A 57,671-nucleotide genomic window follows, 5' to 3' on the forward strand; every position below is an offset into this window, starting at 1 on the left:
AGTCCTGGATCAACGATCACTTCCTTCTTGCAAGATGCCAAACCTAGCGTGGCCGTGCAAAGTAATAATAGTAATATCTTTTTCATATCATTTGTGTGTTTGATGTTCGTATAGCAAATCTTTTGCCATAAAAATACAATTCTGTATTTACTTATATTGTAATTAAAATGCGATACAATATATTGTACTGTATTACGGCTATAATTCAGCTGATGAGTGAATTGTGATCAACGTTTGGTAGAATGAAAGGGAAGTCCAGAAGCCAGATTTGTGATCGCATCTGCCATACGCTGGATCCTGGTTTGAAGAACCGGAGAGTCCAGTAGCCAGGTAAAACATTCTTGCTGTTTAATTGAGGATAGTTTTTGAAAAGCAGTCCATGCTGCGGGCTCGTCCTTTAAGCATTCAATAAAATCTTCATTGGCAATTTCCAGTTTAGGGTCACTGTCGGGGTACAGGCATACCCTCACTTTTTCTCCTTCCTGTTTCTTAATTTCTTTGCGGATGGCTGCTTTTACCGGAAGGAAAAGTATGCCTTTTTTCATGGGCATTAAGGTCACTTTACTGACCTCATAACCGTCTATAAATCCCTTTACTTTTTGCCAGCTAAAATAACTATGCTTGCCGGGCTGTATTTCAGGGAAGCGAACATAGGTCCATCCACCCTTTCCAGGGAAACGTTCCAGTAATAAATCCTGGTCAATTAATGGTAATTCTTCCATAATCAGATGCCGCGTCTGTACTATTAATCGCTGATGTAAAATTATAAATATTTTGGCAAACTAAACACTAATAGACTTCAATGGCATTGCGAAGAGAAATTGTTGATTAGTGAAAAATGCCGCATCAAGAATATTGATACGGCATTAATTTGGGTCAGTAAATAAGTCTTGATGGTATCGCATCCATTTCAGAATAGGTATACCAAGGAAGTCTTTTATACCAGGTATTCGAATAAAGTCTGATCGTTGTTCAGTTCAATAATTTCGAACTTAAACTCTCTCATTCTTTGCAATAAAGATTCGTAATCTGATGGTTCCTGCAACTCAATTCCGACTAATGCCGGACCACTTTCGCGGTTTGTTTTTTTGATAAATTCAAACCTGGTGATGTCATCATGCGGACCTAAAACATTGTTCACAAACAGTTTTAAAGCACCTGGTCGCTGTGGGAAACGTACGATGAAATAATGTTTCAATCCTTCAAAAAGCAATGACTTTTCTTTGATCTCCTGCATTCTTTCAATATCATTGTTTCCACCGCTCACGATGCAAACCACTGTTTTACCAATAATTTGCTCTTTGATCTGCTCTAAAGAAGCTACGGCTAAAGCACCTGCAGGTTCTACTACAATTGCATCCTCGTTGTAAAGTTTCAAGATGGTCGTACAGATCTTTCCTTCAGGAATCAATAACATTTGATCCAATAGCTCGTTGCAGTACGCAAAAGTAAGGTTGCCAACTCTCTTTACTGCAGCACCGTCTACAAAGCGGTCGATGTCTCCCAATAGAACGGGAGCGCCACTATTCAGGGCTTGTTTCATTGAAGGAGCACCTTCAGGTTCTACGCCAATCAGTTCAATTGCTGGTTTCAGGTTTCTCAAATAGCTGCCTACTCCTGAAGCCAGGCCACCGCCGCCGATAGGCATGATCACCATATCCAGTTCCGGAAGGTCTTCAAAAATTTCTACACCTACTGTTCCCTGACCTTCGATCACTTTTGTATTGTCAAAAGGAGGAACAAAAGTCATCCCATGTTCTGCAGTATAAGCCAAAGCTTCTCTTAAGCAATCATCGAAAGTATCACCTACTAACACAATTTGGATATGATCGCCACCGAACATTTCTGTTTGTTTTACCTTTTGCTTAGGGGTAATTTCCGGCATAAAAATAACCCCTTTGATGTTCAGCTTTTTGCAGGAATGAGCTACACCCTGTGCATGATTTCCTGCACTTGCGCAAACCACTCCCTTTGCTACCTGCTCAGGTTCAAGAGTGCTGATCATATTGTAAGCACCCCTTAATTTGTATGAGCGTACCAGTTGCAAATCTTCTCTTTTCAGATAAATATTTGCCTGGTAGGTTTTAGAAAGTCCTGCATTATACTCCAAAGGGGTACGTTTTACCGTACCTTTTAATCGTTCCGCTGCCGCCAGAAAATCCAGTATCACTTCTTTTTCTACACTCATTTTTAGATAAATTTATTCATTGCATCCAGATAAGCATTGGCCGAAGCTTTTACGATATCTGTACTAAAACCATAGCCTACATAAGATTTTCCTTCGTAAGAAACCTTCATGTTCACCTTACTCACATCATCGCTGCCACCATGCATCGCCTGAATGGTGAATTCATTTAATAGAATATCTTTTCCTACGATGGATTGAATGGCTTTAATAGTCGCATTAACAGGTCCATTTCCAGTGGCCATCGCTTCTTTTTCTACGCCTTCATGTTCTAATCTGATGCTGGCAGTAGGGCTTAATGGATCACCGCAAAGCACTTGTAACAAGTTCAGTTTGTAACCATTTTTTACGGCACCTTCTTCGCCATCGCTCATTAAGAAAAGAATATCATCATCACAGATCGTTTTCTTCTCATCAGCCATGATCAAGAAACGTTCATATACCTGATCCAGATTCAAACGATCGATCTCATAACCTAAACGCTCTAAGTGATGCTTTAAGGCATGGCGACCACTACGGGCGGTCAGGATAATATCTGCTGAGTTCAAACCAACATCTTCCGGATTGATGATCTCATAGTTTTCTCTGTGTTTCAAGAAACCATCCTGGTGAATTCCAGAACTGTGGGCAAAGGCATTCTGTCCGATGATCGCTTTGTTTGGCTGTACCGGCATGTGCATCATACGACTCACCATACCACTGATTTCAGTGAAGTGTTTGCTGTTGATGTTAGTGGTTAGATTCAAAGCATGGTGTGTTTTCAATACCATCGCGATTTCTTCCAAAGCCGTGTTTCCAGCACGCTCACCGATACCGTTAATGGTACATTCTACCTGACGCGCACCGTTGATTAAGCCTGCAAGACTGTTTGCCGTTGCTAAACCTAAGTCATTGTGACAATGAACAGAGATGATCGCCTGGTCTATATTTTTAACATTTTCTTTTAGGTAAAGAATTTTTGAACCATATTGATCTGGCAAGCAATAGCCATTCGTATCAGGAATGTTCACTACAGTAGCACCAGCAGCAATTACGGCTTCAATCATTTGCGCTAAATAAGCATTGTCTGCACGACCAGCATCTTCTGCGAAAAACTCAATATCTTCCACAAATTGCTTTGCATATTTTACTGCTGCAACCGCTCTCTCCAGAATTTCTTCTCTTGTGCTGTTGAACTTGTATTTAATGTGCATATCTGAAGAGCCGATTCCAGTATGGATCCTTGGTCTCTTCGCGTATTGTAATGCCGCAACAGCGGAATCAATGTCTTTTTTATTGGCACGTGTCAACGCACAGATGATCGGTTCTCTTATCGCTTTTGATAAGTCTACCACGCTCTGGAAGTCTCCAGGGCTTGAAATAGGGAAACCTGCTTCAATCACATCTACTCCAAGTGCTTCGAGTGCTTTTGCAATTTGAATTTTCTCTGGGCTCGACAACTGGCAGCCCGGCACTTGTTCACCATCACGTAAGGTGGTGTCAAACACATAGACTCTATTAGGATCGTGTAACATAATTCTTGGTGTTTAGTTAGATTTTGAAGTATTCTGTGCAATATATTTTAAGACCAATTGACCCATTTCTTTGGTTCCAAGAACGTGGTAAGGGCTGGTCGTATCATCGGCAATGTCATTTGTTCTGTAACCTTCTTTCAATACCTGATCTACAGCATCAATGATCACTTTTGCTTCTGCCAGCAGTCCGAATCCGATTTCCAGCATCAGAGAAACAGATAGGATAGAAGCTAGTGGGTTCGCCAGATTTTTTCCGGTGATGTCATGTGCCGAGCCATGGATGGGTTCAAAGAAACCAGTGCTTTCTCCTACAGAAGCAGAAGCTAACATCCCCATAGAACCTGCAATTTGTGAAGCCTCATCAGTTAAGATATCACCGAATAGGTTAGCGGTTAATACCACGTCAAACTGTTTCGGATCTTTGATCAATTGCATCGCTGCATTGTCGATAAACATGTGGCTTGTCTCTACTTCCGGATATTGTTTGGCTACTTGCTGTACGGTTTCTCTCCATAATCTTGAGCTTTCCAATACATTGGCTTTATCTACAGAACAAAGTTTTTTTCTACGTTTCATCGCAGCTTCAAATGCTTTGTGTGCAATTCTTTCTACCTCGTAACGGTGGTAGATCATCAAGTCAGAAGCAGTGTTTTTGTCTTCAGAGCGGGTTTTTTCACCGAAATAAACATCTCCGGTCAGTTCTCTGAAAAACAGAATATCGGTACCTTTTAATATACTAGGTTTAATGCTGGAGGCATTTAACAACTCATCAAATAATAAAATCGGGCGTAGGTTTGCATATAAGCCTAATTCCTTACGGATTTTAAGTAAACCTTGCTCTGGACGTACTTTCAAAGAAGGATCATTGTCATATAGTGCATGGCCTACTGCACCAAAAAGGATGGCATCGCTTTTTTGTGCTTTTTCCAGCGTTTCATCAGGTAGGGGATTACCGGTTGCTTCGATTGCAGCATGGCCCATTAGCGCCTCATCATAGCTGAATTCGTGTCCGAAATTTTTAGCAATTTCTTCTAATACCGCTTTACCCCAGGTAGTGACCTCTGGGCCAATACCATCACCAGGAATGACTAATATATTTTTTTTCATTTTCTAAATGCTTTGTAATAAGTGTTCAACGGATTTTACTGCACCGTCTTCTAATAATATTCTTTTTTCTATACAGGCTGGTAATTGCGATTCAAAATGGCCAACGTAAACTAACGTGGTGCCATCTTTACATAATTCATCTACCAGTTTGTTGAAATGTTGTGTTTGCTGCTGATCTAAACCCTGACAAGGTTCATCAAGGATCAATATTCTCGGTTTTTTAACGATTGTTCTAGCCAGTAAGGTTAAGCGCTGCTTACCTAAAGGCAGTTGGTTCATCAGTGTGTTTTTGTAGGCGGTTAAGCCGAAATACTCCACTAACTCATCTACCTGGGCATGTTTGGTAGAGCCCGGGCTGCAATACAATCCTGAACTGTCGTAAAAGCCAGAGGCGATGCTTTGCCAAACGGTGGCAGAGGCATCAAAATACCAGTGTAATTCCGGTGAGATTAAACCAATGCGTTCTTTGATTTCCCAAATGCTTTCACCTGTTCCTCTTTTATTCCCGAAAAGATAAAAGTTGTTGGCATAAGCCTGAGGATGATCTCCACTGATCAAGCTTAATAAAGTAGATTTCCCAGAACCATTATGACCTTGTAGAAGCCATTTTTCACCGGCATTAACCTCCCAGTTGATGTTTTTCAATACCTGCTTCTCTCCATATCTGATGTTCACATCAATCATTTTGATGATGTGTTCAGCTGTGGTAGAGGACTGAGCTGAATCAAAAACTGAACTCGCATTGCCCGCTGAAACCTGCTCTTTTTGAAGGAAAGAAGGTAAAGGTTTGATGATTTCTTCCAATCGTTCTTGAGGAGATGGAGGGGAGGAAATCTCTTTTAACTTACCTGCTTCTAGAATCGCAAATCGATTGACGGTTGATGGTAATTCAGTTTCATTACCAATAATGATCAACTGTGTTCCATTTTCTGATAATTCGGTCAATAAATCGTTCAGATTAGCACGGGAAAGTTTATCTAATCCATTATAAGGTTGATCTAAGATCAACAATTGAGGTTTTGACCATAAAGCCTTAACCAATTGCAATTTTTTATGTTCTCCGCTGGATAACTGTAAAAGTGCAGCGTTTTTTAAAGTAGCAAAACCTAAAGCGGTCAACAGTTGCTCTAAATTTTCAAATGAAAGCCCTTGATCGTTTCCAAAGCGCGTTAATTCTGCGGTCACAGTAGCCGTAATTGCAGTGGCTAAACTTTGGTAACGCTGCTGATAATAGAAATTAGAAGCGCCTTCAAGATCTTTAAACTGGTACCAGTTGGCTACATAGTAGGTTTGTGCTGGTAATGCAGAAGAAAGATCAAAATTTAGCTGAATGTCGCCCTCAAGGCTAGGGATCAAACCTGCAATTGCTTTTGCTAAAGTAGTTTTACCGCTGCCACTTTCGCCGCATAACAACCAATTGTCATTGGAATTTATCGTCCAGCATAAATCCTGTAATACAGGTTGCTGCTGATACTTTAAATTAAGGTTGTGGATATGGACGACGGGCTTTGACATTATTTTGTTTGTTCAAATTCTTCAATTAAATGCTTTTGGTTTAAGATGAAATCGATGTCATCATAACCATTGATCAGGCAGGATTTTTTATAGGCATTGATTTCGAAACCTTCCTGAGCACCAGTAGCAACGATAGTCACTGTTTGATTTTCTAAATCAATTTCTAATGCTGCAGCATGTTCTTTTTCAACCGTGTTAAAGATTTCTGCTAAAAAGGCATCCGTTACCTGGATAGGCAATAGGCCGTTATTCAACGCATTTCCTTTAAAGATGTCGGCAAAGAAACTGCTGATCACCACATCAAAGCCTGCATCCTGGATTGCCCATGCAGCGTGCTCACGACTACTGCCGCAGCCAAAGTTTTTTCCTGCAACCAGGATTCTTCCTTTGTAGGCTGGGTTGTTCATCACGAAATCAGCTTTTAAGGTCTGATCACCGTTGTAACGCCAGTCGCGGAATAAGTTTTCACCAAAACCTTCACGGGTAGTCGCTTTTAAGAACCTTGCCGGAATGATCTGATCCGTATCAATGTTCTCTATGTTTAAAGGCACAATTGCCGAGGTTAACTTTTCAAATTTTCTCATGATTCTTCGGATTAAGCGTGTACAGGTTCGTCTAATAAAGTTCTTACATCGGTTACCTTACCCGTAATTGCTGCTGCTGCTGCGGTTAAGGGACTGGCTAAAAATGTACGGGAATCCGGACCTTGTCTGCCTTCAAAATTTCTGTTAGAAGTAGACACACAGTATTTTCCTGCAGGGATTTTATCCTCGTTCATCCCTAAACAAGCACTGCATCCTGGTTCACGCAATTGAAAGCCTGCGGATTCAAAGATCTTATCCAAGCCTTCCGCAATTGCTTGCTGCTCCACTTGTTTAGAACCTGGAACAATCCATGCAATCACATTTTCTGCTTTCTGGCGACCTTTTACAAACGCTGCCACTTCACGTAAATCTTCGATTCTTGAATTGGTACAGCTGCCGATAAATACATAATCAATCGCTTTTCCTACCAATTCCGTATCTTCTTCGATGCCCATATAATCCAAAGCTTTCTGGAAAGAAGCTTGTTCAGAAACGGCCTGATCACCTGTAGCAGGGATGTGTGCGGCAATGCCCATACCCATACCCGGATTTGTTCCGTAAGTAATCATAGGGCTGATGTCTGCTGCGTCAAACGTTAATACGCTATCAAATTTCGCATCAGCATCGCTGTATAATGTTTTCCAATAAGCTAAAGCCTTATCCCAGTCTTCGCCTGCCGGAGCAAATTCTCTTCCTTTGATATAATCGTAAGTGATCTGGTCAGGGGCAATTAAACCACCTCTGGCACCCATTTCAATGCTCATATTACAGATCGTCATTCTCGCTTCCATACTCAAAGCTTCGATCGTCGAGCCTGCATATTCGATAAAATAACCTGTACCACCGGCAGCAGATATCTTAGCAATAATGTATAGAATAATGTCTTTAGCAGAAACACCTTTACCTAATTCCCCGTTTACCTCGATTTTCATCGTTTTCGGGCGCTGCTGTAATAAGCATTGTGTGGCAAAAACCTGCTCTACCTGTGAAGTACCGATACCAAAAGCAATTGCACCGAAAGCACCATGTGTAGAAGTATGACTATCGCCGCAAACCATTGTTTTTCCTGGAAGGGTGATGCCCAATTCCGGACCGATGACATGGACAATTCCTTGAAAAGGATGACCCAGGCCATACAGCTCGATACCAAATTCTGCACAGTTTTTAGTCAGCATATCCACCTGAAAACGGGAAAGTTCCTCTTTAATCGGTTGTAACTGATTTAAAGTTGGAACGTTATGATCTGCAGTCGCAACTGTTTGCTGCGGACGGAAAACAGGCAAGCCTCTTTTGCGTAAACCATCGAATGCCTGAGGTGAAGTTACTTCATGAATCAAATGGGTATCGATATATAAAATATCAGGGAAACCAGCTTCGCTTTTTACCACATGCGCATCCCAAATCTTTTCTACTAATGTTTTTGACATTTTCTATTGCTTTTAAATGGCTGAGGCCATGAAGACCTCAGCCGTTTTTTTATGATTAGGCAGTTTTAATTGATTTCATTGCAGTCATCGCTTTTCTCAGCTCTGCACCTACAAGCTCCACCTGATGTGAACGAATCACTTCATTTACTGCGATTAATGCTCTGTTGTCCACAGCACCATCTTTACCTTCATTAAAGTTTTTACCTACCAATTCAGTATCTACTGTTTTCATGAAATCAGCAAGTAATGGCTTACAAGCCTGATCAAATAAGTAACAACCGTATTCAGCAGTATCAGAAATTACGCGGTTCATTTCGAACAATTTCTTACGTGCAATCGTGTTTGCGATTAGTGGAGTTTCGTGTAATGACTCGTAGTAAGCCGACTCAGGTTTGATCCCGGCTTCCACCATAGTTTCGAAAGCCAATTCCACACCCGCTCTAACGAAAGCAACCATTAAAGTATAGTTGTCGAAATATTCCTGCTCACCGATTTTAACATCACCTGCTGGAGTTTTCTCAAAAGCAGTTTCACCTGTTTCAGCACGCCAAGCCAATAGGTTTTTATCACCATTTGCCCAGTCTTCCATCATGATGCGGCTAAACTCACCACTCATGATATCATCCTGATGCTTTTGGAACAATGGACGCATAATAGTTTTCAATTCTTCTGAAACTTCAAAAGCTTTGATTTTAGCTACATTGCTCAATCTGTCCATCATGGCAGTGATACCACCTTGTTTCAAGGCTTCAGTGATCACTTCTACACCATATTGAACCAATTTAGAGGCATAACCTGGATCGATTCCTTTTTCTACCATTTTATCAAATGATAAGATAGAACCAGTTTGCAATAAACCACAAAGAATGGTTTGCTCACCCATTAAATCAGATTTCACTTCCGCAACGAAAGATGATTTCAATACACCAGCTTTATGGCCGCCTGTACCAACGCAATAAGCTTTTGCCTGTAATAGACCTTTTCCTTCCGGATCATTCTCAGGGTGTACAGCGATTAGAGTAGGTACTCCAAAACCACGTACATATTCTGCTCTTACTTCACTTCCCGGACATTTTGGAGCCACCATGATTACCGTAAGGTCTTTACGGATCTGCATGCCTTCTTCCACGATGTTGAAACCATGTGAGTACAATAAAGTAGCACCTGATTTCATTAATGGCATTACAGCAGTCACTACTGCTGTGTGTTGTTTATCAGGAGTCAGGTTGATCACTACATCTGCTGTAGGAATTAATTCTTCGTAAGTACCAACTGTAAAATTGTTTTCCGTAGCATTTTTCCAGGAATCTCTTTTACCTTCGATAGCTTCTTTACGTAAAGTATAAGAAACATCTAAACCGCTATCTCTTAAATTTAAACCTTGGTTCAGTCCTTGTGCACCGCAACCGATCACGACTAGTTTCTTGCCTTTAAGCGCATTTACGCCATCCAGAAACTCTGAACTGTCCATGAAATCGCATACACCCAGTTGGTTTAATTTTTCTCTAAGAGGTAACGTGTTGAAATAGTTTGACATCTTTTTGTTTTATTTGATTGTAAAGGTTCTTTTAATTTTTGTTGTTATTGATCACTCTTTTGATCGCTGATGCACACCCATAGTGGTAGGCATCGTGTATTGGGAAAAACTGTAAAGCTTCTTTTGCGCTGTTTAAAGTCACACCGAAGATGGTCGTATAGGAAATGTAATCTACAAACAACTGTTTCTCCAGGTCCTCTTCCAATTCATCAATCGTGCTGAAGGCAAGCTTTTTTAAGTCATTGATTTCCTCCTGACCGATAAATCTTTCTGGTTTTGTTCCTCTTCGAAACTCATCCATGTACTGAGGGGTAATCTTTGGAGGTAAAGCCGACAATAAATAAAAAAGTGCCTGCTGACTGGTGATAATGTGTCCAAAGTTCCAGATGATGTTGTTGTTAAAACCTGCAGGAACTTCATTTAATTCTTCAGCAGAGGAGTTTTCAATCAAATGAATGAAGTTCTTTCTGATTTGCCTGGCGTTGTTTAGAAGTTGTTCCATACTATTTATTGTTTTCCGTTTTACGACGGAGTTTACATGCTAAATACGTTTTTCTCTGCATCAAGGAATTCGTTTTCGATCACTTCCTGTCCCGGTTCTCTGCGTTCAAATTCTCTGAGTTTGCGGTTAAAACCATCACTGCTTTTGATGATCGCTACCCTTGCACTTCTCACAAATTCAATCAGGCCAAAAGGTTGTAAAACCTCGATCAGCTTATCCGTTTCCTCACGGTGACCAGTAGTTTCAAACACCGTATAATCTTTACGGATTACTACTGCTCTTGCACCGTTTTCGCGAAGTAAACGTTCTACCGATACCAATTCTGCAATCGTATCTGTAGGCACTTTATAAAGTGCCATTTCCTGCCAGATGATATCCTCATTGGTATTGAAATATACTTTCAATACTTCTACTTGTTTTTCAATCTGACGGGCCAGCTTGCGTACTACTTCTTCTGTTTCGTTGATCACGATGTTGAAGCGGTGAATGTGCTCAATCTCCGAAGGAGAGGTGTTTAAGCTGTCAATATTGATTTTTCTTCTTGAAAAAATAATGGCAATACGATTCAATAAGCCGATTTGATTTTCGGTATATACGGTAATCGTAAATTCCTGTTTTTCGTTTGTTTCTATATCCTGGGAATTGCTCATGATCTTTAATTATTTAAGTCTGATTTCACTTACACTGCTACCTTGAGGAACCATAGGGAACACATTGTGCTCCTGGGCTACCATTACTTCTAGAAGGAAAGAACCTTTATGGTTCAACATTTCTTCTAATGAACTCACTAAGTCTTCACGTTCTGAAACTTTTTTACCGGCGATATAATAAGAATCGGCAAGTTTCACGAAATCCGGACTGGTGATGTCCACGAAAGAGTAGCGTTTCTCATGGAACAATTGCTGCCATTGGCGAACCATGCCCAGGAACCTGTTATTTAAGATCATGATTTTCACATCAACGCCACTTTGCATGATGGTACCTAACTCCTGACAAGTCATTTGAAAACCTCCATCACCGATTACCGCAACCACGGTACGGTCTGGAGCACCAAATTTAGCACCGATAGCAGCAGGTAGGCCAAAGCCCATAGTACCTAAACCACCACTGGTTACATTACTTCTGGTATGGTTGAATTTTGCATAGCGACAAGCCACCATTTGATGCTGACCAACGTCAGTTACCACAACCGCTTCTCCTTTAGTTAAGATGTTCAATTGATTGATCACCTCACCCATAGTCAATTCTCCTGTTCCAGGATTCAATTCATGATGAATGACAACTTCTTGCTCTGTTTGATCAAAAGCTCTGAATTCTGCCAGCCATTCTGTATGTTTTTTCTCTTCAACCAATGCGGTTAAAAGTGGTAAAGTTTCTTTACAATCGCCCCAAACCGGAACATCCGCTTTTACGTTTTTATCGATCTCTGCAGGGTCAATATCCAAGTGAATTACTTTCGCTTGTTTTGCATATTTGTCTAAACGACCAGTCACACGGTCGTCGAAACGCATACCGATTGCGATCAATACATCACAGGAATTGGTTTGTACATTCGGGCCATAGTTACCGTGCATGCCTAACATTCCAACATTTAAAGGATGGTCTGTAGGAATCGCACCAGCACCTAAAATCGTCCAGGCTGAAGGAATACCACTTTTCTCTACAAAAGCTTTAAATTCCTGTTCTGCATTTCCTAAGGAAACACCCTGACCGAACAATACGAAAGGTTTCTTTGCTGAATTGATTAAGGCTGCTGCTTGCTCAATATATTCTACACGAACATTTGGTTTCGGACGGTAACTGCGCACATGGTCGCAGGGAACATAGCCTGCATATTCAAACATTTGCAGCTGTGCATTTTTGGTAATATCGATCAATACCGGACCTGGTCTGCCGCTGCGGGCAATGTAAAAAGCTTTCGCTAATACTGCCGGGATCTCAGTTGCATCAGTAATCTGGTAGTTCCATTTGGTAACCGGGGTAGTGATGTTGATCACGTCTGTTTCCTGGAAAGCATCAGTACCTAATAAGTGTGCATACACCTGACCGGTGATGCAAACCATCGGCGTACTGTCGATTTGAGCATCGGCTAAACCCGTTACCAGATTGGTAGCACCCGGACCGCTGGTCGCAAATACGACACCCACTTTTCCGGAAGTACGTGCATAACCCTGACCGGCATGTGTGCCGCCTTGCTCATGACGTACTAAAATATGTTTTAATTTTTCTTTGTAGTCGTATAATGCATCATAAATAGGCATGATGGCACCACCTGGATAACCAAAAATGGTATCGGTACCTTCTGCTATTAATCCTTCCAATAAAGCCACAGAACCAGAAACAGTTACTGTTTTCTTCGGTTCCGTTAAGGTGGTTGCTTCCTCTTGTGCTGTGTCCATTATTTTATTTTTAGGTATGGGGTTTTTAAATTGATTAGTGAGTGTAGGCATCAGTTACACAGCCTTCGCTGGCATCGCTTACTTGTTTCAGGTATTTGTAAAGTACACCTCCTTTGACGGGTGGAGGCAGTTGTTTCCAAACCGCTTTACGGTTTTCCATCTCTTCTTCTGTAATCTGAAGGTGTAAGGTGTTGTTTACGGCGTCAATGATGATGATATCATTGTCGTGCACAAAAGCGATATTTCCACCGTCCCAAGCTTCAGGAGTAATGTGACCTACCACAAAACCATGCGTACCACCAGAGAAACGACCATCAGTAATTAAAGCCACTGATTTTCCTAATCCTGCACCGATAATCGCAGAAGTTGGTTTCAACATTTCCGGCATCCCAGGAGCACCTTTAGGACCTACCTGTCTGATCACCACTACATCGCCTTTTTTCACTTTACCACTTTGAATTCCTGCGATCAATGATTTTTCACCATCAAATACACGCGCCGGACCTTCAAATCTTTCTCCTTCTTTACCAGAGATCTTCGCTACCGAACCTTTTTCTGCGATGTTACCATATAGCATTTGAAGGTGACCTGTTGCTTTGATCGGGTTGGTTATTGGAAGAATTACTTTTTGAGTATCAAAATCTAAATCTAAAGCGCTTTCCACATTTTCAGCAAGTGTTTTTCCGGTTACGGTGATACAGTCGCCATGAATCAAGCCTACTTTCAAAAGATATTTTAGAATGGCAGGAACACCACCGATTTCATGAACATCCTCCATTAAATAGTTACCACTTGGTTTCAAATCTGCCAATACTGGAGTGGCATCACTTACAGCTTGGAAATCATCCAATTTCAAGGTTAATCCTACTGATTTTGCCATAGCGATTAAGTGCAGTACTGCATTTGTAGAACCACCCAATACCATTACCGTAACCATCGCATTGTGAAATGCTTTCTCTGTCATGATATCTGAAGGAAGGATGTTTTTCTCTAATAAAACACGGATGGCTTTACCGGCAGCTAAACATTCTTCTTTCTTTTCTGCACTCAATGCAGGGTAAGAAGAGCTGTAAGGTAAGCTCATTCCTAAAGCTTCAATTGCTGAAGCCATCGTATTTGCAGTATACATACCGCCACAAGCACCAGCGCCTGGACAAGTGTTGCGGATGATACCTTGAAAATCTTCTTCTTCTAAATTACCTGCTAACTTTTCGCCAAGGGCTTCAAAAGCAGATACAATGTTTAACGTTTTTCCTTTATAGTGTCCGGAGTGGATACTTCCACCGTATACCATGATCGCAGGGCGATTTAACCGGCCCATTGCCATGATAGAACCCGGCATGTTTTTATCACAGCCTGGCAATGCAATCACGCCATCGTAATATTGTCCACCACAAATGGTTTCAATTGAATCTGCAATTACATCTCTGGAAACCAAAGAATAACGCATTCCATCTGTACCATTAGACATACCATCGCTTACACCGATAGTGCTGAAGGTTAAACCGACCATTCCATTATCCCAGACCCCTTCTTTAACGATTTTTGCTAAATCATTTAGGTGCATGTTGCAGGTGTTTCCATCGTATCCCATACTTGCAATGCCGACCTGGGCTTTGTCCATATCTTCTTTGGTCAAGCCAATTCCATACAACATGGCTTGGGCTGCAGGTTGGGTTGGGTCCTGCGTGAATACTTTACTGTAGCGGTTTAATTCTGGTGATTGTGACATATTATATGATTACTTCGTAATTTTGTTTTTCTAACACTAAACATTTGTAAGTGCGTTGTATGGTGGCTCCAACACTATCATTCCATCTGATTGGAAACTGATATTCATCTATCGATGCAATTCCTGCGATCTCTGTAGCGGTACCGCAGAAAAAAGCGCTGTCTGCATTTTTCGCATCGGCTACCGACAAGTTTTTTTCAATAATTTCTATATCCAGGATATGACATAGCTCAATTACCGTTGCACGGGTGATTCCTGGAAAGATGTTGCCTAGTGGAGGTGTATATAATTTTCCGTTTTTCTCGATAAAGATGTTTGCTCCTGGACCTGCAGCGATATGACCGTTACTATCTAATAATAGCGCCTCATCAAATCCATTGCGTTTTGCTTCAATAGTAGCTAAGGTGGAATTTCCATCATTGCCAGTAACTTTAGCTGCTATAGGAAAAGATTTTGGATTCGGACTTTCATAACTGGACACCCCAACTTTTAATTGTTCATTACCCGGATAGGCATCCCATTCCCAGGCGCAGATCATGATGGATACCTCTGTAGCCGCAACCATCGACATATTAGGGGCACAGTATACTAATGGGCGGATGTAAGCATCTTTTAAATTATTCAATTGAAGTAACTTATAGGTTTGCTTGATCAAGTCGTTCACCTCCCATGGAAAAGGTAAGTTTACCAATTCGGCAGATCTTTTTAATCTTTCAAAATGGTCTCTAGGCTTAAATACACGGGTTCCATTGTGGGTTTGGTACGCCCTGATTCCTTCAAATACAGCGTAGCCATAATGGAGCGATTGCTCATATATTTCGGCAGTTGTGTTGGCGGCTTTCTGAAACTTGCCGTTTAAGTATAACACTGTATTTGAATTGACGTATTTCATGTTGGTTAAAGCTAGGTGTCTTGTTGGTTGTGGTATCGGTTCATTAAAAAAGCGCCACTTGTGGGGGGCGCTTGAGTTTATTTTTGTATTTAAAATATTCTATTGCAGCGCCTTATCCTTCTGAATTACCAGCAGAAGAATCACATTAATAATGACAATAATTAAGGCGGTGATGTTAAAGTTCATTTTGTTGGTCTTTATTAGCAGGTTGTATTTGTTATTGCTTTGTAAATCCAATTTAGGTCTTGTGATCTATACTATCAATAGCTATATACAAATAAATGAAAAAAAATATAATTTGTAATTTTTATTTAAAATACAAATATAATATCTTAGAATAGGTGTTTTTAATTGTTTTACGTGGATGCTTCTATACCAATTATGAAATCGGTATTCGGTATAGGTATTATGCTTGCATTGTATTTTCTCTCATTTTCTGCCTAAAATTGGAGAATGGTCAAAAAAGTTGAAGAAAATACGACTAAAATAGGGGTAGGGAACCAAATAAAAATTGGTGGTTTTTTCAGGGCAATAAAAACAACTCCTGGTGCTAAGTTTAGAATTGAGGAGTGTTCATTTTACAGAATGATAGGCATAGGTCAAAAGTGGAGTATGCTTAAAGAGGAGCTGCGATGATCCTAAAAATCCAGGGCAAAAAAAAAAGGATGTCGTTTCGGACATCCTTTTTTTATTATGCTTTAAATATTAAGCAACCCCTTCGGCTAGAACAATAATCTTATTTTTCAAAACCTCTACAACGCCACCTTTAATACTAAAGGTTTCATCGCCTGTTTTGGTTTTAACAATTACTGGTCCGTCTTCTAAGGTTGAGATAATAGGAGCATGGTCATGCAAAATTTGAAATGAACCCATGGTACCTGGTACAGTAACAGCTGTTACTTCGCCTTCAAAGACTTTTTTATCTGGTGTTAATATTTCTAGTGTCATATTCAAAGTGTATGCGCTTTAATTAAGCGTTTGCTTCAGCTAATAGTTTTTTACCTTTTTCGATTGCATCTTCGATACCACCTACTAAGTTAAATGCAGCCTCTGGATATTCATCAACTTCACCATCCATAATCATGTTAAATGCTTTGATGGTATCTTTAATGTCAACCAACACACCTTTTAAGCCTGTAAACTGTTCAGCTACGTGGAATGGTTGAGATAAGAAACGTTGAACACGACGCGCACGGTGAACGATTAATTTATCCTCTTCAGATAATTCGTCCATACCTAAGATCGCGATGATATCCTGTAACTCTTTGTAACGTTGTAAGATTTCTTTCACACGTTGAGCAGTGTTATAGTGCTCATCACCTAATACCGCTGGAGATAAGATTCTTGAAGTTGAATCCAATGGATCCACCGCAGGATAAATACCTAGCTCAGAGATTTTACGAGACAATACTGTAGTTGCATCTAAGTGGGCAAACGTTGTAGCCGGAGCTGGATCCGTTAAATCATCCGCAGGTACATAAACCGCCTGTACAGATGTAATTGATCCACGTTTAGTGGAAGTAATACGTTCCTGCATTAATCCCATCTCTGTTGCCAAAGTTGGTTGGTAACCTACCGCAGAAGGCATACGACCTAAAAGTGCTGATACTTCAGAACCTGCCTGAGTGAAACGGAAGATGTTATCAACGAAGAAAAGGATGTCTTTTCCAGCGCCTTCGCCATCACCGTCACGGAAGTATTCTGCAACTGTTAATCCTGATAATGCTACACGAGCACGAGCTCCAGGAGGTTCGTTCATCTGACCGAATACCAATGTTGCTTTAGAATCTTTTAGTTTTTCTGTGTCAACCTTGCTTAAATCCCATCCGCCTTTTTCCATCGAATGAAGGAATTCTTCACCATAGTTGATTACACCAGATTCGATAAACTCACGTAAAAGGTCATTACCTTCACGTGTACGCTCACCTACACCAGCAAATACTGATAAACCAGCATACGCTTTCGCGATGTTGTTTACCAACTCCATGATCAATACTGTTTTACCAACACCAGCACCACCGAATAAACCGATTTTACCACCTTTAGCGTAAGGCTCTAATAAATCGATTACTTTGATACCAGTAAATAGTACTTCTGATTCAGTTGATAGCTCGTCAAATTTTGGCGGAGCATTGTGGATTGGTCTACCGTTAGTTTTATCAATCGTGTTGATACCATCGATAGCATCACCAACAACATTGAATAGACGACCTTTAATCTGATCACCAACAGGCATTTTGATAGGTGCGCCAGTATCTAATGCTTTCATGCCACGAACTAAACCGTCGGTTGAGTCCATTGCAATTGCACGTACGCGGTCTTCACCAAGATGTTGTTGAACTTCTAAAACGACCTTTTGACCGTTTTCTTTTTCAATCTCTAATGCAGAGAAAATTTGAGGTAAATGAGCATCGTCAGCAAAACTCACGTCAACTACCGGTCCTATAATCTGCGCTATTTTTCCAATGTTAGGCATATATTGTTTTGGGTAAAATTATAAATATCAAAATGTTAAAGGCCGTTTTCAGAGCCCACAATTCGGTTTGCAAAGTTAAGATTTTTCAACATAAATTGCATATATAAATAAAAAGTTTTTCCACAGTTTTTAAATCAATATTTTAGCCGGTACAAAACAAGGTACGAACATGCCGTTTTTGACGTTAAAAAGAGCGTATTTGTGGCCGTACATTTATCATAAGGAAAGCGTAGAAATTCATGAAAACAATACTAGTAACGGGTAGCAATGGCCTTTTAGGGCAGAAAATCACAGAAAGAATCCTCGCAGGAAAACAGTTTAACCTGATCGCGACCGCAAAAGGGGAGAACCGTTATCCAATTAAAGAAGGATATGTTTATGCCGAAATGGATATTCTGGACGCTGCTAATGTGGAAGAAATTGTAGCGAAATATAGACCCGATGCCATCATTCATACGGCGGCAATGACCAATGTGGATACCTGCGAAGCTCAAAAAGAGCTGGCTTATGCGCTAAATGTGAAAGCAGTGGAGACACTTATTGCCGTTTGTGAAAAATTCGATACGCAATTAGTTCATTTGTCTACAGATTTCGTGTTTGATGGCGAAAATGGCCCTTATGATGAAGAAGCGCCTACCTGTCCTTTAAGTTATTATGGACAAACTAAAGTAGAAGCCGAGCAAGCACTGCAAAAGTCAAATGGTAAATGGGCAGTGCTGAGAACAATTATAGTGTATGGTATCGTGAGTGACATGAGTCGTAGTAATATCGTACTATGGGCAAAAGGTGCTTTAGAAAAAGGACAGCCTATTAATGTAGTCAACGACCAATGGCGCATGCCAACTCTGGCAGAAGATTTAGCTGATTGCTGTCTGCTGGCAGTAGAAAAAAATGCACAAGGCATATATAATGCTTCTGGAAAAGATATGATGAGCATTTCGGAATTAGTGGCTAGGGTTGCCGATTTCTGGAACCTGGATAAAGGACTGATTAAAGAAATCTCAGCTGAAACTTTAAACCAAACCGCTAAGCGTCCGGTGAGAACCGGCTTCATCCTGGATAAAACCATCCGTGACCTAGGCTATGCACCGCATTCCTTCGAAGAAGGATTGGCCTTATTAGCGACACAATTACCAGCAACCGTTTAAATTCTTAATTATATATACTATGGCATTACAAGTTGGCGATCAAGCCCCGGATTTCAAATTATTCAGCTCAGACCTGAAAGAAGTAGCCTTATCTGATTATAAAGGAAGGAAATTAGTCATCCATTTCTTCCCATTGGCGTTTACAGGAGTATGTACTGCCCAATTATGCACCATGAGAGATAGCTTTGGTTATTATGAAGGAATGAATGCAGATGTCGTAGGTATTTCTGTGGATTCTCCTTTTACCCTGGCTAAATTTAAAGAAGATCAAAGCTACCAGTTCCCTTTACTTTCTGATTTTAACAAAGAAGTATCTCAGGCCTACGGTGCTTTTTACGAAGATTTCGCATTTAATATGAAAGGAATTTCAAAAAGAGCTGCTTTTGTGATCGATGAAGAAGGAAAAGTTATTCATGCAGAAGTTTTAGAAGATGCAGGGAATATGCCTGATTTTGACGCAATTAAGCGCTCAATTGAAGCCTAATCGCAGTTTTTAAGCAGTAGTGTTTGAAGTTTTTTTTAAATAAAGTTTGTATTTTCAATTTCAAACACTACTTTTGCAGTCCAATAACGAAACAACGTTTGAAGGAAATGCATTTGTAGCTCAATTGGATAGAGCATCTCACTACGGATGAGAAGGTTTGGGGTTCGAATCCCTACAAGTGCACGAAAAACCTTAGAGAAATCTAAGGTTTTTTTTGTTGATCTTTTCGATTATAGGTTGTATAGCCGCTGTCGATATCATGCAAATACAAATTGCATTTGTAGCTCAATTGGATAGAGCATCTCACTACGGATGAGAAGGTTTGGGGTTCGAATCCCTACAAGTGCACTGAAGACCTTAGAGAAATCTAAGGTCTTTTTGTTTTTTAAGTATTTTGATCTAATTCCTTATATTTAAGAAACCAATCTTTTTACCGTTGTAATTCTATTTTGTTTTTATCTTAACTTTTATTTGGCTGCAGATGATCAGTTCTTGTACGTCTCAAGATTGAAAGTATTACTATCACATCTGCGCCAATTTGGAAATTTGAATTTTCTAAGAATTCGATTAATTGTATTAAAAGTACCTTGTTTAATTACTTCCCTGAAATTGCTTGAACTCTGCTATTGCCAGGATATACCTTTATAAAACGAACACCATGTGGATTAACTTCCGTTGAGAATTCCTTATCGGATTTGGCAACATCCTGTTGTCTCCATAAATCACGTACCTTTTGCTCTCCACGCAAACCTAAAGTTTTCCAGTTAACAGTCATCTTCTCTACCTTCTTTCCAAGGTTAAAAAGACCTACAGCCATAGCACCATCTTCAAGCGGCTTAGCATACACAACTGTTTCTCCATTCTGAGCAATCATCATCCCGAACTTGCCAAGAGGATCTTGATTCACATCAATAACTTCATCATTAGTCAGTAAGCTGATTGTAAAATCGTCTAATTGAGCCATATCGCAACCGATTAACAATGGCGCAGAAAGTAAGCACCATAAACTGATGTGTGTATATTGTTCATCAGGAGTAAGCTTCGTATAATGCAATTTAGGTCCCCAGCCAACCATACCCACGACCAACATGTCTGGGTCTACCCAGTGCCCAGGACCAGAAAAAGTAGCCCATTTGGTTTGATTAAAGCCCAACAGGGACATTCTTTCCCAGGTATCCTTAATGTCGCCAGTGGTTCTCCAGCTATTGGCCATTTTCTCCCATTGTGTTGCATCCCCATATGGAGCACTGTTCGATAGGCTATATACCAGGTCACGTTTGTAGGAACGTAAAGCATCCATCATCTCTTTAACATGGTATACATCATTAGGATTCCAATCGTATTTCAAATAATCCATACCCCAGTCATTCCACTGCTGTACATCATTTTTTACAAATGAGTATTTACCATGATGATAGTTTATGCCATGTTTTTCTTTTCCCTGAGGATCTACAAAACGATAAAATTCATTGTGTTTGCCTTGTTTCACCCAGTCGTATGTGCCATCCACATTGTTCGAATAAGCACCAACATGACCAGCGTAAGTTCCAACCCATGGGCCAGAGTATATACCTATTTTTAATCCCATCTGATGTACGTCATCAGCCAAGGCTTTCATGTCAGGAAATTTAGAGTTGGGCATTACCGCATTGTATTTTCCACCTCTTAATCCTTGCCACCCATCGTCTATGTTGATGTATTGCCAACCATGATTAATCAAGCCTTTATCCACCATAGCTTTGGCCGAGCTCATCACCTTTTCCTGACTCACTGCATCACCCCAACAGTTCCAGCTATTCCAGCCCATAGGTGGTGTTAGTGCTATTTGATCTCCAACTACTATACGAAAGGCCCGCTTTGATTCTCCCAAGGCGTTCTTCGCGGATAGAGTTACTTCATATATCCCTCGTTTCAAAAGCTTACCTGTGATACGGCCAGTAGCGGGATCTAGATTTAATCCTTTGGGTAAATTCTGTACGCCAAAACGCATCGGACGAATCCCTGTAGCAGGGATGGTATAAAGAAAAACAGAACCCGGACGAATGCCAAATATTTTAGCGCCATTGATTCGCGGAGTTTGTGCCGGGGCAGGAGTAAGGATGTATTTTTTTAACGTATCCGGAGCACCTTGTGCTTTTACCATATTGTTGGTTAGACATAGGATTCCGAAGGAAAGTAAGCAGGTTGTTATTAACTGTTTCTTCATCATAAATTATTGTTTTTAGTATCCGATTGATTTTAAAGCTTGTTTACCTAATCGTTCTTCCAATTGAGTTAAATACAAGCTGGAAGGGCCAACCTGAACATTTTGAGAGTCAAAGATGCCTTCTGGTAAGGTCGGACCCGAGTTGTTAAAAGGTCTTGGTAGTGGCATACTTTTTCCTTTGCTGCCGATTACCCAATTGTAAGTACCTGGAGGAATTTGGTTTACATAGCTGTTGGCTTCGCAATTCCAGGCGACAGACCAGGCAGTCCCCCAACCATGGCCAGAGCCCATGCTACCTCTGTTTTTGAAATCCATGCCACCATTTGGTGCTTTACAGTTATCTAAAAGCATACCAGTGCTCCAACGTTGATGCCCTTCAATACGGCCATTGCCAGTAAAATTGCAGTTCAGGAAAACAATGGGACCTGTTTGTCCGGCTCCTAATGCCACATACCAGATATTATCACCAGCTACCGAACATTGGTCTAACAACACTTGTCCGGCATTCGGTGCGAATTCTGCTGGTTTAGAAGCTCCTTCATGTAAGGCTTTACGAACAACGGATACACGTTGAAGAGTAATTCTGCGACCACCAATTCCAACACTTTCCATGGTTTCCATCAAGTCTAAATCTTTTAGCCAGCAATCCTCGCCATTCAGTCTTAGTCCATAATAAAGCGCCTTGGTGTGATTAACTGCCTGTGGTGGAGATACAATGCGTAAACTCTCCACACCTGCTTGTTTAAGCCGTTTTACATCATTTGCCAGTACAAGGGTAGTTTCATCATTGGTATAGGTTGCATCATAGGAATCCACTAAGGGTACATCTACTGTGATTTTATGACCATCTATGGCTGCAATACGACGTTCAGTGATCAATAAAGAACCTGTTTTAATCCAGGTTTGGGGCTTGCCATCACGTACTAAATCATTCATTTGCATAAATTTTACCCACTTTTCTGTCACAGGTTTTCTAACCTCGACATTGTCTCCAACTTTAAAACCAGAAGCATCTGCTACGTTAAAACTCATACTTCCGGCAGGGATATACTTATCCATTATTTTAATGGGTTTTTCGGCTTCATCGGCATTGCCTAAACGGTTACCAACGCGCTGATTAAGTCCCTTTGATAAAGTGATCGCGGGGTGCTTTTCACCGCTCATCAAAATGATACTTCCTGTTGCTGATTTACCACTTCCACGAAGTACAACACCATCGGCCATGATCTTTATCGTTTTAGAACAAGGGTAGGTTCCAGGCGCTAATAAAACAGCTCCACGAAAACCATCTTTACCTAAGGGCATTGCAGCTACTTTGTCAATAGCCGCTTGAATTAGCGCAGTGCAATCCGCATTTGCATCACTTAGCGGTTTAACGGCTACCTTTACTGCAACATCAGGTAGTGCTATACCACCACCCATATAACCAGCATAAGAGAAATCCATGATGCGGTCTCCCTTCGCACTTTTTTTATAAACCAATTTACCATCCGCTCCAAGGTAAACCCATTCACTTTTTCCTGGTTCTTTTTCTTTTTTCGGCGCTGTGACCCATGCAATAGTATTCGTCGGTAATAAAAATAGCATCAAGCTTATTTTTACTACTGAAATTTTTAAATCCATATTTTTCGTAGTTAATTGTTTTTTATTGGCGATAAATTCATGAGACCTGCTGAAAACGGCAGGCTCATGATTTATAGGGGAAATGTTATTTTTAAAGCAGTGGGTCGAACGTTCCGTTGTTCCAGCCCATAGTTTGCTCTAACAAGGCATTTTGTTCAAGGTGTTTTTTAGGAAGCGCAAAGAAGTAATAATTATCCTTTACATTCCATTTGTTTTTGTCATCAATAAGTTTGACTACCGTTACAAAATAATTGAAATACTCAAGGGTATTCATATTTGTATTTCCGTTCTGACAAATCAGTGGAATGAGTGTTTCCCTGGTCATGGTTTTATAGGTATCGGTTCTATTCACCACGATCATTTTACGTTGATAATTTGTAAATTCAGGAGTACTGAAAAGCATCCGTCGCCGCAAATCCCAGAAGCGTTTACCTTCATAAGCCAGTTCAATGCGTTTTTCAAATAGTACAGCATCAACAAGTTCTTTTTGTGTCATACCGGCCTTCAACCCATAAAGATTATCCGCATTAGGTGTAATTCCTGCCCGTTGGCGGATATCTTTCAATATTTGATATACCTCGCCATCTTTTCCGCCCACTTCAGCTGCACATTCAGCTAGGTTAAGCATCACTTCTGCATAGCGTATTTCAACTAAGTCCAAACCAGAATTCGAAGCTTCAAATTTGTCCCATTGAGGTTGAACAAATTTACGTGAATAAAACCCCGTTGCAGTAGGATTTGCGCCGCCAAGCTCACCACCTTGATAAGTGAATTGACGTTTTTCTGGCCATACATTGCCATTTAATTCATAAAGCATACCGTTGGTTACAATAGTTTCGTAGAAACGTGGATCACGATTTAACCAAAATAGTCCGGTTTGATCTTTAGCTTCCGCATTAAAAGCTTTCTTAACACCGCCAATTACAACGCCTGGGGCTGTTCCGTCGGCCATGGGAAATGCCATCACCATATCAAGACTTGGCTGATGTCCACCAGATGCACCTTGTGAATATTCCAATGGTCTAAGCCCAGCTTGAAACTTAGATGTGCGGGCAGGGTATAAAAAACGGGAAGCAAACACCACTTCTTTTGAAATTTCAACAGACCAGGTATCGCCAAACTTTGCATTCAATCCATACCCATCCTTCAAAAGCTGATCTCTTGCTGACAGGTTAGCATCATATGCGGTTTTCCAGCGGGCAGGATCATTGTTGCGGTTAAACTGTTTACTCGCATAGTACATCAACACTCGTCCTTTTAGGGCCATAGCTGCACCTTTGGTGATGCGACCAAAGTCGGCCGCTATGGTATACTTGCCAGGAAGATACCCAGCTGCAACATCCAGGTCTTTCACAATTTGTGCAATGCATTCAGAGGTTTTGTTACGTGGTATCATTGCTTCTGCTCTTGCCTGTGGAGTCAAAACCAGCGGCATACCACCATATCTCTTTACCATATCGAAATAGGAAAATGCACGTAAAAATAATGCTTGACCTTTAATTAGCTCTCGTTTGGCCTGATCTAAAGTTCCCCCATCAATACTACTCAATAGCGTATTCACTTTATATAAATCCGCATAATGATCTGAAATAATGTCCGATGTAGGGCCATCCCCACCTTCGGAAGTTACTTGTCCGTACAGAAATACGTCCCCCTGTCTGGTTTCGTCAGTATAGGCAGAAAAAAGATCGTCCCATGAAGGCAGAGTCTCCAGGTAACATCTGTCTAAGAATGCTGTTGCCAGAATCGGGTTTTTCCATGTTTCTTCAGCAGTAACAGCAGTCGGATCTTCCTTGTCCAGTACTTTTTTACAGCTGGATAGCATTGCGGCAGCAAGCAAGCTAACTGCCAAAATATATTTTGATTTCATCGTATTAATTTTTTAAGATCAGAAAGTAACATTTACACCAAGTGAGTAGTTTTTCATAATCGGGTAGGAGGCAACATTGTAAAGTTCAGGGTCATTCCATTTTAAATGATTCTGTAGAAGAAACAGATTTGTACCATTAACAAATAGCTTCACTTTGTTTAATCCTATAAATTTTGTGGCAGATGTAGGGATGTCATAAGTCAGCATTATATTCTTACAGCGTATAAATGAGGCATCGTATACCCAGAAAGTCGAAAGTTCAGTGTTTTTATTGTTCATACCACTTGGCATAGTCGCGTTTGGATTTTCAGGAGTCCAGTGGTCAGCTCTGAATTGGAAGGTACTATTCCAGTCTTTTACCAATGAGCCTCGTTCTGAGATGATCTTCTCATATCCCGCCAAACCCTGGAACAATACGTCCAGCCCAAAACCTTTCCATTTAGCGCTTAAAGACAAACCATAACTGATTGGAGGTACTGTCTGCTTTCTGATGACAACTTTGTCGTCCACTGTAATCGTCCCATCTGGCGTATCGGAATTCGGGCCACGAACATCTTTGTACATGATCATACCTAAAACTGGTTTTTGTCCCAATACCGACATATTAGGGTTGTCGGTCAAGATTTTATCCAATTGTTCCTGGGTACGGATGATTCCTACAGATTCATATCCCCATTCGCGATTTATTGTTTGGCCAATTTCAGATAAATATGTACGCTGGTTGGCTGCTTCATCTCTTTTTAACCATTGACTTTTAGCATAACTGAAATTACCACTTACAGAAAAAAAGAAGTCTTTCCCGATGTTATCATGATAACCAAGTTCAAATTCAAACCCCCGTGCATCAATGACAGAATAGTTTTCTTTTGGTAAACTAGCTCCAAAGGATGTGGGTACACTTGCACTTCTTGTATCCAAAATATCATAGGTGTGTCTGAAGAAATACTCAGCGGTAAAATCAACTTTATTGTTGAACATACGACTGTCAAAACCAAGATTATAAGAAGTAGATTTTTCCCAGGTCAGGTCTGGGTTTGGCAATACACCTGGTATCAGGCCGTAATTTTGTGCTTCAAATACAGCACCTGTAGTTACATTGTATTTTGGCATCCAATCCCATCCACCTACAGCGTCATTTCCCAGTGTGGCAACCGAGGCCCGTAATTTCAGGTCATTAACGAATTTGATGTTGTTACTGAAAAAATCTTCACTGGAGATGCGCCAACCTGCAGATACAGAAGGGAAGAATCCCCAGCGTTTATTTGGCGCAAATTTGGTAGAGCCATCTATTCGAAAAGCACCTTCTAAAAGATACTTACTGTCATACGCATAATTTAAACGCCCCACATAGGACAGACGTCCCTCTTCACCAAGTCCCCCAGCGCCAACAATGGATTGCGATGCATCCGGACTTGCCGCAAAAAACTCGGGCATACTCCATAGAATTAAATTGTTTCTTCGGGCATCAAAGGTTTCGTTTTCTCCTTCGGATTGCTCGTATACGAATAGGGCACTAATATCATGTTTACGTATAGTTTTCTCATAAGTTGCATAAAGGTTTAGCTGATAATCCTGATCCAGTCTGTTTTCTTTTCTAATGTAGTTTTCAAGTGCGTGGGTATAAGTGCCAATCACTTGGTTACTAGGGTCAATATAGTGACCATTTGTTCCTGCAGCTTTAAAATTGTACATGTCATAAGGTAGAGATACGATCTTAATTAAACGATTGTCTATACTGCGGTTGTATTGAAGTTTCAATTTCAAACCATCCAAATAAGGCACTTTATATTCTGCATATGCATTGGCATTTACATTCTGCCACTTTTTGGTATTGCTGCCATGCTGCTCGCTGATTAAAGCTAAAGGGTTTTGTTCCTGGCCATTGTGTTGCACAAATTTGCCGTCAATAATCCCCGGATTCATTTTGGAACGCCATAGGAAGCCTAAATACAAGTTGTCCATGGCATCCCGATCACCATCTGAAGGCCAGAATGGCTTCCGGTCTCTACGGCTATCGGTACTTAAGTTCAATCCTAAAATCAGGTTTTTTGTGACATTCACGTCAACATTTGTCCGGAAGTTATACTTGCTGAATTTTAGGTTCTCAAAAGAACCTGTCGCATTATAAAGTGAACCTCCAATAAAGTAACGTACCTTATCTGATCCTCCTGATACATTTAAGGCATGACGCGTAGTGAAAGGTGTTTTCCAGGCGGCATCGATATAGCTATAATTGTAGTTTTTAAAGTGCTCCAATTCATCGTCGGTATACCATTTGGGCGTTGTTCTTGGATCTACACCTCCATTGATCTGGAAATTAATCATATTATAATCATTAAGGTATATGGCCTGTTCATACGATGTTAAGGTTTTTGGAATCATCGTTGGATCTTCAATACCCACCGTACCTGAATAAGTTACAATGGGTGCTGAATGACTGCCTTTTCTGGTAGTGATCAATACCACACCATTGGCCGCTCTGGAGCCGTATACTGCCGCAGAAGCACCATCTTTCAGAACAGATACATTGGAAACCTCACTTGGATCAAGCGCGTCAAAAGCCCCTTTGTCACGAACAGCACCATCAATTACATACAAAGGTTCAGAATTGTTAATGGTTCCTTTTGCCCGGATGTTTAAAGAGCTGCCAGATCCTGGTTTACCTGTTGTTGTGGCAATTTGTACCCCACTTAAGCGTCCGGCTAATATATTGGCCAAACTAGGTGTAGGGATATCGGCAATGGCTTTAACATCTACACTGCTGATACTACCTGTTACGCTACCTTTCTTCTGTGTGCCGTAGCCCACAACAATCACTTCGTTAAGTCCCTCACTATTATCTGAGAGTGTTACTTTCATTTTTTCGCCTGATGCCGGCAGATCAACATCTTTAAAACCTATAAAACTAAAGTGAAGTATACTCCCGTTTGGGCATTGGATAGTGAAGTAACCTTTTGAATCGGTAACTGTACCTTTTTTAGTCCCTTTTACGCTAACAGATACTCCGGGTAACGGATGATTGGTCTGATCAACTACAGAGCCTGTTGTTGTGAGGGTTTGGGCTGATAAATTCTGGTTCAAAAAGAGTACTAATAGAACCGGAAGCAATCGCCGGAGTGGCGATCTAAAATTGCGTTCATTCCTTTTCATTTAATTTGGTTTTGTATTTGGTTAAAGATTTAGTTGGATTCTAAACCTGTATACAAATGAAAAAAATAAATGAAATCTAGGTTTGAAATATCATCTCAAAAGCTTTAAATAATGTTTCAACTAGGAGAATAATGGCTTGTTCTGTTTGAATGACTACTTATTTCTGTGTTTTTGAATAAATTCAGATGGAGTAGATCCATACAAAGTTTTAAAACTTGTGGTAAAATAAGTATGGCTGTTGAACCCGACATGGTTGGATATTTCAGAAACAGTCATATCCGATTCAGCTAATAATTTAGCCGCGATTTCTAATCGCTTGTTTCTAATAAATTCGGTAGGGGAAAGCTCAGTAATTGCTTTTAACTTTCTATATAAATTTGCCCGACTTATGCCGATTTCTGTACTGAGCAGATCAATACTTAACTCGGAATTGGAGATGTTCTTTTCAATTACCTCAAAAAACTTCTGGGTAAAACGGTCGTCTCTCGATACGATTTCTATACCTAATGAATCAGTAGAGAAGCGTTTCCCGTAAATCTTTTTTAATCTTTCGCTTGAATCGAGTAGATTTACTATTCTATAAATCAAAACATCTACGTTAAGTGGTTTTACTATATAATCGTCAGCACCCGCAGAAAAGCCTTCTTTAAGGTGTACAACCATTGACCTGGCTGTGATGATGATCACGGGTATATGACCAATAAGTAAGTCTTTTTTAATATTAGCACAAAGTTGGATTCCATCCATTTTTGGCATCATCACATCACTTATAATTAAATCCGGATACTTTTCTATGGCAATGTTGAATGCATCCAGGCCGTTATCAGCTTCAATAATAAAGAAATATGGTTCTAGCCGTTCCTTTACATAGTTTCTAACCTCATCATTGTCCTCTACAAGTAAAACTGTATGTTTTTTTTCAATATTTAGTACTTCCACAGCACCCGATGGAAATAGTACATCTGTTATTTTAGAATCACTTGTATCTACCTCAACAATGTCGTTGTTGTATATGGATTTGTTAATAGGGATGACAACTTTAAATATGGTGCCATTAGGATGATTGTTTTCGACCCATATGGTGCCATGGTGTAGCTGTATCACTGATTTTGTAAGACTTAATCCTATTCCAGTTCCTATTGTTTCTGACTTGTTTTTTTCTTCAATTTGATAAAATGGGGTAAATATGTTGTTAATTTCATTTACTGGTATGCCTTTACCTGTATCAGATACTGAAAGACAAATGTATTTGATTTCTGAAGGCCCATCTTTTAACTCATTTAATTGTTCCTGTTTTAGGTCGGATAATTTTATCTGTTTAATTGATAGGACTATTTCTCCGTTTTCTTGAGTGTATTTAAAAGCATTGGATAAGAGGTTAAAAACAACTTTTTCGAATAATGATTTGTCGAACCAGGCTTCAATAGGATGCTCTTCTTTTAAGAAGCTAAACTTAATATGCTTATTAATGGCAATTTGATTAAATGCAATGTATATCTCTTCGGCAAAAGTACCGATGTCATCTTTGGATATTTTTAACCGCATTTTTCCTGACTGGCTTTTCCTGATATCCATGATCTGATTCACAAGTAGTAGCAATCGATGGGCATTGGTAGAAATGAGTTCAAGCTTGTTTTTAATGTTTTTTGAAAGATCAGCGATGTTTAACAATTCCTGAAGAGGGGCTATAATCAGCGTTAAAGGCGTGCGCAGTTCATGAGAGAAATTAGTAAACATCCGGATTTTAGTCTGATGAAACTCTTCAAGTTGTTGTTGTTCCAGTTGTTTGAATTTTAGCTCCTGCTCCAGTCTTTGCTTAGTGCTTACATAATAAATGATCAGCCCGAAAACAGAGATGAAAATGAAGGTGTAAAATAGATATGCATACCATGTTTTCCATATAGGAGGCGAAATCACGATTTTTATCGTTCTGGGTTCATTATTCCAAATGCCATCATTGTTCGATGCTTTAATCTCAAATGTGTATGTTCCGGGACTTAAATTTGTATAAAAGACTTCCTTTCTATTGCCAACAAAATTCCATTCTTTATCATGCCCAACCAATCTGTAGGCATATTGGTTTTGATCGGGAAAGATGTAATTTAAAGCACAGTAGCCAATAGATAAGTTGTTTTGATTGTATGTTAACCTGATTTCTTCTGAATCATCTATTACAGATTTAAGTATATCAGATTTAACAGGTTCAATAAGTTGGTTATTTATAGTGAGGTGCGTAAATACAATAGGGGGTATAAAGGTGTTGGATTGTAAATCTTTTGGATCGAAGGTTACAAATCCGTTGTTTCCGCTAAAGCAAATATTTCCCTCAGGTAACCGTGTGCCGCTATTTGGGGAGAACTCCTGAATCCCTATTCCTCCAAATTGATTGTAATTACTGATCTTACCTTCGGATGGTTTGTATTTTGATATGGCGTTGCTGGTACTTATCCATAATTGCTGTGTGTTATCCTCAACGATTGCACAAACATCATCATTAATTAAGCCTTGTTTTGTGGTAATGTTTTTTACTAATCCGCGTTGCTCCTCGTAAAGGAATATGCCCCCTCCAAATGTTCCTACCCATATCCTTTTATTGGAGTCCCGAAAAATACAAGTAATGTAATCTGCTGGAAGTTTATGCGTACCACTTTCTTCAAGACTGTACTTTTCTAAAGTCTTACGTGCCACATCATATTTCCATAGGCCGTAACTACGTGTACCAATAAGAAACACACCTTTGCGGATTTCCATGATACAGCGACTACTCGGTATTTTTAGTTTATCATTTTTTCCTGCTAAGTCAAATTCACTTTGGATTTGTTTGTCTTTAGATATTTTGAATACCCCAGCTTTCGGGGCAGAGGTGGTTCCCCATAAATTTCCTTCATTATCTTTATAGAATGAATAGATGGATACTTGTTTTGGAAGTGTAAAGAAGTGTGTTGATTTTTTTGTTTGAGTATTGAATTGATAAATTCCTCCTTTATTGGTTCCGCACCATAAAGTTTCACCATCCAACATAACGGATTTAATGATGTTCTGATTATATAATAACTGCTGGGTATTTTGAACAGGATAGGATTTGTAGTTATTGCTTTTTAAATTGTATTCGAGTAAACCACTGCCTTCCGTAGCTATATATAATTCGCTGGGAGCCTTATATACTGTTGATCCAAATACACCAAACATATGATTTAGAATGTTTGCCCGATCATGAAATTTGAAACGGTTATTGTATTTGCTAAAGTAATTGACACCACCAGAATAACTTCCAACCCAAACAGTACCAGAATTGTCGGTAAATAAGGAATAGATTGAAAAGTGGGACAAATAACCCTCTTGGACATTAACATTAGCGTGTTTTACCATAGCGTAGCTATTTATATCAACCGCATATAAGCCATCAAATGTCCCAACAAACAAAGTTCCGTTATGTTCTGTAAAACAGCGGATGTAATTAGTGGGTAATTTGCTGTTTTTCTTATAATAGGAGAGTACGGTGTTGTCTTGTAGATTTATTTTGGCTACCCCACTCAATGTATAACCTATCCAGAGCTGATGCTTGGAATCTTCGTAAACTGCAGATACATTATTATCTTTTATAGCGCTATCTATGATGTTGTTATTGAAGTGTTTTAGTACTTTAAGGTTAAAATCACAAACAATAAAACCTTTGCTTGCGGTTCCAATAATCAGTTTATGATCATAGGTTTCGTATATAGTATTAATAGATTCACCTTTAAGAAGTCCGTTGATATCTTCTGTTTTGAACCTGTTTTCAGCTTCTATGTATCTACAGAGTCCTTTTGAGGTCCCAACCCATAGACGTTTTTTAGAATCTACGGTTAATGAACGGACACTGTTTTGCACTAACTCGTTTTTACTGTTTAAAAAGGTGGTGTTTTGGTTTGTTCTGAGATTAATTTTATTCAAACCTTTAATGGTTCCCACCCATAAGAAACCATTTTTATCTTCTACTAAAGCAGAGATGTGACTATCGGTTAGACTTGTAGAGTCCGCGGGATTGTGTTTGTAAACAGTGAAATTTGCGCCGTCATACCGATTTAGTCCGTTACGCGTACCAAACCACATGAATCCTTTAGAGTCCTGTATTATTTTTACGACAGAGATTTGCGATAGACCGTCTTTCAGACTTAAATTTGAAAAGTAATACTGGTCGTTGGATTGCGCAAAGCAAATCCCCACTAAGCATGTGAGGAGTAAAAAAGAAAAGAGTAATGCTTTCTTCAATTTGTATGATCAGTATTTGGTTGCTGGTAATTTGGTTGCTGGCATCAGGTATTAAATTAGCACTAATTTATGCAAAAAATACCAAATGATATTTCATGCAAATTAGTTAAAGCCCAAGATAGGAGGATGGTGATTTACCCGTATGCTTTACAAAAGCTCTGAAAAATGTACTCCGCGAAGTAAACCCCGCCTTCCATGCTATTCCTTCTAATGACAAATACCTCCATTCTTCTGTTTCGAACTGCGATTTTACATATTCAATACGGTGATGGTTGATGAAGTTTGAAAAATTCATATTGAATTCTTTATTGATGAGGCAGGAAAGATGGTTCACTGGTATGTCCGTATGCTCCGCAAGGTTTTTAATCGTATAACCTTTGTTTAAATAAGGTCGTTCAGTTAACAATACTTTATCCAGTTTTGCCAAATAGGCTTCACGTTTATTTCCATCGTACAATACCAGCTGTACATCAGGTTCAGGAGGTAATTCCAGTATGGTGTCATCCCTAATCAATAATGCAGTAGGTGGTGGCAGGATATTTTTAAACCCGTACAATATGCCGGGATGAAACAGTAACATTAAACTGGTAATGAGCAAATGAAGTGAAATAAGCCAATTGGTTATGTTTTGCGCATTCTCCAGTTCACTAACCCTTACCAGAACGATCACAAAATAGGTGCAAACAATTAATAGTGTGTACAATCGTAGCCAGCGAATCATATAAGCATCCTCCTTTTTTAATTGCGGCTTAGCTTGTCGGATAAAATTTGAGATCAGCTTCCATTGATACAAAACATATACAAGGGTACTGCCCAGGCCAATAAATATGTGAGTCCTGATATTTAATATACCTCCTTTCAGATAATCAATATCTGCGCCATGGGCAATAAAATATTTGATGTCCCTGATCTTTACATCAACTGGCTGAAAGTAATAGGGGATGTATTCGCACACTAAAACAGCTACGGGGATAAAGTGTAGCCAGTCATACCGCAAAAAATGGGTCTCGTTTCGTATGGTGGCTCTCACATATAAATAAGAGGTTGGTGCCACAAGGTAAAGTGTGGGCATTTCAAACCTGAATATCCAGGGGACGGCAAATATTAGCCCCGACTGCCGGAGCGCAATTACAAAGCAAACCAGCGCATAGCAAAGCATTGAAACGCCAAGTAAATGTTTGTGATGCGAATTCTTCCATGAAAAAAATACCAGTAAAATGCCAATTAACAAACCCAGTGCTGCAGATAAAAAGATAAAGTACGTTTGAGGATTTTGTTCCATGAGCGATGATTTTTGACAAGAGTTCCGTTAGCACAAATAAAACAAAACCAGGTATTCCATTTATAAACTAAATGAGTATTGTGTTTTAACAACTTGGCCTGATTAAGCGGCAAAACTACAAAAGTGATTCTGACCATGGTAAAAAGGATGTCTCATATTATAAACTGAAACATGACTTGGCTAAATGAGTCCAACGAAAACTCTTTCCGGCTGTTTAGCTATAAATGTTCTTCTTATGATCAGAATCTGAAATATCATCCGATGTTTTGGGCTGGGTTATCCCAAGGGTTTACTGTTAAACCAATTGCAGAAGTTTTGTTTCTGATCGCACCATGGGCATTGGGGGCTTCGATTCTTATTGGATTACAATCATGAAATTTTGGGTAATGGACCGGATCACCCAAAATTTTGCTACAAAGGACAGATTAGCAGGAACGGCAGTCCAGGCCGGGCTCAATATCCTGATACCGGGAGTTGGCCATTAATTTTGTCTTTTGCCCAGCTGATTAGTGGCTTAAGGGGAGTTCGAATATAAATGTACTACCTTTGCCAAATTCACTCTCTGCCCAGATTTTTCCTTTATGGCTTTTCACAATTTCGGCACAAATATATAATCCTATGCCAAAGCCAAGAATTTTACATGTATGGACATTTTCAATCCGCTTAAACCTGCTAAATAAATGGGGGATGTCTTCTTCTCTCATTCCAATTCCGCTATCCATTACACTTATCCTGACAGCACCTGGTACTTTTTTAAAATCAAGCCGGATTTCCCTTTTGTCTGGAGCGTATTTTGCAGCGTTACTTAAGAAATTAGTGATCACCTGACCAATCTTATTGCGATCTGCCTCAAGCCATAAACCATCTCTTTCTATAAAAATAATTTGATGATCGGGCAGGATTACTTTAATTTCATCAACTACTTCACGGATCAATGCTAAAAGATCAAATTGGGATTTTTCTATTTTAATTTGGCCTGCTTCAAGTTTGGCTATATCAAGAAAACCGTTGATCATTTTAGTCATTTTGTTAACCTGCACAGCTGCCTTATCCAGTTTTTCGGTTATATCTTCTTTTTTTTTCATTAAAAGCGATCTTTGCGAGAGCTGCAGGTAAGATTTTAAAGCAGTTAACGGTACTTTAAGTTCATGGCTAACCATGGCAATAAAATCATTTTTAAGGTGCTCTTTATGCTTTTCATTGGTAATGTCAACATTGGTATGGATCACGTAGACCACTTCACCCTTATCGTCAAGAACAGGGAAGTTTGTGACAACCCAATACCTGATCTCATATTGGTTTGTACCCCTGATGGGTATATCGTAGCGTTGTGCATGTAGTATGTGCTGCTTTTTGGTTTTCATTACTGCCATAAAACTTTCATAAAGTATTTTGGTATTCCTTGATTCCCTGTCATCAGGGTTTTCGGGAAAAGCAGTAAAGATTCCCCGACCTATCAGGTCTTTGTGACAGGTGGCAGTCACTTCCAGGTAACTTTTGTTTGCAGCAAGGATAGTGAAATACGGAGGGTCTGGTTTTAAGATCAGCGTGGGTGAGGCCGTTCGGAAATAGCCCTCAAAATTGAGTCCTTTTTCGATAATCATAGCGATGATAGATAGGTGTACTGTAAGTTACGCAAATGAAATTCGTCTAAGCAGTACAGAGCTGTGTCATCGTAGAATTTGAGACAGTTCACTAGTAGCGCTATTTTTTTCCTTTTTCTTTTTCCAAGTCCGCTTATATTTTAATACAAATCTCTATTTAGATATTCCTTTACAACTATCTTACTAATCATTGCACTTTTATTAATGAAATTCCCTTTTTTTATATAACTCTTCGAGTTTTATCTAGGCATATCTGTTGCTTTATCAGTTACAGCGTCCTTTACTTATGCTGAAATCACAAAAGTGATGATGGGCATGGTAAAAAGAATGTTTCAAATTATAAACTGAAACATGACCTGGCTAAATGGGGCAAACGAATACTCCTTTCCATTGTTAGGTTTTATATGTTCTTCTTATTAATCTGAAACATCATGAAACAAAACACGATCCCCGGCTTCCCTTTTGTGCTAAGCGGTTTGTTAGTACTCTGTAGCTCCGGGTTGAAAGCCCAGGAAAAGCCAAAATATTTGGATGCCAAAGAAAGTGATCCTATAAAAATGGGTTGGATGCAAGGTTCGCCGCCGCCGGCCGACAAAATAGTGTACTTTGAAGACGGAAGTTTTTTTCAATTTCCTGCCCTTAGATGGAGTACCGCCCACATGCGCCAGTTTATGCCTACTACCAATGTCTCGCGCGGACTGGGCAATGCCGTACCTTTATCTAAAGGTCTCCGAAAGGAAATTGACCAGGTTAAGTTTATCCCCTTGGGTGAAAATAAGGCAATTACATGGGAAGAATCACTTCAAAAGGTATATGCCGATGGGGTGATCATCATGCAGCATGGTAAAATTGTTTACGAAAAATATTTCGGTGCCTTAAAGCCGGATGGGCAGCATGCAGCGATGTCGGTCACCAAATCCGTTACGGGTACACTGGGTATCATACTGGCCAAGGAGGGGCTGATAGATACTACCAAATTGGTTTCCCATTACATTCCTGAACTTGCAAATTCCGCATTCGGCGATGCCACAGTACGGGAGGTGATGGACATGACTACCGCGCTGAAGTTCAGTGAGGACTACGCCGATCCGAATGCCGATATCTGGACGTTTTCGGCCGCAGGGAATCCGCTTCCTAAGCCGAAAGGGTATGATGGCCCTAAAACCTATTATGAATACCTGCCAACAGTACAGAAAAATGGGACGCATGGGGAGGCTTTTGGCTATAAAACTGTAAATGCTGATGTTTTAGGCTGGATCATCGCCCGCGTTACTGGCAAACCCATCGCAGAAGTGCTGTCGGAAAAGGTCTGGAGCAAAATTGGGATGGAACAGGATGCTTATTATTCTGTTGACGGCATAGGAACTGCCTTTGCTGGTGGGGGATTTAATATGGGCTTAAGGGATATGGCGCGTTTTGGACAGTTGATTTTGAACAAGGGAGTCGCCAACGGCAAGCAGATCATCCCAAAATCAGCTATTGATGATATTCGTAAAGGGGGTAGTAAAAAGGCTTTTGAAAAAGCAAATTACCCTTTGCTGAAAGGCTGGAGTTATAGGGATATGTGGTGGATCACCAATAACGAACACGGTGCTTTCTGCGCCCGTGGAGTACACGGACAAGTCATTTACATTGATCCAAAAGCCGATATGGTGATTGTGCGCTTTGCATCAAACCCGGTTGCGAGCAACTCCGCTAACGATCCTTATTCACTGCCAGCTTACCATGCGGTAGCCAAATTTCTCCTAGGTAAATAACTGCTGATATCACATAGAAAAGCTTTAGAGAAATCTAAGGCTTTTTAGTTTTAAGAGTTTTGTAACTGGATACACAAATTTCTGGTTCAAAGAATAGCTTTACCATCCACCACCGCCTCCGCCGCCACCTCCACCACCAGAAGAACCGCCGCCACTACTTCCAGAGCTCCAGCTTGAACTTCCAGACGATCTGGAGGAAGAGCCGGTATCTGGTTTACTATCACTGACCGCACTGCTAAATGGCACCATAAAACCTTTGGTCATTTGAGGATAATAAAACCTGTCGCCTTCATACCAATCCGGACTGTAATCTGCCGCATTGAGCAGCGCCTCAAATTTGGCTCCCCAGGCATTTTCCACATCAAGTGCCATCGCATATGGCAAAAACTTTTCAAACAATGCAGGCGTATGTTCAGGCGGGTTTAATAGATTTAAGCGATGTTCCTCTGCCGTTTCCAGATACATTTTAAATCCTTTAATCTTGCTGATCGCATCGGTTCCAATTGCTGTAGGGGCTCTGATCAGGTAAACATATAACGCATACATAGTCAAGCTGACGGAAATGAATACGAGCGAAATGATGGGCAATCTGCTCAGGTTCGAAAGTAGCATGTAGAGTGGAGCACCGCCGAACCCAGCTCCCCAAATGATTAGGAAAATCCCTACAGGTATAGATTCGCGGATCATTTTGAAACCTGCAAAGAAGCAAAATCCTCCGATCAGGATAAAAGGACTGAGGAAAAGCATGATGAAAGGAGTACCGGTTTCGATAAAAATCATGAACACCGCAAATACAGCCAGCGTAACCAGCGTCGATTTGATTAAATGTTTTTTGTGACTAATGAAGAAACTTTTTAGGTCAAGCTGTGGTTTCAATCTGTCGCTATGTGCATTTTTTGCGGCATTGATAGTCGAACCGTTCGATTTATTGATGTATATCCTATTTCTCTTGTTGAAGAAACGAACGTAAATGGCATCTTCTTCTTTTGACAGCACATTTGTGGAACCCGTTGATTTTTCAACCACGTAATCTTCTTTTTTAGGATCTGCGACTCCTTTACTGATTTTTATGACTTTTTTAACGGCCATATTTATGACAGAGATGGCAAATGATTTATCATCTATTTTTTTGATGTAAAAATAACGGAGCAGTGCTGGCGACCAATCGTTTGGAATATTAAAACTAGGAATGATGACTGGCTCCTGAGGATCCCGTCCATAACGCGACCAGCTGATGTAATAGTAAGTTCCAAGGCCAACTAACAGCAGCAGGGTCAGGGTTATTTTCAGATAGTCCTGATAAAAAAGTTCGAAATTAGATGGCCTGAGTATGATCCCTTTGGTAAAAGCGGAGGATACCGTGAATCCACTTCCTGAGGGGAGACTTTCGGTGGTTTGAAAGCTGATGGAATGGTCTGGATTGATGCTGATGCTGCAGTTTTTACTGGTTGAACCAGCAGGGCCAGTATAACAAGCCGTATTGCCAGGTAGCGCTCCCTCAGGAAGTACAATAGTCGCAGAGGCTTTTTCTATTTCGAAATCCCATTCACTACCAGTTACATTCCAATAAATTTCATCATAGGTTTTAAAGAAGCCGACCTGTCCTTTAGTTTGGTAATTAATTTCATAAGTATAGATGCCAGGATCAAGAATAATATCCTCATTCCCCATATAGATGCTGCGGACGCTGCCATCGTTTTTGGTCTTGTAGTTTTCTTTTTTTCCGTCTCTTAAAATGCTCGTTATCTTAAAATCGGCAGATTTCCTGTCGCCAAATATATCTTTCCGATAAACCGGAATACTCCTCACAATACCACGTTTAATCTGGGATCCAGATACGTAAACCTTGATCTTTTCCGACAGGTACATCATACCTGAAGTATCAATCCTGATGTCGCTATGAAAAGAAATGATTCTTTCAGAACGGTTTTCCTGCTCGCTTTGTGCATTAAGTGGCTCCTGCGCTAAAGTTTTTGTGAACAAAGCAGGAAGGAATAGCAATGAAACACTAAGCAGCGTAAATAGAGATCTTATTTTCATCATGATGCTTTAAAAAGAAACCTTTACCGGATCGCGTTCTGTAGAATTGTTTATTTCGAAGTAAATACCATTTTTGAATCCAAAGACAGCGGCAATAAGGTTGGAAGGGAAGGATTGAACCTGAATGTTATTCTCCCTCACTGTCCCATTGTAATACCTTCTGGAAAGCTCAATTTCAGATGCTATGGTTTCCAGTTGAGTCTGGAGCAGTTGGAAATTGGTATTTGCCTTCAAATCAGGATAACTTTCCGCAATCAGCATCAATCTGCTGATGTTTTCTGAAAGAAGGTGCTCGGTATTGATTTTTGTTTGATTTTGCTGAGTTTGAATCGCTTCATTACGTAGTCGAACAAGATCTTGCATCAGCTTTTGTTCATGGCTGGCATAAGCTTTAACGGTTTCAACGAGGTTCGGAATCAGTTCATACCGTTTCTTCAAATAGACATCGATCCCGCTCCAGGCTTCTTTCATCCTGTTTTTCTTGTTCACAAGTGTATTGTAATAATAGATGCTGCCAACTATTAGCAAGCAAATTAGGGCGATTAAGAGGTATAACATAGGTAAGAGAAAGATAGAAAAAAATCCAATTATTTTTGTAGTGGCTTTCTCTTTATGCTTATTTCAATAAATTCCTGGTTCTAAATTTATAATTTCGTCCTACACAGGTGTAATTTGAATGACTTCCTGGTAAAATTATTTTGTGAAATGACGAATAGTAAAGAGCTGACCAAGATTAGTAAAGTCTTAAGCCTGGTGCTGAGGCATCAGCCGGAATTGATTGGTATTGAGCTCGATCAGCATGGTTGGGTAGATGTTGAGCTGTTGATACAGCAGATGAATATTCATCACATCGCTGTAGATCGTATATTATTGAACCAGGTGGTGGAAACCAATAGCAAAAAGCGCTTTAGTTTTAACGATAACAAAGAACAGATCCGAGCCAGTCAAGGACATTCTGTTTCGGTAGAACTAGGTTATGTGCCACAGCTTCCACCTGATGTTCTTTTCCATGGAACAGCAGAGAAATATGTCGAGTCAATCTTAAACACTGGCTTGGAAAAACGTGAAAGACAGCACGTGCATTTAAGTCAGGAGCTGCAAACAGCGATACAGGTTGGGGGAAGACACGGTAAACCTGTAGTTTTTGAGGTGAAATCGGGCCTGATGCATCAGGCTGGCCATTTATTTTATCTATCAGATAATAAGGTATGGCTTACAGACCATGTTCCCGTTGATTTTCTTGATAGAACTTAAACAAGCCAATGGGAAGCATCAATCTTACAAAATCACAAGCAAGGAAAATTATTATTACAGCCGCCGGACTGGCCAGAAAAGCTCAGTTTGGTACGGGAATAGAAGCCGTCTACCGGCTGATTGACCATTTGGGTTTCGTCCAGCTTGACACAAATTATGTGGTGGAACGTGCGCATCATCATGTGATGGCTGCGCGCATTCCAGATTATCAAACAGAATGGCTGACTGAACTTTGTGAAGATGGCCGTATTTATGAATACTTCAGTTCGGATGCAGGGTTCCTTCCCATGTCTGACTTTCGCTTTTCCTTGCCGGTAAAACAAGCTTTTGAAATACAAGGAAAACCGCTCAGTAAAGCAGAACACAATTTAATGAAGCAGATCCTGGATCAGGTGGAAAGGGACGGTGCAGTAATGGTTGGTGATTTTGACAACGACCGCCTTGAAGCCAGTACAGGCTGGTGGGATTGGCGACCTGCTAAAGTGGCGCTCGAAAGACTTTATCTGGAAGGTAAACTGATGATTAGCCGTAGTAAAACCTTTCAAAAAGTGTATGACTTACCGCTCAATCTGGTGCCTGATGATATAGATTTAAATATGCCTACAGCGGAAGAATATGCCCGTTTTATCATACGTCAGACTTTAGGCGCATTAGGAATTGCCTCCCTGAAGGAAATGAAATGGCGATCCCGTCGTGTGAAAGACAATCTTCTAAAAATAGAGCTGGAAAAAATGATCCTCGAAGCTGAAGTGAAATCGGTCACTATAGAGGGCTTGAAAACTCCTTTATATATGCTTCAAAATCAGGAAATCAATCTTGAGCTGGCTGATGAAGTCTTTATTCTTTCTCCTTTTGATATCCTGAATGTTTTTCGTCACCGCTTAAAGGATTTTTTCAATTTTGATTACCAGATCGAATGCTTCGTGCCTGCTCCTAAACGTCTTTATGGTTATTTTTCACTACCAGTGCTTGCAGGGGATACATTTATCGCAAGGATGGATGCAAAAGCTGATCGCAAAAAGAAGCTGTTGATCGTTCATAACATACATTTTGAAGCCATAGATCTCGACCAATCCACCATAGAAAAATTTATTGAAGCTTTAAAAGAGTTTGTACGGTTCAACAAATGTCAGGACATTGTTTTCAAACGATCCAATAATGAAAGTTATCTGGAACTGATCAGTAGGAGTTTCTCTAACGAAGACTAAATATGAGCTACTATTCTTATATCGCTGCCGCTCCTTTTTGTGTTCATGGCATTCCAAACTATTATCGTATTTTTGCGAAGTAATAGCAATTCCATTTTGAAAACAGATCTTTTCCTTGTCACTCCTCCCTTTACACAGCTGAATACCCCGTATCCTGCAACTGCCTATATCAAAGGTTTTTTGAATACTAAAAATATTTCATCGACTCAGGCTGATTTAGGTATTGAAGTGATTTTGGCTTTGTTTTCAAGAAAAGGACTGGAAGAGCTGTTCGCTCATGCGGAGAAAAAAGCAATTCCCCAGAAAAGTCCGAATGCAAGACGGATTCAGGCATTAAAAGAGGAGTATATCAAATCTATTGATGCGGTGATTGCTTTCCTGCAAGGGAAGAATCCAACTTTAGCTTTGCAGATTTGTCAGGAGGATTATTTACCGGAAGCCTCCAGGTTTGAACAGTTGGATGAGCTGGACTGGGCATTTGGAAGTATGGGAACGCAAGACAAAGGAAAGCATTTGGCCACCTTATATCTCGAAGATATTTCAGATTTTATCATCGAATGCATTGACCCGAATTTTGGATTTAGTCGTTATGCAGAACGCTTAGGCAGAAGTGCCAACTCATTTGATGAACTTTATGAAGCCCTAAATCAGGAATATACCTATATGGACAAGCTCCTGATGGAAATTCTGGAAGCAAAGCTTGCACTGATTCAACCTAAGATGTTCTTGATTTCTGTTCCCTTTCCGGGGAATCTATATGCCGCTTTCCGATGCGCGCAGTATGTGAAAAGAAACTATCCTGAGGTTAAAATCTCCATGGGTGGAGGATTCCCAAATACAGAGTTACGTTCTCTTTCTGATGCAAGAGTATTTGAGTTTTTCGATTACATCTCGCTTGATGATGGCGAATTGCCGATTGAACTGATCTACAATGCAGTCATCAAACCGGGCGAATTTCATTTGTATAAAAGAACCTTTCTATTAGAAAATGGCGCAGTTGTTTATAGGAATGATGCGTTAAGAAGTGATTATAAACAGGCTGATGTAGGCACGCCGGATTATAGCGACTTACAATTAGATCAATACATTTCAGTCATCGAAATTGTGAATCCCATGCATCGGATGTGGAGTGATGGACGATGGAATAAGCTGACGATGGCGCATGGCTGCTATTGGGGGAAATGTACATTTTGTGACATCTCCTTAGATTATATTAAAGTCTATGAACCTGTTGCCGCTAAACTGATCGTAGATCGGATAGAAGAGCTCAGCGAAAAAACCGGCCAGAATGGCTTTCACTTTGTAGATGAAGCCGCACCACCAGCATTAATGCGGGAAGTGGCACTGGAGATTCTAAGAAGGAAAATTTCTGTGACCTGGTGGACAAACATTCGCTTTGAAAAAAGCTTTACCAGAGATTTATGTATTCTGCTGAAAGCTTCCGGATGTATCGCCGTTTCCGGTGGTTTAGAAGTGGCATCTGACCGCTTATTGAAACTAATTGATAAAGGTGTAACGGTGGAACAGGTCGCTCGCGTAACCCGAAACCTGACGGAAGCGGGGATCCTGGTTCATGCTTATCTGATGTACGGTTATCCGACACAAACCGTTCAGGAAACCGTAGACAGCCTGGAGATGGTCAGACAATTGTTCGAAGCTGGCGTATTACAATCCGGTTTCTGGCACCAGTTTGCGATGACCGCTCACAGTCCGGTTGGCCTATATCCGGAGAAATTTGGTGTGGTCAAAGAAACTGAAGCCATAGGAACCTTTGCAAATAACGATATCAACTATATCGATAAAACAGGAATAGACCATAACAAGTTCAGTTTCGGCCTAAAAAAATCACTCTTCAACTTCATGCATGGCATCTGTTTCGAATACAAATTGCAGGAATGGTTCGATTTTAAAATCCCGAAAACAGAAATTCCTGCCGACTTTATTGAAAAAGCCATAAAAGAAGATAGTAAGCTGAATACCAAACCAACGGCTAAAATAGTATGGCTAGGAGGGAAGCCTGATACCGAAATTTTTACTAAGTATAAAAAGAATAAGCCTTCGGAAACCATGGTGCTCACTTTTCATGATAAAAAAGAAAGCTTTACCATTCAGGCCGATAAAAAGGAAGGCGAATGGTTAAACTCCATTTTGCAGAAAATATCGGCATCCAATACCCAGGTTTATACTTTCCAGGACATCAAAGCTGATTATGAACAGTCAATGGAACTTTTTGAGCTGTTCTGGTACTCAGAACCTATTTATAACCTAAGAGATTCAGGCTTATTGGTGCTTTAACTGATCATACAGGATCTAAAATTTCTAATTCTAAGTTCAAAACTTAAAACAGCAAAGCGAATAGGAGTTGATTCCTTATTTTTACACCTAATATCTCTGAATTTGTAAATCAACACTTTTTAATGTCTTTATTATGTTAAAAAATCATCATGCTTTCATATTTTAAGCCCTAACATTTTGATAGGTAATGATTTTTAGACTATTTGCTTCATGAATTTACTGCTAGTTGAAGATGAGCCGAACGTTGTTTCTGTGATTTCAAGGGGGTTAACCGATGAAGGATTTAGCGTGAGTGTAGCTCCGGATGGTTTAATAGGGGCAGAAATGGCTGCTAAAAGTCAGTTTGACCTGATTATATTAGACATTATGCTCCCAGGGATCAATGGCCTGGAACTCTGTAAAATCATTAAGAAAAACACACCAACCGTTCCCATCATTATGCTAACCGCCTTAGGCACTACAGAAAATGTGGTGAATGGCCTGGACAATGGTGCTGATGATTACCTGACTAAACCCTTCCAGTTTGCAGAACTTTTTGCCCGTATCCGCATGTTGCTTAGGCGCTACGGTGGCGCAGTGGTAAACGACCAAATAATTACCATTGCAGATTTGCAATTAAACTTATCAGCTAAGACCGTAAAAAGAGCCAATGTTGAACTGACCTTAACCGCAACAGAATATCGCTTATTAGCATTTATGGCTAAGAACAAATCAAAAATCCTATCCAGAATTGACATATTAGAGAACGTCTGGGATATTGATTTTAACCTGGGAACTAACGTTGTGGATGTGTATGTAAATTACCTGCGTAAGAAAGTGGATAAGCCAGGCACTCAGAAACTCATACACACTGCAATTGGATTAGGCTACGTTTTAAAAGATGCTTAATGAATATTGCCAAGAAAATAACACTGCTCTTCGCCATTTTATCTGCTGTAATCATTTCCATGTTAAGCGGCTTTGTCTGGTATTTTGCGAATGATTTTGCCTTTGAAGATTTCTATAAAAGATTAGAAGCCAGGGTGAATATCGCTGCGGAAATCAGAACTTCTGAAGATCATAACGACAACGTATATGCCAAAGTGCGCAATCAATATCTGGAACGTCTACCCGACGAAAAGGAATACGTGATTGAAAAAAATAAGATCGGCAATCCAAAAATAGGAATCGATTTGCCAAAGAGTTTTTATGATCAGATTAAAGAAGGGAAAATAGCGCGATACCGCACAGAAAACCATTTCTACGTAGGGAAATATTTGGCTGAAGATCGGCAAAGCCACATCATCATCGTTTCAGCGAATGATCCTTTTGGATTTAGAGAGTTAAAGGATCTGCAGAAAATCTTGGTTGCTGGTTTTTTTCTATCCATCATTATGTCTTTTATCGTAGGCTGGAAGTTCTCCAACTATATGCTGACCCCTTTAAGGAACATCATTAAAAGTGTCAAAAAGATAAAAGCGGAAAACCTGCATTTAAGGCTGGAGGTACGCGGTAATGATGAGATGGCTCAGCTTTCTCAAACTTTTAACAACATGTTAAATCGACTGGAGACTGCTTTTGAAACACAGAATAACTTTATCAGCAATGCTTCGCACGAGTTAAGGACGCCATTAACCATTATTAGTGCAGAAGTAGAATTGGAGCTGAAAGCTGAAGACGGAAGCCTCAGACAACGTCAGGCGCTCAGCAAAATAAAGGATGAATCAGATCGTTTAGAACACATATTGACCAGCTTGTTAGGTTTAGCTCAATCCGGCTTCAATGGTAAGACCCAACCCTGGGAGCAAGTCAGAATGGACGAATTGATCTGGGATGTCCAGCGTACCGTAAATCAAGTACACCCGGAAAGTAAAATTGAGATCGACTTTAGTCAGCTGCCAGAGGATGAAGATCAAATCACCGTAAAAGCCAATCTTAACCTGCTGAAACTCGCCATTACGAATATTGTCAGCAATGCCTGTAAATATTCTAACAATAAAACCGTATTGGTTACTTTAGAAAGCAAGCTAAATGTATTATCCGTTGCGGTAAAAGACCAGGGGATAGGCATTCCTCCAGGTGATGTACAGCATATTTTTGAACCCTTTTACAGAGCCTCAAATACAACAGATTTTAAAGGATATGGCATTGGCTTACCCTTGTCGTTAAACATCATTCGCTTACATCGGGGGAGCATTGGCATCAGTTCTAAGGAACAGGTGGGGACAGAAATTAAGGTGATCCTACCTATAAACTGAGCCCAGAAAGCTCTTTTCTGAAATTCTAATGTTATTTTAATGTGTTTCTTAATTCGCTATAATCACATTGCGCTAGACTTGGATTAATTAATTGATCCAAAATTAAACAAGAAGCGTTATGAAAACTGTCTTAGTACCAACCGACTTTAATGTAGAAAGCTTAAAAATTATCGACTCCCTGGTTTTAACCAATAAACCTGAAAATGTTGGCATCATCTTCATGCATGCGTTTAAACTTTCCGATTCTATCGCGGATATGCTCATGTTAAGCAGGAGGAGCAGAGATTACGAAAAGGTGAGCGATGAGTTTTATGCAAAGATGGATGCCTATAAAGAGAAATATTCAAATGAAATTAAGTTTATGGGGATAGATTATTTTTATGGGAGTACTGTTGCCGCCTTTAAAAATTTCATAGAAGGAGTTCATGCAGATTGTATCGCCTACCCAAAAGCATATCATTTTAATCCTATCCACAAATCTAGCATTGATCCTAGATTATTGACAAAACGCTGCGGTTGTGAAGTCACAGAACTGGATATCCATGAATTCTCAGGAGAAGAGAAATTGTTTGACACTAAAATGCCAGCAGAAACTGTGAAGGTACTTAGTGCTTAATTTTTAACCATAATAAGCTCATTAATTATGCTGTTACGAAATAATATACCCCTTACTTATATCTTTGGAAAGATCAAAACAGAGCTGTTTTTTGTAATCGCTTATTCATTAGGTATTGTGATCCTTTATCAGAACTTTCATGTCACCCGGATTTCTATACCCATTGCAGTTCCTGCACTTTTAGGGACCATCATATCCTTATTACTTGCTTTTCGCTCCAATCAGGCTTATGATCGGTGGTGGGAAGCCAGGATCATCTGGGGAGCAATTGTTAACGATTCAAGAAGCATATCCAGGCAAATCCTTTCATTCGTAGAAAGTCCATACGACCTGGAAGAGGTGGAACAGTTCAAAGTGAGGTTTATCAAAAGACAAATTGCCTGGTGTAATGCACTTAGTCAAAGCTTGAGAGGCTTTAGTCCACACAAAGGTCTGGAAAGATACCTCGACAAGAAAGAGCTTGCTTTTGTTAAAAACCAACGTAATGTGACCGTTGCTTTATTAGAATTACATGCGATGGATTTAAAAAAGGCCCTGAACGAAGGCTGGATAAATAAATACCAGCAAATAGAAATCAACAGAACAATTTCGGCTTTGTGTAACCATATGGGTGGATCTGAGCGCATCAAAAACACCGTATTTCCGGTTACTTACAGCAAGTACATCAGCATGTCTATACACTTGTTTATTGTGCTTTTGCCTTTCGGATTGATCGAATATTTCGGTTACATGGAAATACCGCTGGTAATTGCTATCGCGGCATTCTTCTTACTGGTAGAGAAAATGGCCGTACACTTACAGGATCCATTTGAAAATAAACCGACAGATACTCCTACCACAACGATCTGTAGAAACATCGAAAAAGACCTTTATCAAATGATTGATGAAAGCAATTTATATGAAGATTTGCCTCAACTGGAAAAAGCGGGGATTGGCTCTTATTATATCCTTTAACGAACTTTTAACCAGTATTAAGCCTCTTTCTAATCCAATGGAAAGAGGCTTTTTGTGCTATAGGCTCTTTTTCTAGTACTTTTCTATCTATGTTTTTGCTCAAAATGACCTCATTATTTAACCGGCAGAAAGTCTAAACTTTTAGAGAATATCTTAAAACGCCAGTAACCTTTCACCCTCAGCAAACCTTTATTGGTGATAAAAGCATAAGAGCTCCACTCTTTTCCGGTTAATGCATCGTAGATCACCCCATCCTCCCAGCTATTGCTTTCTTTATTAAACGCAAGAAGTTTCAGTATTTCCAGGCCAAGAATCTTCCGTTTCCTCAAAGCAGGATCAGGATTTTGATCGTCTCTTCTCATTTCAGCAGGCCTTTTAAGGTCGTCGGTATCATCAAACCAAACTATTTTTGCTTTGTATTTATGGTCTTGTTTATAGACTTCTACGATCAGGTTTTTCTTTTCAGTGATCCATTTGCCCACAATACGATCAGCGTCCCTATGCTGATCCTGGGGAAAAGCAGGGGCCATAAAGAAAAAAGTCAGTACTAAGGATGTTAATAAAAATAATCTGCCCATACAAAATTACCTCCATCGGTCATGTTGGAAATAATTTTCACACTAGAAGGTACGGACAAAAATTTAAAGGAATGGCAAAAATTAACGAAAAAAGATCAAAATTTAGGAATTCTACAATTAGCAAGCATCATCGGATCTCTGCATTAGGATGCTAAAGTACCATTGTCATTTCTGGACAATACCGCTGGACTGGCATTCGCATATTTCTTTAAAAACTTTAGGAAATGACTCAGGTCGTTAAAGCCAAAATCATTACTGATTTCTTTTTTAATTTTACTGCCGGAATTTAGCTGCGTTTCAATCAGTTTGTATTTGTAATCGTCAATATACTGTTTAATAGAAACCTTCAGCTGTCGCTTAAACAGGCTACTCAAATAGTTTGGCGAGAAATTGAAATGTAAGGCCAAAACGCTCAACTTCAACGATTCCGGTTGATGTATGTGCGCATGGATAAATTCAATAACAGAAATTACCAGGTCACCATTAGAAGAGGGCTGAGCAATAATGTTTCCAATGACATTTCTTTTGAGAATACTGAATACTCCTCTTATCAAATGAAACATCAGCTCATTGCCGATTCCAGGATTGGCTTCCCATTCCTGTACAATTAACCGCATCAACTGTTCAATTTTTTCCATATCCTGTTCAGATTTTACTAAACAAGTATCATAAGTAGCGGCAATGGCCAATAAATGATCTACCAGTTTTTTCCATGCTGAAGAAGACTTTTCATTGGAGACCCCTTCCAGATATAGATGATTGAACTTCAGTACACTGAATTCTGTAAGTGCTTCAATCTCGAAAATATGAGCATCCTGCGGGGCAAGTAAAAATAAACTTCTCCCGGAATACCGCTGATCAACCTGGTTGTGGGAATGTATGCCCTTTCCGGAATGGATAAACACCAATTCATAATGGTCGTGGTTGTGCAAAGGAAAAGGCCATTTTTCCGTTTCAAAATGCCTCACAAATAAGGCTTCATGCTGAATAAATCTTTTCACAGTTGCTTTTTACAAGTATAAGATGAATATCTACCATTTATAGGGTCGCCCGGGTAATAGCTTTGCAGCATTCATCAAATGATCAATTATGTTACCCAATCAAAGTACAAAGATACGCAGCGGAGTGATTCCTTTAATGGCAGTTTCCGCAGGAATTATAGTAGCAAACGTATATTATAATCAACCTATTCTTAGAGAAATCGGATTAACAATGCAGGCTTCAGAAAGCGAAATCGGCAAAATATCTATGATTTCACAGCTGGGGTATGGACTGGGGATGTTTTTTCTGCTGCCACTGGGCGATAAAGTAAACCGGAAGAACCTGATCATTTTACTATCCTCATTGTTGTGCCTCAGCTTAATATTAGTGAGTTTTTCACATACACTTTTACAAATTTCCGTACTGAGTTTCTTTGTTGGTTTGTGCTCTACCCCCGCACAGATTATTCTGCCAATGGCTGCTACTTTAGGAAAGGAAAATCGTGGGGCAACTGTAGGGAAAGTCTTTAGCGGAATCCTGGTTGGAATTTTAGGGGCAAGGGTCATCGCTGGCCTGCTGACGGAATTTTTTGGCTGGCGTTCTGTTTTTGCGCTTTCTGCATTTATGGTGCTTAGCGTCAGTGTTTTATTGAAAATATACCTTCCTGAAGCACCGGCCAAATTCAAAGGGAATTACATCAACTTACTCAAATCAACTTTATCCTTAATTAAAGAATATAAGGTGCTCCGACAAGCTGCCATCCTGGGTGCCTTTACTTTTGGGGTGTTCTGTTCCTTCTGGACAACGCTTACTTTTCATTTGAGTGCAGCTCCCTTAAATTTTCATGCGGGTACCATCGGCTTATTTGGCCTGATTGCGATTGGAGGGGCTTTAGTGGCTCCGTATTTTGGGAAACTGGCAGATAAAGGGAGTGTTTACAAGTCTTTACTCCTCACCGTTTCCATGATCATTGGCAGCATCATTCTGATCAAATTATTCCCTTTTTCAGTGGCCGTACTGGTGATCAGTGTATTCTTTCTGGACATTGGGGTACAAGCCACACAAATCACCAATTTCACCAGAATTTACAGTCTGGATGAACAAGCACACAGCCGGTTAAATACCATCTACATGACCACTTATTTTATCGGCGCTGCGGTAGGAACCTATGCCGGTTTACTGGCCTGGAAATTTGGAGGCTGGGAGGGAGCTACCTGGCAGATGCTCGCATGGAGTACTATAGCCCTGATGATAGTCTTGCTATCCACTAAAGCAAAGGCATTTATTCGGGTAAAATCAACGGCGGTATGAGGTTTTTATAAACTGATTTTTAAACACCGAACACCATAGTGTTATATTTACACGATGTTTCAGCCTGAAATTAACATAAATAGGAAATTCATGGCTAAGAATTTGTCAAAAATTAACTATACTAAATTAATAATTATATATTTGCAACCTCAAAAGGACTTTACTTGTTTTGAACGTTAAAACAGGTAATTCGAGCTAAAATTGGCGTCTTTCTTATGGAAAGCATCAGTTTTACACTTGAATCCTCTAGAAATGGTCTCCAAAATGATAGGCTGGTTTTGAAGACTGAAAGTATCAGATGATTTGAAATCTTTTTGTTTGCCAGGTGGATTTGCAGGGTAGGAATTTAGGGCTGGGATCATTTGAATAATTACACTAAATAGGAAACTAAAGTCGCAGGCGAAGGCCACAGACTTTCTAAATTTAAAGACAAACCAAATGCTTAATTTTGTTCTCTTTGGCCCACCGGGTGCAGGCAAAGGCACTCAATCTCAGAAATTGATCGATCAGTATCAATTGATCCACATTTCCACAGGTGACCTTTTTAGGGCTCACATTAAAAATCAATCACCATTAGGGCAGAAAGTAAGTGAGTTGATCGCAGACGGACAATTGGTTCCTGATGAGATCACGATCGCTATGCTGGAAGAAGAAGTGGATAAAAACCCGGAAGCTAAAGGCTTTATTTTTGACGGATTTCCACGAACAGTTCCTCAGGCAATTGCACTTGATGAATTTTTAGAGAGCAAAGGCAGCAGTATTGCAGGTGTAATTGCTTTAGATGTTGATCAGGAAGAATTAACCAAACGTATCGCACAACGTCAGTTGGAAAGCGGTCGTGTGGATGATCAGGCAGATAAACTGCAAAAAAGAATCGACGAGTATTTTAGCAAAACTATCCATGTTTTGCCCTACTACGAAGCACAGGGTAAACTAAGTAAAGTAAACGGTATCGGTAATATCGATGCAATCTTTACCGAGTTACGTGCGGTTGTTGATCAGTATTAGTATAAAAGATGTGCCGGAAACTCTGGCATATTTATCATAAATTTGGTACTGATTTAAAATCAGTACCGCAAAAGCCCGACTTTTAAGTCGGCTTTTTTATTTTTAAAAAAGAAGGTTATGTCGCAAGGTTCAAATTTTGTAGATTATGTTAAAATATGCTGTCGCTCAGGTAAGGGAGGGGCAGGTTCTGCACACTTGCATCGTGATATACGCACTTCTACAGGTGGTCCTGATGGTGGTGATGGCGGGCGCGGTGGACACATCATATTGAGAGGAAACTCGCAATTCTGGACTTTACTCCATTTAAAATATCGTAAGCACATCATTGCTCAGGATGGTCAGCCAGGATCAAGCGGTACCTCTTCTGGTAAATTTGGTAAAGATGAGATCTTAGATGTACCTCTTGGAACGATTGCTAAAGATGCGGAAACAGGGGAAGTACTTTTCGAAATCACTAAAGATGGAGAGACTAAAATCCTGACACCTGGTGGTCGTGGTGGATTGGGAAACTGGCATTTCAAAACGCCAACCCAGCAAACTCCACGTTTTGCTCAGCCAGGTGAATCTGGTAAAGAACAATGGATGGTGCTGGAATTAAAAGTTCTTGCTGATGTTGGTCTGGTAGGTTTCCCTAATGCTGGAAAATCGACATTGCTTTCTGTATTGTCAGCAGCGAAACCAGAAATCGCAGATTATCCATTTACTACTTTAGTACCAAACCTGGGTATTGTAGCCTATCGTGGCGGTAAGTCATTTGTAATGGCAGACATCCCTGGAATTATTGAAGGCGCTTCAAAAGGTAAAGGTTTGGGATTCCGCTTCCTTCGCCATATCGAAAGAAACTCTGTATTGCTTTTCATGGTACCTGCAGATACGCACCGTACCATTGCAGAAGAATATGAGATTCTGAAAACGGAATTGAGAGATTACAACCCGGAATTGATGCAAAAACCTCATTTATTGGCCATCACGAAATCTGATATGCTGGATGAAGAGCTGACGGCAGAAATGAAAAAAGACATTCCTAGCCATGTTCCATCCATATTTATCTCATCTGTAGCTCAAAAAGGCCTAACAGAATTGAAAGATATGCTATGGGAATCCATTAATGAAGAAGCATAAGTAAATTTCCTGCTAAAGCATATAAGAAAGACCTTTCCACTGCCTAAATAGCAGTAGAAAGGTCTTTTAGTTTCTTCTCCATACAGATGCTACCCGCCACATTTTCATATTGGGCATAATTTGGAATCTGTTGATAACCTCTTTTCTGATATAAAATGACCGCTTCCTTCTGCTTGTCGCTGGTTTCCAGAATACACCTTTCATAGCCCATCTCCTTTGCCCATTTTTCCAGGTGAAGGAGGATATTTGTGGCAATGCCGATATTCCGAAATTCCGGATGTACAAACATACGTTTCACTTCCATGGTGCCTGAATCATATGCTTTGATAGATCCACAGCCAATGGCAACGCCTTCCATATAAGCGATGACTACATGTTTAATTTGATCAGTTTTATTGAACTGACTAAAAAAGGATTGCGCTTCTCCATTGTTTTCACTCAGATTTTCATCTAAAAGCGCAATGAGTTTCCTGAAATCTAAATGATCAGGATTCGTTCTGCTAAGGTGTATGTAGGTATTCATGGTACGATCAATTTCCCCTATAAATTATATGTACAGCCAGTGTTTAATGCCTTAATTTAACCCGGCTGATGCTTTAATTAAGGTATGGGTTTTTTGGAATATTCTGTAATTTATAGCCCTCTTTTTTAAGTTGCAGCAGTTCCTCAGCTGTAGGTATTTCTTTAAAAATAATGGCCGATAAAACTTGTCCTGGAATAATTTTTAATTTCGATAATAGGTCCAGAATCGACTTCTTAAGGTAGATAGATCTGAATTTTTTGCTGCGGTTATCGGCAGTAATTCCTTCTGCACCACTAAAATAAAAGTTTGGGTTGATGCGCTTAAAAGCCACCATTGGGAGATTCAGACCAGCGGCAAATTTTTCAAACTCACGTTCTGATACTTTATAGACAAAATTGCCGACTGGTTCATAAGAAAACCGGTTTTTCCAAACCCTGGAACCGAGATTGCCTTTAATGGAGTTTAAGGTGTTCACCATAAACAGCAGCAATGGCATTTTTGAAATCGGATCCTGTGGTTCGATGATCACAATGCCTTTTTTACAAACCCGGATCATTTCATACAAAGCCGAATAAGGTCTCGGAAAGTGATGGTAAGACTCTTTGCAAAGCACAAAATCATAAGTATTGTCGTCAAAAGATAGTTTCTCCGCGTTTTCTGAACGGAAATCATTTACTATTCCTTCCTGATGGGCAATGCTCAGGAAATCTGTGTTCAGGTCCGTTGCAGTAGCCTGATTGCCATTGTTAAGGATGTATCGGGCATCAAAACCATAAGCATCGCCAACAGTGAGCCATTTCTGTTCTTTATTTTTCAGCAGCGGGTTCAGGCAATCAAAAAATAAACGCTGTAACCAGGAACCTATGCTAGTGGTATCTTCGTATCTGCTCTTTTTAAAGTATGCGGATTTAGCTTCCGGAGTTGGAAACTTTTCATTGTACCATTTTTCATGGAGTTCATAACTTTCTTTGTGGAACATTTTCGGTGAATTGCTTAGGTTGTATTAAATCTAATTATTTTTTTCCTGAAGAAATTAAACGTAAATGTTAAATTATGTTAATATTCTCCTTATTCTCAAGTAATTAGGGATTGTAAGGGTTCAGTATTCAGGAAAAGGCTTGATCTTTGATCCCCAGAAGACTTACTAAGCTTCCATAGAAAAGAATACCTTAGAAGAAATATAATTGAGGTGCCCTGGAAAGGACACCATTACCTTTAATCATAACAATAAACGCATGAAAAAATGCTTGATCATCCTTTTTGTCTGCTTTAGCAGTTTCGGTTTTGCACAGGATAAATATTGGCAGCAAGAAGTCAGTTATCAGATAGACGTCTCCTTAAATGACCAGGCAAAAACCCTTAAGGGCTCAGAACAGATTGTTTACAAAAACAATTCTCCTAGTACACTTGATTTTATTTGGTTCCACATTTGGCCGAATGCCTATAAACAGGAATCTACTGCGCTGTTCCAGCAATTGAAAAATGATACCAGCAGAACCAAGAAAATGGAAAAATACACCTTCGGCAGTATTGATGGTTTAAACTTTAAAGTGAATGGACAGATTGCTGTTACAGAAGCACATCCAAATCCTCAATATATCGATGTGATTAAAGTAAAGTTACCGAACCCATTAAAACCTGGCGAATCGGTCGATATCAGTACGGATTTCAATGTAAAACTGCCTTCATATTTCTCGAGATCAGGTTTTGCTGATGGTGAGTTTATGATTTGTCAGTGGTATCCAAAGCCTGCTGTATTTGATAAAAGTGGCTGGCATGAGTTCCCATACCTTGATATGGGAGAGTTTTATAGCGATTATGCTGCTTTTAAGGTCAATATTACCTTGCCTTCAGACTATGTAGTAGGTGCTACTGGAGTACTGCAGACCGCTGATGAACTGGCCCTATATAAAAAACTGGGTGCTGCAAATACCGCTAATAGAAGCGGAAAGCCTGAACTTTATAAGCCGATTCGCAAGTCTCCAACAAAGACACTGACCTATGAGATGAATCATGTGCCTGATTTTGCCTGGTTTGCCGCAAAGAATTTTGTGATCCAGTATGATACGGCGCAGCTGGCTTCTGGAAAAGTGGTGGATGCCTTTACCTATTCCCACAATAAAAAACCAACTTTATGGACCAACAGTATCGATTATACCAAGGATGCCGTAAAACATTACAGTAAATGGATTGGCGAATATGAATATCCGGTGGTTCAAGTGGTAGAAGGGCCGGTTAACAATTCAAGCGGTGGGATGGAGTATCCAACCATTACGTTAATCACTAGTCCGGATGCTAAAAAAGAAACTTTAGATGCGGTCATTACGCATGAGGTAGGACACAATTGGTTCATGAGTATGCTGGGCAGTAATGAGCGTCAGCATGCCTGGCTGGATGAAGGATTGAATACTTATTTTCAATTCAGATATGAAGCGGAAAAATACCGCTCCAATAGTCTCTTTGGAGATGCCATCCCTGAGCAAGTAAAGAAAATGCCAGAGAAAGAGTTTCTAACCAGTATCTATAATGCGTTAGCCTCAATTCCAATGAAAGCAGCCATTGAAACCCCTTCAGATAAATTTAGCAGTTCTGATGAATATAGTATGTCTTCCTATGTGAAAACAGCTTTATGGCTGTTCATTTTGGAGAATGAAGTGGGAAGAGAAAAGATGGACAAAGCTTTTCAATATTATTTCAGCTTATGGAAGAATAAGCACCCTCAGCCTGAAGATTTGAAAGCGGCATTTGAAACCTCTTTAGGAGTGAATTTAGATGCTTATTTCAAGCTGATTAACAAAGAAGGAGGTTTTAAATAACATTTATCCACATGGTTGTTCACAGTGTTATCCACCGGTTATCCACTCTTTATCCACAGGGTTGTCCACTCTTTATCCACAGGGTTGTCCACATTTTAAAAGGTGAATATGGCTTATGGGAAAGCACCATCAATATCAGTAAATTTGATGGCTAAATTTTCCTATGAACCAGTATAGATATGAAGAGATTTCGGCAGAGATCGCAATTAATATTACCGAAGGAAGGTTAAAACCAGGACATAAACTTCCTTCGGTTAGAAGCTTAAAACAGCAATACAAAGCAAGTTTAAGTACCATTAACAAAGCCTATGAGCTTTTAGTTATTTTGGGACTGGTAGAATGTGTCCCCAAATCGGGTTATTATGTGGCATTGCCCAAAGCAAGTACTAGTGGGGGACTTGTGACACCACCAAGTCACGCCAGGCTCAGAGATGAGTTGTTTAGAAACAATTTGCTAGCCATCACGGCTAGTGTAAATCCGTCGCATCGTCATAGTCTAAGTGAGTTTAATGTAGCTACCCCGGATGATCTGTTTATCCCTCAGAAAATGATCCTGAGAAATATGCAGCAGGTGATCAGGGAAAAAGGGACAAAATTACTTAGGTATTATCCTTCCAATGGTTCAGAGCCATTGAAAGAGCAGATTACAAGGCATTCGGCCTTAAATCACGGAACTTTTGATAGCGAAGGGTTAATCATTACTGACGGCGCATTGCAAGCCTTTTATATTGCCCTGGCTGCGGTAACCACAGCGGGTGATGCGGTGGCGATTGAAAGTCCATGCGTATTTTCAATGTTACAGGTATTGACTACCTTGAAGCTTAAAATTGTGGAAATTCCAGTGTTGGGCGCTGATGGTTTTGACCTGGACTTTCTGGAACAAACGCTAAAGGCCATTCCTATAAAAGCGATTGCACTTACCCCTAACTTTCATAATCCTACAGGCTTCCTGATGTCTGATGAAAACAAATTAAGGTTACTGGAAATGGCCAGGACCCGAGACATTCCCATTATTGAGAATGACGTATACGGTGATCTTAATTTTGGTGACCATCGTCCGGGAAATATTAGTTCCATGGACGATACTGGATTAGTCATGACCTTTTCTTCTTTTTCAAAAACCCTGGCTTCAGGGATTCGTTTAGGCTGGCTGTTTACCGGAAAATTTTTTAAAGAGGCGGAGCAAATCAAGTTTTCATTGGGCAGTACCGTAGCACCAGTGTACCAGGAAACCATGCTGAAAATTTTATCGACCAATAGCTATGAACGTCATATCCGTTCCTTCCGGATGAAATTGGCTAGCCAGTGTTATCAGACAATGGAGCTTATTTCTACGCATTTTCCAGAGAAGACGTTAATTTCTACCCCTAAAGGAGGTTATAGCATCTGGCTTAAAATGGAAAAAGAGATTGATATGGTTAGATTTCATGGCCATTGCGAAGAAATCGGCGTACGTTTCACACCAGGTTATACTTTTTCTTAC

The 57,671-nt window shown here is 40.0% G+C and carries 44 protein-coding genes and 2 tRNA genes (2 of these 46 running past the window's edge); 17 read left to right on the plus strand and 29 right to left on the minus strand.

The window, feature by feature from the left end; genetic code table 11:
• From K7X70_RS04620 to atpD, 16 genes are all read right to left on the minus strand, one after another.
• A protein-coding gene (locus K7X70_RS04620) for a hypothetical protein (protein WP_222535961.1) crosses the window boundary here: on the minus strand, nt 1–86 show its beginning. It extends 331 nt beyond the left edge of the window; 86 of the gene's 417 nt are visible here — the first part of the coding sequence; the start codon lies at nt 84–86; the stop codon falls past the left edge of the window.
• A gap of 141 nt (nt 87–227) precedes the next feature.
• Nucleotides 228–722 carry a YdeI/OmpD-associated family protein gene (locus K7X70_RS04625; RefSeq protein WP_222535962.1) on the minus strand — a complete coding sequence of 165 codons (495 nt, stop codon included), beginning with the start codon at nt 720–722 and terminating at the stop codon, nt 228–230.
• 215 nt (nt 723–937) lie between these two features.
• Nucleotides 938–2,188 carry a threonine ammonia-lyase IlvA gene (gene ilvA / locus K7X70_RS04630; protein WP_222535963.1) on the minus strand — a complete coding sequence of 417 codons (1,251 nt, stop codon included), beginning with the start codon at nt 2,186–2,188 and terminating at the stop codon, nt 938–940.
• Between the two features lie 2 nt (nt 2,189–2,190).
• Nucleotides 2,191–3,699, minus strand: coding sequence for a 2-isopropylmalate synthase (locus tag K7X70_RS04635; RefSeq protein ID WP_222535964.1), 1,509 nt, complete (start codon nt 3,697–3,699; stop codon nt 2,191–2,193).
• 12 nt (nt 3,700–3,711) lie between these two features.
• Nucleotides 3,712–4,806, minus strand: coding sequence for a 3-isopropylmalate dehydrogenase (gene leuB, locus K7X70_RS04640; RefSeq protein ID WP_222535965.1), 1,095 nt, complete (start codon nt 4,804–4,806; stop codon nt 3,712–3,714).
• 3 nt (nt 4,807–4,809) lie between these two features.
• Nucleotides 4,810–6,321, minus strand: coding sequence for an ATP-binding cassette domain-containing protein (locus K7X70_RS04645; protein WP_222535966.1), 1,512 nt, complete (start codon nt 6,319–6,321; stop codon nt 4,810–4,812).
• On the minus strand, nt 6,321–6,905 hold the full coding sequence (leuD, locus tag K7X70_RS04650; protein ID WP_222535967.1) for a 3-isopropylmalate dehydratase small subunit: 585 nt from the start codon (nt 6,903–6,905) through the stop codon (nt 6,321–6,323). The genes K7X70_RS04645 and leuD overlap by 1 nt, the downstream gene beginning before the upstream one ends.
• 11 nt (nt 6,906–6,916) lie before the next feature.
• Nucleotides 6,917–8,332, minus strand: a complete 1,416-nt coding sequence (leuC, locus tag K7X70_RS04655) for a 3-isopropylmalate dehydratase large subunit (RefSeq protein ID WP_222535968.1) — start codon at nt 8,330–8,332, stop codon at nt 6,917–6,919.
• A 55-nt stretch (nt 8,333–8,387) separates the two neighbouring features.
• Nucleotides 8,388–9,869 carry a ketol-acid reductoisomerase gene (ilvC, locus tag K7X70_RS04660; protein ID WP_222535969.1) on the minus strand — a complete coding sequence of 494 codons (1,482 nt, stop codon included), beginning with the start codon at nt 9,867–9,869 and terminating at the stop codon, nt 8,388–8,390.
• Nucleotides 9,870–9,900: 31 nt separating this feature from the next.
• Complete coding sequence (locus K7X70_RS04665) at nt 9,901–10,371, minus strand: DinB family protein (RefSeq protein ID WP_222535970.1); 471 nt, start codon at nt 10,369–10,371, stop codon at nt 9,901–9,903.
• A 32-nt stretch (nt 10,372–10,403) separates the two neighbouring features.
• Complete coding sequence (gene ilvN, locus K7X70_RS04670) at nt 10,404–11,021, minus strand: acetolactate synthase small subunit (protein ID WP_187667759.1); 618 nt, start codon at nt 11,019–11,021, stop codon at nt 10,404–10,406.
• A 9-nt stretch (nt 11,022–11,030) separates the two neighbouring features.
• Nucleotides 11,031–12,770, minus strand: coding sequence for a biosynthetic-type acetolactate synthase large subunit (gene ilvB / locus K7X70_RS04675; RefSeq protein ID WP_222535971.1), 1,740 nt, complete (start codon nt 12,768–12,770; stop codon nt 11,031–11,033).
• A 34-nt stretch (nt 12,771–12,804) separates the two neighbouring features.
• Nucleotides 12,805–14,502 carry a dihydroxy-acid dehydratase gene (ilvD, locus tag K7X70_RS04680; protein WP_222535972.1) on the minus strand — a complete coding sequence of 566 codons (1,698 nt, stop codon included), beginning with the start codon at nt 14,500–14,502 and terminating at the stop codon, nt 12,805–12,807.
• Between the two features lies 1 nt (nt 14,503).
• Nucleotides 14,504–15,394 carry a branched-chain-amino-acid transaminase gene (ilvE, locus tag K7X70_RS04685; RefSeq protein WP_222535973.1) on the minus strand — a complete coding sequence of 297 codons (891 nt, stop codon included), beginning with the start codon at nt 15,392–15,394 and terminating at the stop codon, nt 14,504–14,506.
• A 705-nt stretch (nt 15,395–16,099) separates the two neighbouring features.
• Nucleotides 16,100–16,342, minus strand: coding sequence for an ATP synthase F1 subunit epsilon (gene atpC, locus K7X70_RS04690; protein ID WP_222535974.1), 243 nt, complete (start codon nt 16,340–16,342; stop codon nt 16,100–16,102).
• A 22-nt stretch (nt 16,343–16,364) separates the two neighbouring features.
• Entirely contained in the window at nt 16,365–17,870 is a 1,506-nt protein-coding gene (gene atpD / locus K7X70_RS04695; RefSeq protein ID WP_222535975.1) for a F0F1 ATP synthase subunit beta, read from the minus strand.
• Nucleotides 17,871–18,109: 239 nt separating this feature from the next.
• Here atpD and K7X70_RS04700 point away from each other — a divergent pair, with 239 nt between their 5' ends.
• The 4 genes from K7X70_RS04700 to K7X70_RS04715 all read left to right on the plus strand — a co-directional run bounded on the left by K7X70_RS04700 (nt 18,110) and on the right by K7X70_RS04715 (nt 19,850).
• Nucleotides 18,110–19,018, plus strand: a complete 909-nt coding sequence (locus tag K7X70_RS04700) for an SDR family oxidoreductase (protein WP_222535976.1) — start codon at nt 18,110–18,112, stop codon at nt 19,016–19,018.
• A gap of 19 nt (nt 19,019–19,037) precedes the next feature.
• The gene (locus K7X70_RS04705; RefSeq protein ID WP_222535977.1) at nt 19,038–19,502 is read left to right on the plus strand and encodes a redoxin domain-containing protein; all 465 of its coding nucleotides are present in this window, start codon (nt 19,038–19,040) and stop codon (nt 19,500–19,502) included.
• 109 nt (nt 19,503–19,611) lie between these two features.
• Nucleotides 19,612–19,685 (plus strand) — tRNA-Arg (locus K7X70_RS04710).
• 91 nt (nt 19,686–19,776) lie between these two features.
• Nucleotides 19,777–19,850: transfer RNA gene (locus K7X70_RS04715), tRNA-Arg, on the plus strand.
• Nucleotides 19,851–20,097: 247 nt separating this feature from the next.
• Here the strand turns inward: K7X70_RS04715 and K7X70_RS04720 are convergent.
• The 7 genes from K7X70_RS04720 to K7X70_RS04750 form a co-directional block, all read right to left on the minus strand.
• Nucleotides 20,098–21,711: a putative Ig domain-containing protein gene (locus K7X70_RS04720; RefSeq protein WP_255606918.1), complete on the minus strand. Its 1,614-nt coding sequence runs from the start codon at nt 21,709–21,711 to the stop codon at nt 20,098–20,100.
• Between the two features lie 12 nt (nt 21,712–21,723).
• On the minus strand, nt 21,724–23,295 hold the full coding sequence (locus K7X70_RS04725) for a glycoside hydrolase family 55 protein (protein WP_255606919.1): 1,572 nt from the start codon (nt 23,293–23,295) through the stop codon (nt 21,724–21,726).
• 127 nt (nt 23,296–23,422) lie between these two features.
• On the minus strand, nt 23,423–25,201 hold the full coding sequence (locus K7X70_RS04730) for a RagB/SusD family nutrient uptake outer membrane protein (protein WP_222535979.1): 1,779 nt from the start codon (nt 25,199–25,201) through the stop codon (nt 23,423–23,425).
• Nucleotides 25,202–25,219: 18 nt separating this feature from the next.
• On the minus strand, nt 25,220–28,351 hold the full coding sequence (locus K7X70_RS04735; RefSeq protein WP_222535980.1) for a SusC/RagA family TonB-linked outer membrane protein: 3,132 nt from the start codon (nt 28,349–28,351) through the stop codon (nt 25,220–25,222).
• Between the two features lie 153 nt (nt 28,352–28,504).
• Nucleotides 28,505–32,602, minus strand: coding sequence for a hybrid sensor histidine kinase/response regulator transcription factor (locus tag K7X70_RS04740; RefSeq protein ID WP_222535981.1), 4,098 nt, complete (start codon nt 32,600–32,602; stop codon nt 28,505–28,507).
• A 106-nt stretch (nt 32,603–32,708) separates the two neighbouring features.
• A complete protein-coding gene (locus tag K7X70_RS04745; protein ID WP_222535982.1) occupies nt 32,709–33,884 on the minus strand; it encodes a helix-turn-helix domain-containing protein in 1,176 nt (391 codons plus the stop codon).
• A gap of 506 nt (nt 33,885–34,390) precedes the next feature.
• Entirely contained in the window at nt 34,391–35,488 is a 1,098-nt protein-coding gene (locus K7X70_RS04750) for a PAS domain-containing sensor histidine kinase (protein ID WP_222535983.1), read from the minus strand.
• A 431-nt stretch (nt 35,489–35,919) separates the two neighbouring features.
• Here K7X70_RS04750 and K7X70_RS04755 point away from each other — a divergent pair, with 431 nt between their 5' ends.
• Nucleotides 35,920–37,245, plus strand: coding sequence for a serine hydrolase domain-containing protein (locus K7X70_RS04755; protein ID WP_222535984.1), 1,326 nt, complete (start codon nt 35,920–35,922; stop codon nt 37,243–37,245).
• A 99-nt stretch (nt 37,246–37,344) separates the two neighbouring features.
• On the opposite strand, the gene K7X70_RS04760 is transcribed toward K7X70_RS04755, so the two are convergent.
• Together K7X70_RS04760 and K7X70_RS04765 are read right to left on the minus strand one after the other, a co-directional pair.
• Nucleotides 37,345–39,288 carry a DUF2207 domain-containing protein gene (locus K7X70_RS04760; RefSeq protein WP_222535985.1) on the minus strand — a complete coding sequence of 648 codons (1,944 nt, stop codon included), beginning with the start codon at nt 39,286–39,288 and terminating at the stop codon, nt 37,345–37,347.
• A gap of 6 nt (nt 39,289–39,294) precedes the next feature.
• Nucleotides 39,295–39,843 (minus strand): LemA family protein, encoded by a 549-nt coding sequence (locus tag K7X70_RS04765; RefSeq protein ID WP_222535986.1) that lies wholly within the window; start codon nt 39,841–39,843, stop codon nt 39,295–39,297.
• A 147-nt stretch (nt 39,844–39,990) separates the two neighbouring features.
• On the opposite strand from K7X70_RS04765, the gene K7X70_RS04770 reads away from it, so the two are divergent.
• The 7 genes from K7X70_RS04770 to K7X70_RS04800 all read left to right on the plus strand — a co-directional run bounded on the left by K7X70_RS04770 (nt 39,991) and on the right by K7X70_RS04800 (nt 47,849).
• On the plus strand, nt 39,991–40,539 hold the full coding sequence (locus tag K7X70_RS04770) for an RNA 2'-phosphotransferase (protein ID WP_222535987.1): 549 nt from the start codon (nt 39,991–39,993) through the stop codon (nt 40,537–40,539).
• Nucleotides 40,540–40,547: 8 nt separating this feature from the next.
• The gene (locus K7X70_RS04775; protein ID WP_222535988.1) at nt 40,548–41,747 is read left to right on the plus strand and encodes a winged helix-turn-helix domain-containing protein; all 1,200 of its coding nucleotides are present in this window, start codon (nt 40,548–40,550) and stop codon (nt 41,745–41,747) included.
• A gap of 96 nt (nt 41,748–41,843) precedes the next feature.
• A complete protein-coding gene (locus tag K7X70_RS04780) occupies nt 41,844–44,042 on the plus strand; it encodes a B12-binding domain-containing radical SAM protein (RefSeq protein WP_222535989.1) in 2,199 nt (732 codons plus the stop codon).
• 210 nt (nt 44,043–44,252) lie between these two features.
• On the plus strand, nt 44,253–44,930 hold the full coding sequence (locus tag K7X70_RS04785) for a response regulator transcription factor (protein ID WP_222535990.1): 678 nt from the start codon (nt 44,253–44,255) through the stop codon (nt 44,928–44,930).
• Complete coding sequence (locus K7X70_RS04790) at nt 44,930–46,279, plus strand: sensor histidine kinase (RefSeq protein ID WP_222535991.1); 1,350 nt, start codon at nt 44,930–44,932, stop codon at nt 46,277–46,279. Before K7X70_RS04785 ends, K7X70_RS04790 begins: the two co-directional genes overlap by 1 nt.
• A gap of 118 nt (nt 46,280–46,397) precedes the next feature.
• Nucleotides 46,398–46,895, plus strand: coding sequence for a hypothetical protein (locus K7X70_RS04795; RefSeq protein WP_222535992.1), 498 nt, complete (start codon nt 46,398–46,400; stop codon nt 46,893–46,895).
• A gap of 27 nt (nt 46,896–46,922) precedes the next feature.
• Nucleotides 46,923–47,849: a bestrophin family protein gene (locus K7X70_RS04800; protein ID WP_062547070.1), complete on the plus strand. Its 927-nt coding sequence runs from the start codon at nt 46,923–46,925 to the stop codon at nt 47,847–47,849.
• A gap of 113 nt (nt 47,850–47,962) precedes the next feature.
• Here the strand turns inward: K7X70_RS04800 and K7X70_RS04805 are convergent, their stop codons facing one another.
• Both K7X70_RS04805 and K7X70_RS24520 read right to left on the minus strand, forming a co-directional pair.
• Nucleotides 47,963–48,427, minus strand: a complete 465-nt coding sequence (locus tag K7X70_RS04805; RefSeq protein WP_222535993.1) for a DUF2147 domain-containing protein — start codon at nt 48,425–48,427, stop codon at nt 47,963–47,965.
• 143 nt (nt 48,428–48,570) lie between these two features.
• Nucleotides 48,571–49,428, minus strand: coding sequence for an AraC family transcriptional regulator (locus K7X70_RS24520; RefSeq protein ID WP_222535994.1), 858 nt, complete (start codon nt 49,426–49,428; stop codon nt 48,571–48,573).
• Between the two features lie 88 nt (nt 49,429–49,516).
• On the opposite strand from K7X70_RS24520, the gene K7X70_RS04815 reads away from it, so the two are divergent.
• The 3 genes from K7X70_RS04815 to obgE all read left to right on the plus strand — a co-directional run bounded on the left by K7X70_RS04815 (nt 49,517) and on the right by obgE (nt 52,849).
• On the plus strand, nt 49,517–50,719 hold the full coding sequence (locus tag K7X70_RS04815; protein WP_222535995.1) for an MFS transporter: 1,203 nt from the start codon (nt 49,517–49,519) through the stop codon (nt 50,717–50,719).
• Between the two features lie 438 nt (nt 50,720–51,157).
• Nucleotides 51,158–51,727, plus strand: a complete 570-nt coding sequence (locus K7X70_RS04820) for an adenylate kinase (RefSeq protein WP_062547076.1) — start codon at nt 51,158–51,160, stop codon at nt 51,725–51,727.
• A gap of 117 nt (nt 51,728–51,844) precedes the next feature.
• On the plus strand, nt 51,845–52,849 hold the full coding sequence (obgE, locus tag K7X70_RS04825) for a GTPase ObgE (RefSeq protein WP_222535996.1): 1,005 nt from the start codon (nt 51,845–51,847) through the stop codon (nt 52,847–52,849).
• Between the two features lie 43 nt (nt 52,850–52,892).
• Here the strand turns inward: obgE and K7X70_RS04830 are convergent, their stop codons facing one another.
• Together K7X70_RS04830 and K7X70_RS04835 are read right to left on the minus strand one after the other, a co-directional pair.
• Nucleotides 52,893–53,372, minus strand: a complete 480-nt coding sequence (locus K7X70_RS04830) for a GNAT family N-acetyltransferase (protein ID WP_222535997.1) — start codon at nt 53,370–53,372, stop codon at nt 52,893–52,895.
• A gap of 73 nt (nt 53,373–53,445) precedes the next feature.
• Nucleotides 53,446–54,351 carry a class I SAM-dependent methyltransferase gene (locus K7X70_RS04835; RefSeq protein ID WP_222535998.1) on the minus strand — a complete coding sequence of 302 codons (906 nt, stop codon included), beginning with the start codon at nt 54,349–54,351 and terminating at the stop codon, nt 53,446–53,448.
• A gap of 256 nt (nt 54,352–54,607) precedes the next feature.
• Between K7X70_RS04835 and K7X70_RS04840 the strand changes: the two genes are divergently transcribed.
• Together K7X70_RS04840 and K7X70_RS04845 are read left to right on the plus strand one after the other, a co-directional pair.
• Entirely contained in the window at nt 54,608–56,188 is a 1,581-nt protein-coding gene (locus tag K7X70_RS04840; RefSeq protein ID WP_222535999.1) for a M1 family metallopeptidase, read from the plus strand.
• Between the two features lie 163 nt (nt 56,189–56,351).
• Nucleotides 56,352–57,671, plus strand: partial view of an aminotransferase-like domain-containing protein gene (locus K7X70_RS04845; RefSeq protein WP_222536000.1) — the 5' portion only. It continues 114 nt past the right edge of the window; the window shows 1,320 of its 1,434 coding nt (coding positions 1–1,320); it begins with the start codon at nt 56,352–56,354; its stop codon lies beyond the right edge, outside the window.

Origin of the sequence: Pedobacter polysacchareus (assembly GCF_019802255.1) — a bacterium.
Lineage (GTDB): Bacteria > Bacteroidota > Bacteroidia > Sphingobacteriales > Sphingobacteriaceae > Pedobacter > Pedobacter polysacchareus.

Excerpts from the sequence above, each read along its gene's own strand:
- K7X70_RS04820 (WP_062547076.1), top strand. The coding sequence starts at position 51,158 with ATGCTTAATTTTGTTCTCTTTGGCCCACCGGGTGCAGGCAAAGGCACT.
- K7X70_RS04795 (WP_222535992.1), top strand. The coding sequence starts at position 46,398 with ATGAAAACTGTCTTAGTACCAACCGACTTTAATGTAGAAAGCTTAAAA.
- atpD (WP_222535975.1), bottom strand. The coding sequence starts at position 17,870 with ATGCCTAACATTGGAAAAATAGCGCAGATTATAGGACCGGTAGTTGAC.
- K7X70_RS04750 (WP_222535983.1), bottom strand. The coding sequence starts at position 35,488 with ATGATTATCGAAAAAGGACTCAATTTTGAGGGCTATTTCCGAACGGCC.
- ilvD (WP_222535972.1), bottom strand. The coding sequence starts at position 14,502 with ATGTCACAATCACCAGAATTAAACCGCTACAGTAAAGTATTCACGCAG.
- leuD (WP_222535967.1), bottom strand. The coding sequence starts at position 6,905 with ATGAGAAAATTTGAAAAGTTAACCTCGGCAATTGTGCCTTTAAACATA.
- K7X70_RS04725 (WP_255606919.1), bottom strand. The coding sequence starts at position 23,295 with ATGCTATTTTTATTACCGACGAATACTATTGCATGGGTCACAGCGCCG.
- atpC (WP_222535974.1), bottom strand. The coding sequence starts at position 16,342 with ATGACACTAGAAATATTAACACCAGATAAAAAAGTCTTTGAAGGCGAA.
- K7X70_RS04645 (WP_222535966.1), bottom strand. The coding sequence starts at position 6,321 with ATGTCAAAGCCCGTCGTCCATATCCACAACCTTAATTTAAAGTATCAG.
- leuB (WP_222535965.1), bottom strand. The coding sequence starts at position 4,806 with ATGAAAAAAAATATATTAGTCATTCCTGGTGATGGTATTGGCCCAGAG.
- ilvN (WP_187667759.1), bottom strand. The coding sequence starts at position 11,021 with ATGAGCAATTCCCAGGATATAGAAACAAACGAAAAACAGGAATTTACG.
- ilvB (WP_222535971.1), bottom strand. The coding sequence starts at position 12,770 with ATGGACACAGCACAAGAGGAAGCAACCACCTTAACGGAACCGAAGAAA.
- K7X70_RS04800 (WP_062547070.1), top strand. The coding sequence starts at position 46,923 with ATGCTGTTACGAAATAATATACCCCTTACTTATATCTTTGGAAAGATC.
- K7X70_RS04790 (WP_222535991.1), top strand. The coding sequence starts at position 44,930 with ATGAATATTGCCAAGAAAATAACACTGCTCTTCGCCATTTTATCTGCT.
- K7X70_RS04625 (WP_222535962.1), bottom strand. The coding sequence starts at position 722 with ATGGAAGAATTACCATTAATTGACCAGGATTTATTACTGGAACGTTTC.
- K7X70_RS04765 (WP_222535986.1), bottom strand. The coding sequence starts at position 39,843 with ATGTTATACCTCTTAATCGCCCTAATTTGCTTGCTAATAGTTGGCAGC.
- K7X70_RS04635 (WP_222535964.1), bottom strand. The coding sequence starts at position 3,699 with ATGTTACACGATCCTAATAGAGTCTATGTGTTTGACACCACCTTACGT.
- K7X70_RS04835 (WP_222535998.1), bottom strand. The coding sequence starts at position 54,351 with ATGTTCCACAAAGAAAGTTATGAACTCCATGAAAAATGGTACAATGAA.
- K7X70_RS04830 (WP_222535997.1), bottom strand. The coding sequence starts at position 53,372 with ATGAATACCTACATACACCTTAGCAGAACGAATCCTGATCATTTAGAT.
- K7X70_RS04665 (WP_222535970.1), bottom strand. The coding sequence starts at position 10,371 with ATGGAACAACTTCTAAACAACGCCAGGCAAATCAGAAAGAACTTCATT.
- K7X70_RS04840 (WP_222535999.1), top strand. The coding sequence starts at position 54,608 with ATGAAAAAATGCTTGATCATCCTTTTTGTCTGCTTTAGCAGTTTCGGT.
- leuC (WP_222535968.1), bottom strand. The coding sequence starts at position 8,332 with ATGTCAAAAACATTAGTAGAAAAGATTTGGGATGCGCATGTGGTAAAA.
- K7X70_RS04770 (WP_222535987.1), top strand. The coding sequence starts at position 39,991 with ATGACGAATAGTAAAGAGCTGACCAAGATTAGTAAAGTCTTAAGCCTG.
- ilvE (WP_222535973.1), bottom strand. The coding sequence starts at position 15,394 with ATGAAATACGTCAATTCAAATACAGTGTTATACTTAAACGGCAAGTTT.
- K7X70_RS04735 (WP_222535980.1), bottom strand. The coding sequence starts at position 28,351 with ATGAAAAGGAATGAACGCAATTTTAGATCGCCACTCCGGCGATTGCTT.
- obgE (WP_222535996.1), top strand. The coding sequence starts at position 51,845 with ATGTCGCAAGGTTCAAATTTTGTAGATTATGTTAAAATATGCTGTCGC.
- K7X70_RS04815 (WP_222535995.1), top strand. The coding sequence starts at position 49,517 with ATGTTACCCAATCAAAGTACAAAGATACGCAGCGGAGTGATTCCTTTA.
- K7X70_RS04745 (WP_222535982.1), bottom strand. The coding sequence starts at position 33,884 with ATGGAACAAAATCCTCAAACGTACTTTATCTTTTTATCTGCAGCACTG.
- ilvC (WP_222535969.1), bottom strand. The coding sequence starts at position 9,869 with ATGTCAAACTATTTCAACACGTTACCTCTTAGAGAAAAATTAAACCAA.
- K7X70_RS04805 (WP_222535993.1), bottom strand. The coding sequence starts at position 48,427 with ATGGGCAGATTATTTTTATTAACATCCTTAGTACTGACTTTTTTCTTT.
- K7X70_RS04760 (WP_222535985.1), bottom strand. The coding sequence starts at position 39,288 with ATGATGAAAATAAGATCTCTATTTACGCTGCTTAGTGTTTCATTGCTA.
- ilvA (WP_222535963.1), bottom strand. The coding sequence starts at position 2,188 with ATGAGTGTAGAAAAAGAAGTGATACTGGATTTTCTGGCGGCAGCGGAA.
- K7X70_RS04785 (WP_222535990.1), top strand. The coding sequence starts at position 44,253 with ATGAATTTACTGCTAGTTGAAGATGAGCCGAACGTTGTTTCTGTGATT.
- K7X70_RS04720 (WP_255606918.1), bottom strand. The coding sequence starts at position 21,711 with ATGATGAAGAAACAGTTAATAACAACCTGCTTACTTTCCTTCGGAATC.
- K7X70_RS04705 (WP_222535977.1), top strand. The coding sequence starts at position 19,038 with ATGGCATTACAAGTTGGCGATCAAGCCCCGGATTTCAAATTATTCAGC.
- K7X70_RS04700 (WP_222535976.1), top strand. The coding sequence starts at position 18,110 with ATGAAAACAATACTAGTAACGGGTAGCAATGGCCTTTTAGGGCAGAAA.
- K7X70_RS04775 (WP_222535988.1), top strand. The coding sequence starts at position 40,548 with ATGGGAAGCATCAATCTTACAAAATCACAAGCAAGGAAAATTATTATT.
- K7X70_RS04755 (WP_222535984.1), top strand. The coding sequence starts at position 35,920 with ATGAAACAAAACACGATCCCCGGCTTCCCTTTTGTGCTAAGCGGTTTG.
- K7X70_RS04730 (WP_222535979.1), bottom strand. The coding sequence starts at position 25,201 with ATGAAATCAAAATATATTTTGGCAGTTAGCTTGCTTGCTGCCGCAATG.